We start from the raw sequence: 57,488 nt of genomic DNA, 5'->3' as shown, positions 1-57,488 counted from the left end.
AGCGGTCGGACGATGAACAGAATCGCCAGGCCGACGCCGGCCATGGGCCAGGTCAGCCCGTCGAGCACAGGGCCGACGAGCGCGCCGCCGAACATCACAAGCAGCATCATCATCAGCAGCCGCTCGATCTCCTCGGTGAAGTCGTGCAGGCGGATGTGATAGTCGTGGACCTCCTCCTGGGTACTCCGCAAGGCAAGCGCACCGACGAACACGGCGATGAAACCGTAGCCGTGAATTGCCTCGGCACCGGCGTAGGTCACGAAGGTGCCGCCCAGCGCCACGAAGCCCTGACCGGTGCTGGCCAGCGACAGGCGTCCCGAGTGGAACATGAACATCGCCAGTAGCCAGCCGAGTAGCCAGCCGGCGCCGGCGCCGGCAAGGATGCGCCAGAGCACGTCCACCGTGAACCAGTGCCAGGTCCAGTCGCCAAGCGTGAGGCCGTGAGTGGCAAGGGCGAGGGCAAGATAGGTGAACGGAAAGGCGAGACCGTCGTTGAGTCCGGCTTCCGAGGTCAGGCTGCGGCGCACGCCGTCGCTGGTGCCGGAGCGCGGCGGCCCGACCTGAACGTCGGCGGCCAGCACCGGATCCGTCGGCGCGATCACCGCGCCCAGCAGCACCGCTGTTGCCCAGGGGAATCCCAATGCCAGGGCGCAGAGCATCGCAGTGGCGGCGATGGTCAACGGCATGGTAATGCTGAGCAGACGGCTGGTGTCGGCCCAGAAGCGCCACTTGAGAGGATCGTCGATCCGTAGACCCGCCCCTGCCAATGAAATGATGACAGTGAGCTCGGTCAGTATCTCGGTGATCTGCGGGTAGTTGCGAGGCTGCAGTCCTTTCTCATTGATCAAGGCAAAGAAGAGCGCGCCGATGGCGATACAGATGATTGGTAGCGACAGTGGCAGTCGTTTGATCAGCACCGGCACCCAGGCGACCAGCAACATCAGGATGCCAAAGCCGCCAAGAAATATGATGTGGGGGTCCATTCAGGCAACGATCTCCCTAGGTGATCGCTCGGGGATCCATTCCCGAGTCTTGGTCGAGCGCGACGGCAAGTTACCATCATCCGTTGCGAATGAGGCCGCCATGCGCTTCGGAAGAGATAGCGTAGAGGGTATTGGGCGATCTGCCCGGAGAAATTCACTTCATCCAGCGCGATGCGCTACCACCAGCGGTGAAAATGGTGCGGCGGCCCCTTTCCTTGGCCGACGTTCAAACGCCCGCTGGCTTGCAGAGCCTGGTGCAGCCACTGCTTGGCCGCGTCGATGGCGCCCTCGACGCCGCTATCGCCGGGGGGCAGATGGGCGAGGCGGGCGGCAATCGCCGACGACAGCGCGCAGCCGGCCCCATGGAGATTACGGGTCGTCAGACGCGGCGCCTCCAGCCAGCGTTGGCCGTCCGGCATCCACAGCAGATCGGGGCAGTGCGCTGAAGGCAGATGGCCGCCTTTCAGCAGACCATAACGCGAGCCCAGAGCGACCAGCCCCTCGATCATCATCTCCATCGCCTGCGGCGTCCGTGGTACATCGGCGCCGAGCAGCGCCGCAGCCTCCGGCAGGTTGGGTGTGATGACATCGGCGAGCGGCACCAGGACTTCTCTTACCGCCAGCAGGCCGGCGTCGTCCACCAGCCGGTCACCGCTCTTGGCGACCATCACCGGATCGAGCACGATCCAGCGTGGCCGGCGCCTGCCCAGTGCCTCGGCAATCGTCTCCGCGACCTCGCGACTGCTGACCATGCCGATCTTGACCGCATCGAGGGCGACGTCGTCGAGCAGGTTGTCGAGCTGGGCGCGGATCATCCGGGCCGACACCGGCTCCACCGTCTGGACACCGCGGGTGTTCTGGGCGATCACGGCGGTAATCACGTTGGTGGCGTAGGCGCCGTGGGCGGAGAGCGTCTTGATATCGGCCTGCAGGCCCGCGCCCCCGGAAGGGTCCGAGCCGGCGATCGTCAAGACATTGGGAATCGGGTGAGAAAGCATGTGCTGAACATTGCAAGGGGTGTCAGAATGGCTAGCCTAATGTAAAGGCCTACATTTGCCTAATGGCAGCACCGTCCTACGGTCTATAAATTGGCGCCCCGGGGACAGTCAGAAGTTTACGTAGATGACGGAGCCCGGCGTTGTCCGCCTCGAAGAAGGGCTATCCGATTGATAGCGGAGCCGCGATGGGACGATTAGCAGGCTTGTTACCACGTCGTTGTCGTGTAAAATCGTAAACTTACGAACCTGTCAGTTTCGACCCGCGTCGTCGCACGTCGAGGTTCCGTTACTTCCGCGAGGGAACGCATGTCCGATCAGGCCTCTGGATGGATTGCCAGCTACTGGGCTACCGGGTTGTTCGTGGTGGCTGTCGTGGCACTCTGCGGGCTGATGATCGGGGCTGCCAGCCTGCTGGGCGGTCGTAGCCACGGCCGCAGCAAATCTCTTCCTTTCGAATCCGGTATCGTTGGTGCCGGGTCCGCGCGGCAACGCTTTTCGGTCAAGTTCTACCTCGTTGCCATGCTTTTCGTGATATTCGATATCGAAGCCGTTTACCTGTTCGGCTGGGCCGTCTCCGTGCGCGAGGTGGGCTGGACGGGATTCGCGGCAGCGGCTGTCTTCATCTTCATTCTGTTGGCCGGCCTGATCTACGACGCACGCGTCGGCGCCCTCGACTGGGCGCCGCGCAAGCGTGGACACGAAAACGCGCCGAGAGCGCGAGAACTGGCCGCCGTACCTGGCGTCGATCGCCAGGTCCGCCGAGAAGAGAAAACGCGTTGAGCCGGGCATCAATGATCGCCCCGGCGATCGCGATAAAGATAATGATGGGAGTCTGGCGCCCGTGACTGACCAGTGCTTCCGCGACCGTTTTCCTATCTGGTTTGTTGAGGCTCACTATGCAGTACACCCTGACCCGCGCGGAGGGAGACGATTCCGCGGCTGATCGCTATCCTCTCGGCCAACGCGAGCTTGTCGATGATCCGATGAAGCAGCAGGTTCATCGCAATGTGTTCATGGGCAAGCTCGAGGACGTGCTTCACTCTGCGGTGAACTGGGGGCGCAAGAACTCCTTGTGGCCGTACAACTTCGGTCTTTCCTGCTGCTATGTGGAGATGACCACCGCGTTCACTGCCCCGCACGATGTCGCGCGCTTCGGCGCGGAGGTCATTCGCGCCTCTCCGCGGCAGGCCGATTTCATGGTCATCGCCGGTACCTGCTTCGTCAAGATGGCGCCCGTCATCCAGCAGCTCTACGACCAGATGCTCGAACCCAAGTGGGTGATCTCGATGGGTTCGTGCGCCAACTCCGGCGGCATGTACGATATCTACTCGGTGGTTCAGGGCGTCGACAAGTTTCTGCCGGTGGACGTTTACGTACCCGGCTGCCCGCCGCGTCCCGAGGCATTTCTTCAAGGTCTCCAGCTGCTCCAGGAGTCGATTCAGGAAGAGCGCCGCCCGCTCTCCTGGGTGGTCGGCGATCAGGGTGTCTACCGCGCCGAGATGCCGTCTCAGCGCGAAAAGCATCGCGATCGACGGATTGCGGTCAAGGAGCTGCGCACCCCGGATGGCATCTAGTGCGATCGGTCTTCTCGATCGTACCTGCCATGGATTCTTGTGGTCGTTTTCGACCATTGATTTTTGCACCGGGGGCCGCCAGCCATGACCGCAGCCGATGATTCTCGAAACGAGAACACGATGACTTCCAGCGCTTCCGACACCGCCGGCCATGACGACGTGGTGGCGGAACTGGCGCGACATTTCGGGGCGGCCGCTTTCACCCCGCAGGACACGATGACCGCCATGCCGGTGATCTGGGTCGCGCGCGAGCAGCTGCGCGACGTTCTCGTCTACCTGCGCAAGCTGTCGGCACCGTTCTCGATGCTCTATGACCTGAGCGCCGTCGACGAGCGTCTGCGCACTCACCGCCGCGGATTGCCGCCGTCCGATTTCACCGTTTTCTACCAGTTGCTGTCGGTAGAGCGGAACGCCGATCTGATGATCAAGGTCGCGTTGCACGAACGTGATCTTTCGCTGCCCTCGATCAGCGATATCTTCGTCAACGCTAACTGGTACGAGCGCGAAGTGTTCGACCTGTTCGGGATCGACTTTGCCGGTCATCCCCATCTGACCCGGATCATGATGCCGCCGACCTGGACCGGTCATCCGCTGCGCAAGGATTACTCCGCCCGTGCCACCGAGTTCGACCCCTACACGCTGACCGTGAAGGGCCAGGAGGTCGAGCAGGAAGCGCTGCGTTTCGATCCCGAAGCGTGGGGCATGAAGCGCGAGGGCGAAGAGACCGAGTTCATGTTTCTCAACCTCGGTCCCAACCACCCCTCGGCCCACGGCGCTTTCCGACTCGTGCTCCAGCTCGACGGTGAAGAGGTGGTCGACTGCGTGCCGGACATCGGCTATCACCATCGCGGCGCCGAGAAGATGGCCGAACGCCAGTCCTGGCACAGCTTCATTCCCTACACGGATCGGATCGACTACACCGGCGGGGTGATGAACAACCTGCCTTACGTGCTGGCGGTGGAAAAACTGGCCGGCATTACCGTCACCGATCGCGCCAAGACGATTCGGGTGATGATGGCGGAAATGTTCCGCATCAACAGCCACCTGCTGTTTCTGGGTACCTATCTGCAGGATCTGGGCGCGATGACGCCGGTGTTCTTCACGTTCACCGATCGTCAGAAAGCCTACGAGGTGATCGAGGCGATCACCGGTTTCCGTATGCACCCGGCGTGGTATCGCATCGGCGGCACCGCCCACGACCTGCCCACCGGCTGGGATAAGCTTGTCCAGGGCTTCGTCAACTGGATGCCCAAGCGCCTCGCCGAGTACGAGAAGGCGATGATGGACAACGCCATCGTTCGCGACCGCACCAAGTTCGTCGCGGCCTTCGACACCCAGCAGGCACTCGACTGGGGCGTGACCGGCCCCAACCTGCGCGCCACCGGGCTCGATTTCGACCTGCGCAAGAAGCGGCCCTATTCCGGCTACGAGAACTTCGATTTCGAGATCCCCACGGCGGTCAACGGCGACGCCTTCGATCGCGGCATGCTGCGCATCGAGGAGATGCGCCAGAGCGTGCGGATCCTCCAGCAGTGCATCGACCACATGCCGGCAGGCGACTACAAGGCCGACCACCCGCTGACCACGCCGCCGCCGCGGGAAAAGATGCTGCAGCATATCGAGACTCTGATCACTCACTTCCTGCAGGTTTCGTGGGGACCGGTGCTGCCGGCCGCCGAATCGATGCAGATGATCGAGGCGACCAAGGGTATCAATAGTTACTACCTGACCAGCGACGGCAGCACCATGAGCTACCGCACGCGCATTCGCACGCCCAGCTTTCCGCATCTGCAGCAGATCCCCGCCGTGATGCGCGGCGGCTTCGTGCCGGATCTGATCGCGCACCTGGGCAGCATCGACTTCGTCATGGCCGATGTGGACCGATGAGGATGGTTGAGATGGGACGACCGACATGACTAGCACGACGACTAGTACTAACACGACGACTAGTACCAACACGATGACTAGCACCGCCACGACTAGCACCATCGCCAGCGACGGCTTCACGCTCGACCCCGCCGATCGCGAGGCGATCCTCGAGGAGCGTGCGCACTATCCTTATCCGCAGGCGGCGAGCATCGAGGCGCTGAAGATCGTCCAGAAGCGCCACGGACACGTGCCGGACGGTGCGATTCCGGCAATTGCCGAGACGCTGGGCATCGGGGTCGCCGACGTCGAGGGCGTGGCGACGTTCTACAGCCTGATCTTCCGCCAGCCGGTCGGCCGACACGTCATTCTGATCTGTGACAGCAGCTCGTGCTTCCTGACCGACTACGAGGAACTGCGCGACGCCTTTATCGCGCACCTGGGCATCCAGATAGGCCAGACCACGGCGGACGGGCGTTTCACGCTGCTGCCGGTGTGCTGTCTGGGGGCCTGCGACCGCGGCCCGACGATTCTGATCGGCGAGGATCTGCACGGCCCGGTCGCCCCGGACGAGATTCCCCGACTGCTGGAGGCATACGCATGAGCCGCATTCTGCAATCCGCCAGCGAGCGCCGTGCCGAGACCCATCCGTTGACCTGGCGTCTGCACGACGATCAGTCGCCGGTGCTGCTGGACGAATATTGTCGCACCCAGGGCTATGAAGCGGTCACCAAGGCGCTCGAGCAGTACACCTACGAGACGCTGACCGAAGAGGTCAAGACCGCCAATCTGCGCGGTCGCGGCGGCGCCGGGTTCTCGGCCGGGTTCAAGTGGAGCCTGACGATGAAGGGCGACGACGTGCCTCGCGGCTATATCGTTTGCAACGCCGACGAGATGGAGCCGGGCACGTTCAAGGATCGACTGCTGATGGAGCAGCAGCCGCACCTGCTGATCGAGGGCATGATCATCGCCGGTTTCGCCAATCGCTCGAAGCAGGGGTATATCTTCCTGCGCGGGGAATATCATCGCGCCGCCGCCTCGATCCAGCGCGCGCTCGCTGACGCTCGCGCCGAGGGCTGGCTGGGCCCCGACGTGCGCGGTAGCGGCTGGGACTTCGATATCGCCCTGCACACCGGTGCCGGTCGCTATATTTGCGGCGAAGAAACCGCACTGATCAACTCGCTCGAAGGCAAGCGCGCCAACCCGCGGGCCAAACCGCCGTTTCCCGGCCAGTCCGGTGCCTGGGGGCTGCCGACGGTGGTCAACAACGTCGAGACGCTGTGCAACGTGCCGGGCATCGTCAACAACGGCGCCGACTGGTTCCAGGCGCTCTCCGGCGATCTCAGCAGCGACGGCGGCACCAAGCTCTACGGCGTTTCCGGCAAGGTCAACAATCCTGGCCTGTGGGAATTGCCGATGGGCACCACCGGCAACCGGATCATCGAACTCGCCGGCGGCATGCGCGATGGCCTGACGCTCAAGAGCTGGCTACCCGGCGGCGGCAGTACCGGTTTTCTGCTGCCGGAACATCTCGAGTTGGCGCTCGATTTCGACACCATCGGCAAGACCGGCAGCCGTATGGGCACCGGGCTTCTCACCGTGGTTGCCGACAGCCAGAGCATGGTGTCGCTGACCCGCAATCTCGAGGAGTTCTTCTCCCGCGAGTCCTGTGGCTGGTGCACGCCTTGCCGCGACGGCCTGCCGTGGAGCGTGAAGCTGCTGCGCGCGCTGGAGGCCGGCGAGGGCGAGCCCGGCGATATCGAACTGCTCGAACAGATGGCCCGCGATCTTGGCCCGGGCAAGACCTTCTGCGCGCATGCGCCGGGGGCGGCGATGCCGCTGGCATCCGCAATCCACTATTTCCGTGACGAGTTCGAGCGCGGCGTTACCCGGCCCAAGGGTAAGGCGCACGCGGACCCGATCCCGGTCGGCAGCGTGTAGGAGGAGTTTGACGCCATGGCCACCATTCACGTCGACGGCAACGATTACGAGGTCGAAGACAGCGACAACCTGCTCCATGCCTGCCTCTCGCTGGGCCTGGATATTCCCTATTTCTGCTGGCACCCGGCGATGGGCAGCGTCGGCGCGTGCCGCCAGTGCGCGGTAAAGCAGTACAAGGATGCCGACGACGACCGCGGCATGCTGGTGATGTCGTGCATGGCACCGGTCAAGGACGACGCCTACATCTCCATCGACGATGAAGAGGCCAAGGTCTTTCGTCAGACGGTGATCGAGTTTTTGATGGTCAACCACCCGCACGACTGCCCGGTCTGCGAAGAGGGCGGCCACTGCCATCTGCAGGACATGACGGTCATGACCGGCCACGATCGTCGCCGTTATCGCTTCCGCAAACGCACCCATCGCAACCAGAATCTGGGCCCGTTCGTCGCCCACGAGATGAACCGCTGCATCACCTGCTACCGCTGCACGCGCTTCTATCAGGATTACGCCGGCGGCGAAGATCTCGGCGCCTTCGGTGCCCACGACAACATCTATTTCGGCCGGGTCACCGACGGCACACTGGAGAGCGAGTTTTCCGGCAACCTGACCGAGGTCTGCCCGACCGGCGTCTTTACCGACCAGACCCACTCCGATCAGTACACCCGCAAGTGGGATCTGCAGTTCGCGCCCAGCGTCTGCCACCAGTGCGCCTCGGGCTGCAATATCAGCCCCGGCGAGCGCTATGGTGACATTCGCCGGATCGAGAACCGCTACAACGGCGACGTCAACGGCTACTTCCTGTGCGACCGCGGCCGTTTCGGCTACGGCTACGTCAACCGCAAGGATCGCCCGACGCGTCCCGAGAGTCGCAACGTCAGCGACACCACGCCGATGGAAGTCGACGAAGGACTGGACCGTGCCGCCGATGCGTTGCGCGGCGCCAAGCGAATCATCGGGATCGGCTCGCCGCGGGCCAGTCTCGAAAGCAACCATCGGCTGCGCCAGCTGGTGGGCGCCGCCAACTTCTCCTCCGGCATCGAAGCCGGCGAGCTTTCGCGAATCCGGCGGATGGAAGCGCTCAACCGCGACGCCGGCCTGACCACGCCGAGCCTGCGCGAGATCGAGGACTGCGATGCGATTCTGGTGCTGGGTGAAGACCTGCTTCAGAGCGCGGCGCGAATTGCGCTCTCGGTTCGCCAGGCGGTCCGCAGCAAGGGTGCCGAACTGGGTGAAGCGCGCGGCATCCCCGAGTGGAACGCCGAGGCGGTGAAGACCATCGCCCAGGATGCCGGCCATCCGCTGTTTCTGGTGACGCCAGATGTCACCAAGCTCGACGGTATCGCGGCTCATGCCGAGCGTGCCGCGCCCGACGATATCGCCCGGCTGGGGTTTGCCGTGGCGCACGCGCTCGATTCCACCGCACCGGCCGTCGAGGGGCTCGACGACATCACCGCGCAGCTGGCCGAGCGCATCGCCGATACGCTGATGGCGGCCAACAAGCCGCTGGTCATCGCCGGCGAGTCGCTGGGTTCGATGGCGATCCTCGAGGCCGCCGGTAACGTTGCCCGAGCGCTGGCACGGCGCCAGAAGACGGATGCCGGCCTGACCCTCATCCGCCGCGAGGCCAACAGCGTCGGGCTGGGCCTGCTCGGTGGGGAATCTCTCGACTGGGCGCTGGAACAGCTCGAAGGCGATGCCGACGGCGTGGTGATTCTCGAAAACGATCTCTATACCCGGCTGCCGGCCGCCCGCATCGACGCTGCCCTGGATCGTGCCGTCGCCGTGGTGGTGGTCGACCACCAGCGAACGCCGACCTGGGAGCGCGCCGATGTCGCCCTGCCGGCCGGGACGTTCGCCGAGAGCGACGGCACTCTGGTCAGCCTGGAAGGGCGCGCGCAGCGCTTCTATCAGGTGTTCGATCCCAGCTACATGCGTCCCGATACCCGCATCCGCGAAAGCTGGCGCTGGCTGCATGCGCTCCACGCCACGCTGGAACGCCAGCCGGTGGAGACGATTCTGCTCGACGATCTGACCCAGGCGGTCGCCGAGGAGACGCCGGCGTTCGCGCCGTTACATCAGACGACGCCGGAAGCGATGTTCCGCGTCCACGGCTTGAAGCTCGCCCGCGAACCCCATCGTTACAGCGGGCGTACCGCGATGCGTGCCGACATTAACGTCAACGAGCCCCGTGCGCCGCTGGATCTCGATACGCCGTTCGCCTTTTCGATGGAAGGTTACGCCGGCTATCAGGAACCGCGCCGCGAGGTCGCCTTCGCCTGGGCGCCGGGCTGGAACTCGCCGCAGGCGTGGAACAAGTTCCAGGATGAAGTCGGCGGTCACCTGCGCGCTGGCGATCCGGGTAAACGGCTGTTTCCTGCTCTGAGCAAAGACCGGGCGGCTGCCGCCGGTGAATACTGCAGCAAAATTCCCCCCGCCTTCACCGCGCGGGACGGCGAGTGGCAGGTGATCGATCTGCCGCAGCTGTTCGGTGGCGACGAGATGTCGCGCCGCGCCGAGCCCATTCGCGAGCGCATGGCCGCGCCGCAGGTGGCGTTGAGCGAGGCCGACGCCGCTCGGCTGGGTCTCGCCGCGGGCGACGCGGTCACGGTCTCGCTCGACGGGGTCAGCTTCGACCTGCCGGCGCGTCTCAGCGCCGGTCTGCCGGCGGGCGTGGTCGGTTTGCCCAGTGGCACGATTCAGGAACGTACCGGGGCATTGACGCCGAGCGCCACTCGCTGGGGTCGCGTCACGCGCGCAGGTCATGGCCAGGTGTCCGTCGAGGAGGATCGCACATGAGCTGGTGGACGCCACAGGTCGAGGCAGTGCTGATCGCGATGGTCCAGGCGGTGGTGATTCTGCTGGCGGTGGTCGTTTTCGGGGCCGTGCTGAGCATGGTCGAACGGCGTCTGCTGGCACTGTGGCAGGACCGCTACGGCCCCAATCGGGTCGGGCCATTCGGGCTTTTGCAGATCGCCGCAGACATGCTCAAGATCTTCTTCAAGGAAGACTGGATTCCGCCGTTCGCCGATCGCACTTTCTTCGTGCTGGCGCCGGCGATCGCCATGGCCTCGCTGCTGCTGTCGTTCATCGTGATTCCGATCACGCCCGGCTGGGGCGTGGCCGATCTCAATATCGGCATCCTGTTCTTCTTCGCCATGGCCGGTATCAACGTCTACGCGGTGCTGTTCGCGGGCTGGGCCAGCAGCAACAAGTACGCGCTGCTCGGTGCGCTGCGTGCCTCTGCCCAGACGCTCTCCTACGAGGTGTTCATGGGGCTGGCGGTGATGGGCATCGTCGCCATGACCGGCTCGTTCAACATGCGTGACATCGTCAATGCGCAGGAGAACGTCTGGTTCATCATTCCGCAGTTCTTCGGCTTCTGTACCTTCATCATCGCCGGCATCGCCGTCACGCACCGCCATCCATTCGATCAGCCCGAGGCCGAGCAGGAGCTGGCCGATGGCTACCACATCGAATATTCCGGCATGAAGTGGGGCATGTTCTTCGTCGGCGAGTACATCGGCATCGTGCTGATGTCGGCGCTGCTGGTGACGCTGTTCTTCGGCGGCTGGCACGGGCCGCTGCTGCCGCCGATCGTCTGGTTCCTGCTCAAGACGGTGTTCTTCGTCGTCCTGTTCGTGCTGTTGCGCGCGGCGTTGCCGAGACCGCGTTACGATAAGGTGATGAACTTCGGCTGGAAGGTGTGTCTGCCGCTGACACTCGTCAATCTATTGATCACCGGGGCGATGATTCTGCTCATCGATCCGGCGACCTGAGGGGATCATCGATGCTCAATCAGATCCGAAACATCGTCAATGGCACCGGTACCCAGCTGCGCACGCTGTGGATGGTGTTCTCTCACGCCTGGCGCAAGCGCGAAACGGTCCAGTATCCGGAAGAGCAGGTCTATCTGCCGCCGCGCTATCGCGGTCGTATCGTGCTGACCCGCGACCCCGACGGCGAAGAGCGCTGCGTGGCCTGCAACCTGTGCGCGGTGGCCTGCCCGGTGGCGTGCATCTCGCTGCAGAAGGGCGAGAAAGAGGATGGCCGCTGGTATCCGGAGTTCTTCCGCATCAATTTTTCGCGCTGCATCTTCTGTGGCATGTGCGAAGAGGCGTGCCCGACCTCGGCCATTCAGCTGACGCCTGACTTCGAAATGAGCGAGTTCCGACGCCAGGAGCTGGTCTACGAGAAGCAGGATCTGCTGATCGACGGTCCTGGCAAGGATCACAATACCAATTTCTATCGCGTGGCCGGGCTGTCGATTGCCGGCAAGGACAAGGGCGAGGCGCAGAACGAGGCCGAGCCGATCAACGTTAAGTCGCTGATGCCATGAGAACCTGCCTACGATCTGCTGCGCGTCGGCCAAACTTTGTTGAAAACACTTTCGAGATGCTCGTTTACCCCCAAGTAAACTCGTACGCGAGCCCGGTCCTTTCCTCAAGTGTTTTCGCCTCGCGACCCACAGGGATGTGGGAAGTGCGTTGGCCCGTAGGGAACGGGCATAGCCTTGGCTCTAGCTCGCGAGATCGTAAACAAGTTCCAAGTCGGCGAGTCGTGAGCCGGGTTGGACCGAAAGCTGGGAGAGAAGCATGCAAATCGCGTTTTACTTGAGTGGCCTGGTCGCGATTCTCGCCACGCTGCGCGTGGTGACGGGCACCCATCCGGTGCACGCGCTGCTCTATCTGATCGTCTCGCTGATCGCGGTGGCGATGGTGTTCTTCGCCCTCGGCGCGCCTTTTGCCGGCGCTCTGGAGATCATCGTCTATGCCGGGGCGATCATGGTGCTGTTCGTGTTCGTGGTGATGATGCTCAATCTCGGCGAATCGGCGGTAGAACAGGAGCGTGCCTGGCTGCAACCCAAGGCGTGGGTGGGGCCGGCGGTACTCACGGCGATATTGCTGATCGTGATGATCGTCACGCTCGCCAGTGGCGATTACAGCGGTAGCATCAGCGGCGACCCCCTGACGGCCAAGATGGTCGGCATCTCGCTGTTCGGCCCCTATCTGGTGATCGTCGAGCTGGCGGCCATGCTGCTGCTGGCGGCACTGGTGGCTGCGTCCCATCTGGGTCGCAGCGAAGCCCACGATGAAGCCGATCTGGCGCGTGAGCGGCAACGTGAAATCAACGGCCAGCGCGAACTCGAGGAGCAGACTCGTAGGACGGCGCCTCCGCGAGAAACACGGCAGACGCCGTTCGACGCCGCCGATAAAGACGCCGGTACGCAGGAGGGCAAGGCATGACGGGCATTCCGGTAGAACACGGCCTGTGGCTGGCAGCGATTCTATTCGTGCTGGGGCTGGCCGGGCTGATGACGCGACGCAACATGCTGTTCGTGCTGATGAGCCTGGAAATCATGATGAACGCCGCCGGGCTTGCGTTCATCGTTGGCGGCACGCACTGGCAGCAGGCCGATGGCCAGGTGATGTTTTTGATGATCATCACCCTGGCGGCGGCTGAGGCTAGCGTGGGCCTGGCGCTGCTGATGCAGCTCTATCGCCGCTTCAAGACGCTCGATATCGACTCGGCCAGCAGGTTGCGCGGATGAATACGTTCCCGGATGTTCTGCTCACGCTCACCTTTGTCTTTCCATTGCTGGGATCGTTGATCCTGGCACTCTCTTTCGGGCGGCTCTCCGAGCGGGCCAGCGCGACCGTCGGTGTCGCGTCGATCGGGCTGGCCGCGCTGTGTGCGCTATGGGTCGGTATCGACTTCTACGATCACGGCCGGTCGGCGCAGACCCTGACGCTGTGGCACTGGATTTCGGTGGGGGATTTTCAACCCACGGTGGGGCTGATGCTGGATGGGCTGTCGCTGACGCTGCTGGGCGTCATTACCGGCGTCGGCTTCTTCATTCACCTGTTCGCGGCCTGGTACATGCGCGGCGAAGAGGGCATCACCCGCTTCTTCTGTCACATGAACCTGTTCGTGTTCAGCATGATTCTGCTGGTGCTGGGCGATAACCTGCTGCTGCTCTACTTTGGCTGGGAAGGCGTGGGTCTCTGCAGCTATCTGCTGATCGGCTACTACTACCGCACCCCGGCCAACGGCTGGGCGGCGTTCAAGGCGTTCATCATCACCCGCACCGGCGATGTCTTCCTCGCCATCGGCATGTTCCTGCTCTACGTCGAGCTCGGCTCTCTCAACCTGCAGACGCTGTTGGCACGGGCGCCGGAAATCTGGAGCGAGGGCAGCCTGATGCCGCAACTCGCGGCGCTGATGCTGCTCGGCGGGGCAGTGGGCAAGTCGGCTCAGCTGCCGCTGCACACCTGGCTGGCGGACGCCATGGCGGGCCCGACACCGGTGTCGGCACTGATTCACGCCGCCACCATGGTCACCGCGGGGGTCTATCTGATCGCGCGCATGAACGGCATCTTCCTGATGGCGCCGGACGTGCTGCTGCTGGTCGGCGTGATCGGCGCGCTGACGCTACTGGTGGCGGGCTTCGCGGCGCTGGCGCAGACCGATATCAAGCGCGTGCTGGCCTATTCGACCATGAGCCAGATCGGCTACATGTTCCTGGCGCTGGGCGTGGGTGCCTTCGACGCGGCGATCTTCCACCTGATGATCCACGCCTTCTTCAAGGCGCTGCTGTTCCTGTCGGCGGGCTCGGTGATCGTCTGCACGCATCACGAGCAGGACATGCGCCGCCTCGGCGGGCTATGGCGCAAACTGCCGCTGACCTATGCCGGTTTCATCGTCGGCGGCTCGGCACTGGCGGCGCTGCCGCTGGTGACGGCCGGCTTCTACAGCAAGGACGCCATTCTGGTGTCGGCGCTCGTTTCCGGCCACGGCGTGCTGATGCTCGCCGGCCTGCTCGGGGCACTGCTGACGTCGATCTACACCGTGCGCCTGATCCTCGGCACCTTCCACGGCAAACCCAAGAGCGATCACGCCCGTGATGCCCATGCCGGCAAAGGCCTGGTCCACGGCGTGCCGCTGGTGGTGCTGATCGTGATGTCGACTGCCATCGGCGCCCAGCTGACACCGCCGCTGGACGACGTGCTGCCTGCCGGTCCGGCGGGAGAAGGCATGGGCGTTCATATTCTCGAAATCGCCGCGATGATCGTCGCGGTCGGCGGCGTGCTGTTCGCCGGCTGGCTGTTCATGCGCCGGCGCGATCTGGTACGCCGCGGCGTGGCTGACCCTCGAGGCGCCAGGCTCTGGACCTTCTGGCACAACGCCTGGGGATTCGACGCGCTCTATGACTGGCTGTTCGTGCGGCCCTATCAAGGGCTGGTGAAGGTCAACCGCAACGACTGGATCAACACGCTATGCAATATCCTGCCGTGGTTGGCGCGAGCTTCTCATCACGGGCTGCGCCTTACCCAGACGGGGCTGATGCGCCACTATGCCGTGTCGATGGTGCTGGGGGCGACGCTGCTGCTCGCCTTCCTGCTGGTGGGTTGACGCCATGAGTACACCAACGATGCACAGTGCTGGCAGCCCGGCGACAGCATGTCGGGAACCAACGGAATTCACTCTATCGCGGATGGCTGATTCATGACTCTGGTCTGGCTGATACTGATCCCCTTCATCGGCGGTCTGCTGTGCTGGCAGGCGGAACGCTTCGGAGACCAAGCGCCGCGCTGGATCGCGCTCGGGACCATGCTGCTCGAGCTTCTGCTGGTGCTGGGGCTGTGGATCGGCAGCGACTTCAGCCTGCCGGCCGAAGGTGCCACCGCTGCCTGGACGCTGGAGTGGCAGGCCGACTGGATTCCGCGCTTCGGCATCCAGGTCCACCTGGCGATCGATGGCCTGTCGCTGCTGATGATCGCGCTGACTGGGCTGCTCGGCGCCATGGCGGTGATCTGCTCATGGAAGGAGATCGTGCTTCGGGTCGGGTTCTTCCACCTTAACCTGCTGTGGATTCTGGGCGGCGTGGTCGGGGTCTTTCTCGCCATCGATATGTTCCTGTTCTTCCTGTTCTGGGAAATGATGCTGGTGCCGATGTACTTCCTGATCGCGCTGTGGGGCCACAGCGGTTCGAAGGGCAGTTCGCGTATCGGTGCCGCGACCAAGTTCTTCATCTACACCCAGGCCAGCGGCCTTTTGATGCTGATCGCGATTCTGGGGCTGGTATTCGCGCATCACGCGGCTACTGGCAACTACACGTTCGCCTATGCGGACCTGCTGAACACGCCACTGTCCGAGACCACCGCCTGGTGGCTGATGCTGGGCTTCTTCGTGGCGTTCGCGGTCAAGCTGCCGGTGGTGCCGCTGCACGGCTGGCTGCCGGATGCCCACGCCCAGGCGCCGACGGCCGGTAGCGTCGATCTCGCCGGCATTCTGCTCAAGACGGCGGCCTACGGCATGTTGCGTTTTGCGCTGCCGCTGTTTCCCGAGGCGTCCCACGCCTTCGCGCCGATAGCGATGACGCTGGGCCTGATCGGCATCTTCTACGGCGCGATCCTGGCGTGCGGTCAGCGCGATCTCAAGCGCCTGATCGCCTACACCAGTATTTCCCACATGGGCTTCGTGCTGATCGGTATCTATGCCGGGACCGAACTGGCACTGCAGGGCGTGGTCGCGCTGATGGTGGCGCACGCGTTTTCCGCGGCGGGGCTGTTCATTCTCTCCGGCCAGCTCTACGAACGTCTGCACACCCGCGACATGCGGCTGATGGGCGGCCTCTGGGGCCGCATCCGCGGGCTGCCGGGGTTTGCGCTGGTGTTCGTGGCGGCGTCGCTGGGCTTGCCGGGCACGGCCAACTTCGTCGGCGAGTTCATGGTGATGTTCGGCGCCTTCGGCGTGGCGCCCTGGATCGTGGTGATCGCCAGCGCCGGCCTGATTCTGGCCGCCGTCTATTCGCTGTTCATCATGCAGCGGGTCTATTACGGCCCACCGGCCGAGGAGACGCCACTGGCTGATCTGGATCGCCGCGAGACGATCCTGCTGTTCGGCATCGTCGCGCTGGTGGTGTTCTTCGGCATCTACCCGCAGCCTCTGCTAGATACGTCCGCCGGGGCCATGCAAATCGTGCAGCAGAGTGTTCAGCAGGTCGGGGCAATGACGGGAGGTCCTCAATGAGTCATGACGCCGTGATGGCGCTACTCGCCATTTCCCCGTTGATCGTGGTCAGCATGACCGTGGTCGTGGTGATGCTGCTGATCGCCTGGCGCCGCAACCACACGCTGAGTGCCATCGTCACCGCCATCGGGCTCAACGTCGCCCTGCTGGCGCTGCTGTTCGGCTGGACGATGGGCACGGTCGACGTCACCTCGGTGCTGGTGGTCGACGATCTGTCACGTTTCGGCGGGGTGCTGGTGCTGATGTCGACGCTGGCCTGCGTCACCCTGGCGCATCACTACCTCGAAGGCTACGACGGTCCGCGAGACGAATTCTACCTGCTGCTGTTGAGTGCGGCTGCCGGTGGCCTGGTGCTGGTTTCGGCGCGCCACATGACGACGCTGTTCTTCGGCATCGAGCTGCTGTCGATGCCGCTTTTCGGGATGCTCGCCTACACCTTTCGCGATCGGGGGGCGCTGGAGAGCGGCATCAAGTACATGGTGCTGTCGGCGGCGGCCACGGCGTTTCTGCTGTTCGGCATGGCGCTGCTCTATGCGGTGACAGGGACGCTGGATTTCGCCGAACTGGGCGCGGCGCTGTCGCGTGACGGCGGGGATCCGTGGCTGCTGGCCGGCGCCGGCCTGATGCTGGTGGGCTTGGCGTTCAAGCTCTCCATCGTGCCTTTTCATCTTTGGACGCCGGATGTCTATCAGGGCGGCCCTGGGCCGGCGACGACGTTCCTGGCTACCGCCAGCAAGGTGGCGGTGTTCCTGGTGTTGCTGCGGCTGTTCCAGTCGACGCTGGCCTTCCACCAGGACTGGTGGCACGACCTGCTGGGCTTCATCGCCGTGATCACCATGCTGGTGGGTAACCTGCTGGCGCTGACCCAGAACGATCTCAAGCGCCTGCTGGGCTACTCGTCGATCGCCCATTTCGGCTATCTGCTAGTGGCATTGGTGGTCAACGACGGGCTCGCGGTGGAGACGGTCGGGGTCTATCTGGTGACCTACGTGCTGACGACCCTCGGCGCCTTCGGTGTGGTCACGCTGGTGTCGAGCCCGTACGTCGCGACCGGCGGTACGGCCGATGCCAGCCCCCTTCACCATTATCGCGGTCTGTTCTGGCGTCGGCCCTATCTCACGGCGGTGATGACGGTGTCGATGCTATCGCTGGCGGGGATACCGTTCACGGCCGGCTTTATCGGCAAGTTCTACATCATCGCCGTGGGTGTCGAGGCGCACCGCTGGTGGCTGGTGGGCAGCGTAGTGCTGGGTAGTGCCATCGGGCTCTACTACTACCTTCGGGTGATGGTCACCCTGTTCCTCCACGAACCCGGCATGCAGCGTCGCGATGCCACCCACGACTGGGCCGAACGCGCCGGCGGCATGGTGGTGCTCGGGGTGGCGGCACTGGTGATCCTGCTGGGGCTCTATCCCACGCCGATGATCAACTGGGTCAGCTGGGTGGCGGGGTCCTGACTTTCGCCAATACCCATGGCGCTCGCAACAGTGCCGCGGGTACCAAAGACGTTTGCCCAACCATTGGGACCTGCCAAAAAAACGCCTCTTCGGAGGCGTTTTTTTATGGGTCGCAATCACGTCTTCAATCGGCGCGGAACGGTTTGGCGTTCAGGAATCCGCGCTGCGGCTGTGGGCCATCCCGATACTGCGGCGACAGGCGGCCGGCAGGTGAATGTCCACGGCGACGGGAAGGTGGTCGGAGAACATCGCTTCCAGCACGCGAGGCTTCTCGGCCCTCAACGATGAGGACAGCAGGATATGATCGAGGGCCCGGCGGGGTTGCCAGGCCGGATAGCTGAGCTGCGGCTTGAGCGGATTGAGATCCAGCGCGCGACAGAAGCGCGGATGAGCCAGCAGCTGATCCGGCGTGCAGTTGAGATCGCCCATCACCACGACATGGTGCAGCGGCTGGATGATCTCTCCCAGGTAGTCGAGCTGGCGCAGCCGACCGCGCTGGCTGAGTGCCAAGTGCGCGACGAAGACGTGCAGCGCGTCCGGGCCTTCGCCATAGCGAGCATGGATCGCGCCGCGCCCGCGCATTCCCGGCAGCCGATGCTCATCGACCCGGTTGGGGGTAAGACGCGAAAGCAGCCCGTTGCTGTGCTGAGCGACGTGACCCAGGTTGCGGTTGAGCTGCTGGAAGTGGAAGTCAAAGGCCGAGCGGTTGGCGAGATATTCGACCTGATTGACATGATTGGAACGAAAGCTGCCGCCGTCGGCCTCTTGGAGCCCGACGATATCGTACGCCGACAGAGCGCTGGCGACGATATCGAGACGCGAGCTGCGTTTGGGGTGAGGCAACAGATGCTGCCAGCTACGCGTGAGATAGTGATGATAGGCCGAGGTATGGATGCCGACCTGCAGATTGCAGGTCAGCAGCTTCAGTGTCGACGCGATCTCGCTTGCGGGTGTCGAGGCAGCTACGGACATTCGGTCACTCGCTCTCGGTACGTTCCTCGCGGACTTTCTCGATCAACGCGCTGGCGATCTTCGGCATGTTCTCCAGCGAGCCGGCGGAGTTCGGCGTGACGACATAGCGGCCATCGACGATTAGATCGGGCACGCCCATCAGCTGATAGCCGCGCATCTTGGCCGAGGCCTGCTGAATCTCGCTTTTCACGCCGAAGGAGTCGAGTGCCTTGAGGGCTTCGTCCTTGCTGACGCCATAGTTGGTGAAGAACTCGGCGATCTCGTCCTTGTCGGTCAGCCGCTTACCCTGCTTGTGGATGGCGTCCATGAAGTCCTGACGCATTTCATGTTCGATGCCCAGCTGCTTGGCCGCATAGAACGCGATGGCGTGCTGTTCCCAGACTTTGCCCAACGGGGCCGCCATCCGGTCGAAGCTGACGTCATCCGGGAGCTGATCGACCCACTCATTGAGCGGCTTCTCGAGAGCGTAGCAGTGGGGGCAGCCATACCAGAACACTTCGGTGACTTCGATCTGGTCGGCGGGCACTTCCGTCTTCATCGGCTGGTCGATGACCTGGTAGTCCTGACCTTCGACGATATCCGCCGCCATCACTGCGCCAGAGAACGTCAGCCCTGCCAATAGCGCCATAAACGACTTGATCATGCGTTGCTGCTCCTGAATGTCGAGAAAGAAAACCGGTGGTTGAAGCCTTCGTTTTCGAAGCGTCGAGGCTGGAACGCCGTTCGGAAAACATCGCTGCACCGCTGATGAATGCCACGCTACTCGTATTGGAGCCTCGAACGGGCGGCAGGTTCCCTCGCTAGCCTGCTACCGACCCCTTTGCTGTTAGCCTGACAGAAATGAGCGGAAAAGCGTAGGGTGCCCGTCGCTCGTCTTCGGGAGCGAAACATCGGGCGCTCGTGTTCGGGAGCGAAACATCGGGCGCTCGTCTTCGGGAGCGCGACTCGACGTCAGCGCTCAGCCGCTGGAGAGCACGCGTGCTACACTGCGCGGCGTTACCGCCCACGATGATCGAGCTTGCCATGACTGCCACCCCCGCGCGCCTCAACTACCAGACGGCGACCTTTCAGATCAGCGCGCCGACGCTGGCCAAATGCCCGTTCGATCGGGGAGTCGAGGTCGCTTTCGCCGGACGTTCCAATGCGGGCAAGTCGAGCGCCATCAATGCGCTGACCCAACAGCGAGCGCTGGCGCGAACCTCGAAGACGCCGGGGCGCACGCAGTTGATCAACTTCTTCACGCTGCAGAGCGACGATCAGCTCAGGCTCGTCGATCTACCGGGTTACGGCTACGCCAAGGTCCCGGAGGCGATGAAGAAGGAGTGGCAGGCCCATCTCGCCGATTACCTGCATAACCGTCGTTCGCTGGCCGGCTTGATCCTGCTGATGGACGTGCGCCATCCACTCAGCGAGTTCGATATCCAACTGCTCGAAATGGCGGACGACCGCAAGCTACCGGTCCACATTCTGCTGACCAAGGCCGACAAGTTGAAGCAGGGCCCGGCCAAGGCGTCGTTGCAGCAGGTCAGGCAGCGCCTGGCCGAGTGGGAAGACCTGGTCAGCGTCCAGCTGTTTTCCTCGCTGAAGCGCCAGGGCCTCGATCAGGCTTACGGAGTAATGGATCGGTGGATGACGGCGGACTGATCGAATTCGATCCAGCATCTGCCTGGCGGCGAATGCGGGATGCTTCCCCGAAAGACTTATTCGAGTTTCACCCGCTATCCACTGAAGCCATTCTATCGACCGTTCCGCTCGTTATCGTGAGGGGCAGGCCCCTCACACTCCCCTTTTTGACGCCCAGGACGGCTAAAACCTGCCTGCGTCATCGCTGAGCTCGGGTCGGCGCAAAAGGGCATCCTGCCCAACGCGGCTCTTGCATCATCCATGATGCAAGCCCCGGCTCATCGATTCAGCAGGCCGCGCCGTCCTGAATAGGCGTCGAAAGATGGCAAATTCGAGGCCGAGTCGGTCGCAGGGCGTTAATCATGACCCCGAGGTGGCTCAGACGTCCTGTCGATCCAGCTTAGCGACGATCTCCGGCAATTCCCTCACATGCGTCACGCGATGCACTCGCGGCGGCAGCTCGCGCTCGCCTTCATCCTTGGCGTCGATCCAGACGGCATGCATGCCGAGTCGTTGCGCGGCGAGAACGTCCTCTTCCCAATTGTCACCTACGTGCAGGGCGCGATAGGGCTGGGTGCCGAGCTGCGCCACGGCGGACAGGAAGGGGCGCGGGTCCGGCTTCGAAGCGTGCATTTCACCCGCGAGAATGATCACGTCGAAGTGATGATCCAGCGACAGCCGCCGCACGTCGACGTTGCCGTTGGTGATGACGCCGAGTCGATAGCGCCGGGCCCAGGCATCGAACATGGGGACGACCTCGGGATAGAGCGAGACCTCATGGCGTAGCGCCATGAACTGTTCGAAGCCGGCTGCCGCCCACTGCGCCGCTTCGGCCGGGGACAGGCCATGCTCGGTCAGCAGCTCGATCATGGCGCGTTCGCGAATCCAGCTGTGATCGCCCCGACTCAACGGGAAACGCTGCATCAACGAGGCGCGAATGGATTGATAGGCTTCCAGCGGGAAGGCTTCGGCCAGCGGTGTCGCCGTGGGGCCGCGATGAGCGTCGATCTGTTCGACGAGCCATTGATAGTGCGCCGGCTCGGCATGGGCCATGACCGGGCCGTTGTGCCACAGGGTGTCGTCGAGATCGAAGGTGATGGCGTCCAGCGGCATGGCGGATGGTCCTAGGGTTTCTCGGAACTCTCGTTGGCGGGCGAAGCCGGCTTGCGTCGCGCGCGGGGATGAGCCTGATCGTAGACCTCGGCGAGCTGCTGCCAGTCCAGGCGGGTGTAGATCTGCGTGGTCGACAGATTGGCATGGCCCAGCAGCTCCTGCACCGCGCGCAGATCCTGGCTGGACTCCAGCAGATGGCTGGCGAAGGAGTGGCGCAGGCGGTGAGGGTGAAGGTGCTCCGGCAGGCCGCGCTTGCGGGCCGTATCGGCCAGCCGGCTCTGGATCGATCGATGCCCGAGGCGCCCGCCATGCTGGGCCACGAACAGGGCCGTTTCGCCGTCTCCCGCCAGGGTGCTGCGAAATCCGAGCCAGCTCTGGATGGCCTGGCTGGCGCGACTGCCCAGCGGCACCTGGCGAGGCTTGCCGCCCTTGCCCACGACGCGCACGTGGCGTTGGTCGAGGCTGGCAAGATCGAGTGCCGCCAGTTCCGCCAGGCGCAGGCCGCAAGAGTAGAAGAGTTCCAGCATGGCCTGATCGCGGAAATCGAGCGGATCGCCGTCGTGGGGCGTGTCGAGAAAGTGGCCGAGCAGATCGACATCCACCGGACTGGGCAAGTGGCGCGGCTGACGTGGCGCCTGGGTCAGCTGCACCGGGTTGTGTTCGAGTTCACCCCGGTTGACCAGCTCATCGGCGAAACGCGACAGCGCGGCGCGGCGTCTGGCCAGGGTTCTCGGCGCCATGCCGCGAGTTCGCTCGTGGGCCAGGTAACGCCGCAGCAGCGCGACATCGAGTTCGCGCCAGCTATGCACGTCCTGCGTTTCGAGGTAGCCGATCAGCCCGCCGATATCGCGTCGGTAGGCGTCCACCGTCGCCGGGCTGGCGCGCTGCGCCAGCCGTTTCAGAAAGGCATCAAGCGCGGCCTGCACTGGCGACCTCGGTGCGCCGCAGCAGACGGCTGACGACTTCGCCCAGATACTCCGTGAACAGCGTATCCAGCGTGGCTCGGAAATGCTCCCCATCGTGACTGGCCAATAGCAGGAAGCCCATCGACTCCCCCTGGGTCAGCCGGGTTATGGCGCAGGATCCCGACGCCTGGGGCGCGCTGCAGTGTGGCAGCAGCGCTTGCCAGTCGTCGCGTTCCAGGGTGGTGCAGCAGCTGGTCTGTTGGCTGAGCAGCCGTTCGAGGCGCTGGCGCGCGTCGTCGGTCAGGACGAATCGCGGTGGTTGCCAGGCGTTGGCATTGCGCGGCGTGGCGTGGCACTCCGGCGGCGTCTCCAGCCACAGGCCGATAGCCTGGGTGCGAAAGCGCTCGGCCAGTTGGGTCGACAAGGCTTCTGCCAGGGCGTCGGCATTTTCAGCCTCGATCAGACCGAGAACCAGCTCACGGGTCCGTCGATACTGGGCTTCGTTGTAGCGCGCCGACTCGAGCAGATTCTCGAGGCGCCACTCCGCATCTTCGGCGCGGGAACGAAGATCCACCACCAGCCGCTCCAGCAGCGAGACCGCGCCGGGGATGTTGGGGTGAGGCACCTTGAGTTGTTGCAGAAGTCCCTCTCGACCGACGAAGAAGTCGGTGTGCTGCGCCAGCCACTCGGCGACCCGGTCGGGATCGAGTGTCTGGCGAGGCTCGGGGAGCTGGGCGCGTGACATGCGTTGTTCTCCTGTAATCCCTACCGATAGAGCGGTCTTTTTGCCGCATCTTTTTTAGTTTCAAGGCGCTTGTTAATTCAGGGCGACGCGTCCCTCGAACACACGTTCGGCGGGGCCGGTCATGAACATCGGCGCCGCTCCGCCTTCCCAGGCCAGAGTCAGGCGACCGCCGCGCAGCTCCACGTCGACCGGGCTCTTCAGCAGCCCCCGGCGAATGCCGCAGGCGACCGCGGCGCAGGCACCGGTACCGCAGGCCAGCGTCTCGCCGACGCCACGCTCGAATACGCGCAGGCGAACGGCGTGTTCGGAGTCGATCTGCATGAAGCCGACGTTGGCCTGGCGCGGAAAGCTCGGGTGCTGCTGCAATTTCGGCCCGAGTTCGCTCACCGGCGCGCTATCGACGTCATCGATGTCGATCACCGCATGGGGATTGCCCATCGACGCCACGCTGAAAGCGATGCTGCGGCCGTCGATCTCGAGGTGGTGCACCGGCTCGTCGCGCTCGGCGACGAACGGAATCTCGGCGGGCATGAAGCGTGGCGCCCCCATGTCGACCCGCACTCGGCCATCGGCGTCCACCTTCAGCGTCAACGGGCCGCCCAGGGTCTCGACCTGGAACTCCCGCTTGTGGGTGAGACGCTGATCGATCACGAAGCGGGCGAAGCAGCGTGCGCCGTTGCCGCAGTTTTCCACCTCGCCGCCATCGGCGTTGAAGATTCGGTAGCGGAAGTCCATGTCGGGCTTGCGCGGCGGTTCCACCAGCAGCAGCTGATCGAAACCGATACCGAAGTGACGGTCGGCGAGTTGGCGGATCTGCTCGTCGCGCAGGTAGGCGCGCTGGCTGATCAGATCGACCACCATGAAGTCGTTACCCAGGCCGTGCATCTTGGTGAAGTTCAGCAGCATCAGCTGTTCTCCGGCTGTCGCGATGTCTTTGGCGACGTCTCAGGCGATGTCTCAGGTAAGCGTGACTCCAGGGCCCACAGCGATTCGACACTTTCCCGTTGGCGAACCAGATGACTCGTGTCGCCGTCGACGAGGACTTCGGCAGGGCGGCCGCGACTGTTGTAGTTGGATGCCATGGCGAAGCCGTAGGCGCCGGCCGAGCGCACCGCGAGCAGATCCCCTTCGGCGATTGCCAGCTGGCGTTCCTGGCCGAGGAAATCGCCGCTTTCGCAGATCGGCCCCACCACGTCATAAAGAGCGCTGTCGCGAGTCGAGCGCGTGTCGACCCGCTCGATCCGCTGCCATGCCTGATACAGCGACGGCCGGATCAGATCGTTCATCCCGGCGTCGACGATGGCGAAGTTCTTGGTCTCGCCGGGCTTGAGATATTCGACCCGGGTCAGCATCAGGCCGGCGTTGGCGGCGATGGAGCGGCCCGGCTCGAGCAGCAGCGTCAGGTCTCGGCCCTGCAGGCGCTCGCGCACCGCGGCGACGAAATCGCCGGCCGCCGGCGGGCGTTCGTCCTGATAGGTCACGCCCAGGCCGCCACCGATGTCCAGGTGCTCGATGGTGATGCCGTGATCGGCGAGCCGATCGATCAGCGTGAGCAGGCGATCGAGCGCGTCGAGATAGGGCGAGAGTTCGGTGAGCTGCGAGCCGATGTGGCAGTCCAGCCCCACGACCTTGAGGCTCGGCCGTTCGGCGGCCCAGGCGTAGAGATCGAACACGTCTTCTGCCGCCACGCCGAACTTGTTGGCCTTGAGGCCGGTGGAGATGTACGGATGGGTCCTGGCGTCGACATCCGGGTTGACGCGAATCGAGATGTTCGCCACCTGGCCGCGCTCGGCGGCAACCCGGTCGAGACGTTCGAGCTCCGGGCGCGACTCAATATTGAAGCACTTGATGCCAACTTCCAGCGCACGGGACATTTCGCCGGCCTGCTTGCCGACGCCAGAAAATACCACCTTGGCCGGGTCGCCGCCGGCAGCGAGGACCCGCTCCAGCTCACCCACCGAAACGATGTCGAAACCGGCACCGAGTCGTGCGAGCACGTCGAGTACTGCCAGGTTGGAGTTCGCCTTGAGCGCATAGCAGACAAGATGCGGCATGTCGCCGAGGGCGTCGCTATAGGCCCGGAAATGGCGAGTCAGCGCGGCACGCGAATAGACGTAGCATGGCGTGCCGTACTGCTCCGCCAGCCGATCCAGGGCGATATCTTCGGCGTGGAGTACGCCGTCGCGAACGGGGAAAGCGTCGAACGTCACGGTAGTGCCTCGGCGCTCGGCTGGGCGGGCGCAGGGGCCGGGCTCGCCTGGGGCGGCGCCGGCTGTCGGCGCTGTCCATCGGTATCGCTTTGGCCGGGTGTCTGCTTCGAGGAGGCCGGCGGCTCGTTCTCGTAATCGCCCTGGGGGTCGTAGGTCTTGGTAGCCTCGCTGTCGCCGGGCATGTAGAGCGGCCCTTTCTGGCCGCAACCGGACAGGGCCAGCAGCGATAGGATCAGCAACGACAGCGCCAGCAGCGCGCCGGAGAAGGAAACGTTACGCGACATGACGGCTCTCCTGCAGAGTGGCGAGGGCATCGCGTGCCCGCTGGGCAGCGGCGCGGACCTGGTCCGGGGCGGTGCCGCCGATGTGGTTGCGCGCGGCAACCGAGCCTTCCAGCGTCAGCACCTCGAAAACGTCCTCATTGATCACCTCGGAGAAGCGCTGGAGCTCCTCGAGCGACATCTCGGAGAGATCCTTGCCCTGCTCGATGCCATAGGCGACCGCCTTGCCGACGATCTCGTGGGCATCGCGGAACGCGACGCCGGCACGAACCAGGTAGTCGGCCAGATCGGTGGCGGTCGAGAACCCGCGGCGCGCGGCTTCGAGCATGCTCTCCGGCTTGGCCTTGAGCGCCGGCGCCATGTCGGCGAACGCACGCAGGCAGCCCTTGACCGTATCGAGAGTGTCGAACAGCGGTTCCTTGTCTTCCTGATTATCCTTGTTGTAGGCCAGCGGCTGGGACTTCATCAGCGTCAGCAGGCTCATCAGGTGACCATAGACACGCCCGGTCTTGCCGCGCACCAGCTCGGGCACGTCCGGGTTCTTCTTCTGCGGCATGATCGAAGAACCGGTGCAGAAGCGATCCGGCAGGTCGACGAAATCGAACTGGGCGCTGGCCCACAGCACCATCTCTTCGCTCATGCGCGAGAGGTGCATCAGCAGGATGCTGGCGAAGGCGGTGAATTCGATGGCGAAGTCGCGATCGCTGACCGCGTCCAGCGAGTTTTCCGACGGCCGATCGAAGCCCAGCAGCTCGGCGGTGACATGACGATCGATGGGGTAGGTGGTGCCGGCCAGCGCCGCGGCGCCCAGTGGCAGCACATTGACCCGCTTGCGACAGTCGAGCAGACGCTCGTGATCCCGCGTCAGCATCTCCTGCCATGCCAGCAGATGGTGGCCGAAGGTGACCGGCTGCGCCGTCTGCAGATGAGTGAAGCCAGGCATGATGGTATCCGCTTCGCGATCGGCCAGCTCGATCAGGCCGCTGCGCAGGCGCGAGAGCTCGGCCGCCACGGCATCGATCTCGTCGCGCAGATAGAGCCGGATATCGGTGGCGATCTGGTCGTTGCGCGAGCGCCCGGTATGCAGTTTCTTGCCGGTAATGCCGATCTTGTCGGTCAGCCGCGCTTCGATGTTCATATGAATGTCTTCGAGCGCGATCGACCACTCGACCTCGCCGCGTTCGATCTCGCCTTCGATGGCGTTGAGGCCCTCGATGATGCGATCACGCTCGTCGTCGGTCAGCACGCCGACCCGAGCCAGCATGGTGGCATGGGCGATCGAGCCGCGAATATCGTGATGATAGAGACGCTTGTCGAACGGGATCGAAGCGGTGAAGGCGGCGACGAATGCGTCAGTGGGTTCGCTGAAACGTCCGCCCCAGGATTGGTTGGTTGCCTGCGTCATCGAAAATCGAGCTCTGCGTGGTCTGCGAATGGAAAAAGTCTACGAAACGGCTCCATGAAGCGCTATCCCGAGTGTATCAGAGACGGTGTTGGCATAGGGCGATGTAAAGAAGGCGAAGTGAAGGGAGCGAAGTGAACAGGGAGTTGCGAAGAGGGGGAGGTAAGAGACGGTGGAAAGCGGACGATGAAAGAGGTACCGGGGAAGCTGGCCGATGCTCACGACCCTTATCGCTGCGCTCGATTTTTACTCACTCGGCGACTGCTTTATCATGTAAGCCAAGGTTCGCGGACGCGAACACCCACTTGGCGACGAATCGAAGGCACCCGCTGGCGGTGCCGCCGGTGACGACCATTCGACCCGGAGAACGGCGTGCTCGACGCTAATAGATTGAGAATCGCAACCCGCAAGAGCGCGTTGGCGCTGTGGCAGGCCGAACACGTCAAGACGCTGCTGGAACGGTTTCACCCGAACCTGAGCGTCGAACTGGTGCCACTGTCTACCCGTGGCGATCAGATCCTCGACACGCCGCTGGCCAAGATCGGCGGCAAGGCACTGTTCGTCAAGGAGCTCGAAGAGGCCATGCTCGACGGTCGAGCGGATCTGGCCGTGCACTCGATGAAAGACGTGCCGATGCAGTTTCCCGAAGGGCTGGGGCTGTCGGTGATCCTGGAAAGCGGCGCGCCTACGGATGCCTTCGTCTCCAACGACTATACGGGTGTCGATGCGCTGCCGGAGGGGGCGCGAGTCGGCACCTCCAGCCTTCGGCGCGGGCTCCAGGTCAGCGCGCGTCGCCCCGACCTCGAGGTGCTGCCGCTGCGCGGCAACGTGCAGACGCGGCTGGGCAAGCTCGATGCGGGCGATTTCGAGGCGATCATCCTGGCCACCGCCGGTCTGCAGCGGCTAGCGCTCGACGAGCGGATCACCGCCGAGCTGACGCCGGAGGAGAGCCTGCCGGCCTGTGGTCAGGGCGCGCTGGGAATCGAGTGTCGTCATGACGATGCGGAGTTGATCACCCTGCTGGCGCCGCTGGATCACGCCGCCACGGCGACGCGAGTGCGTGCCGAACGGGCGCTCAACACCCGGCTCGACGGCGGCTGCCAGGTGCCGATCGGCGGCTACGCCGTGCTCGAGAACGATGGCGATACTCTGTGGCTGCGCGGACTGGTGGGGCATCCCGACGGCTCGACCGTGTTGCGCGCCGAAAGCCGAGGCTCGGCCATGGAGCCCGAGTCGTTGGGGATTCGCGTGGCGGAGGACCTGCTGTCGCAGGGCGCCGGCGAGATCCTGGCCGAGGTTTATGGAAACGTTGGCAACGACTGATGCCGGGTCGCGTACTGCTGACACGCCCGGGCCCGAGGGGCGCCGTTCTGGCGCGAGCGCTGCGCGAGGCAGGCTACGACCCGGTCGCGCTCGATGTGCTGCGCTTCGAGACGTTGGTGCTGTCCGCCTCGGGGCGTGCCGCGCTGCTCGATCTCGACCAGTTCCAGGGCGTCATCGTGGTCAGTCCTCAGGCGGCGACGTGTCTTGCTGAAGCCATTGCGTCATACTGGCCGCAGTTGCCACAGGGCCTGCGTTTCTATGCTATCGGCGAGGCCACCGCGCAGACGCTGCATGCTGAACTGGGCGTGCCGGCAGTCATTCCGTCACGCGCCGGCGGCGAGGACAGCGAAGCGCTGCTGGCCGTGGCATCGCTCAGGGCCGTGGCCGGCAAGCGGCTGTTGCTGGCTCGCGGTGAAGAGGGCCGCGAGCTGCTGCGAGAGCGCCTGCGTGAGCGCGGCGCCGAGGTCGAAGCGCTGGCCCTCTACCGACGTCGATATCACCCGCCGTCCTCCCCGGCGAAGACGTGGCTGACGGAAGGGGATTTCGCCGCGCTGGTGGTGACCAGCGGGGAAATATTGCAACATTTGGTCACATGGTGTGGCCAGGTAGCGTTGAACCAACCGCTAATCGTTTCGAGCCAACGGTTGGCTACACTGGCGGGGACGCTGGGATTCGGCTCGCCGCATGTGGCGTCGGGTGCATCTCCGGCGGCACTGAGCGCCGAGATTCGCGCGGTGCTCGATTCACGGGGCGCCACCTTCGATCAGGGTGATCACGAAAAAGGCTAGCGATAGATGAGCAAGCAAAGCAAAGATCAGCAACCGCCGTCGGCAGCGTCTTCCGGCAGCAAGCAGGCGTCGGAAGATCAGACCGGGCCTGACGGACAGGATCCGAAAGCGACCTCATCCGTGACGCCGAGCGCGGGCGACAGCCAGCCGTCGTCGCCTGCCGGGTCGTCCGCGACAACCGACCCGACCCCGCCGGACCCTGCCAAGACCAACCCGATCAAACCGGATGTCGTTCAACCGGCCGCCACCGATACCGCGACGGGCAAACCGCGTACCGGCCGGGACACCACCGACACGTCGGCGGCGTCTAGCAGTCCCAGCACGGCTGGCGACACGAGTTCCGTCGGCGGCTCTCGGCCAGTCGGAAGCGCCAAGGCGGATAGCCTTGAAACGAGCAGCGCCAGGTCCGATGGCAGCAACAACGCCGGCAACAACAACGCCGGCACCAAGACAGATAGCGTCAAGACAGATAGCGTCAAGACGGAAAACCCCGGCAAGAGTGACAGGCCCGGCGCGGCAGCGACGAGTGGTGCCAAGGCGTCGGCTTCCAGCGCGGCTGGCAAGTCCGCTAACGGGGAATCCACGAAGAACGGCACCCGTGGCCAATCGAGCGGTCCGACCTCGGCGGGTGGAACGCAACCGCCGGCAGGCGGCGGCTCGGCCTCCGGCGGCGGAATGCGTGGCAACGGCGCCAAGCTGGGGTTGCTGGCCTTGATTCTGGTCATCGTGCTGGCGATCGTGGTGGCTGTCGTCGGCTATCGGGGATGGCAGAAAATTCAGCAGCAGCAGACCCAGTTGAACCAGGTCGGCGCCAACAGCACCACGCTCGACCAGCTCGAGTCGAAAGTCGGCGAGCTCGACCAGAATCGCCAGCAGAACCTGAAAATGATGCGTGGCGAGTTCGATCAATATCGCCAGAAGCTCGATGACACGCTGGACAAGGTGCTCAAGGAGCTGGCGCAACAGCAGCAGGCCGACCCGCGGGAATGGCTGCACGCCGAGGCGGAGTATCTGCTGCGCCTGGCCAACCAGCGCTTGCAGCTCGAGCGCGATGTCAAGGGTGCCAAGGCACTGCTGAATGCCGCCGACGAGCGCCTGCGCGAGGCCGACAACCCGGCGCTGGTGCCGATTCGGCGCGCCATCCAGTCCGAGCTCGCATCGCTCGATTCGGTGCCGGACATCGATCGTACCGGGCTCTATCTGGCACTGATGGCACAGCAGGAACAGCTCGCCCGGCTGCCGTTGAAGCAGGATATCGAAGAGATCGCCGCCGGCGAGGGCGACGCCAAGCCGACCGGCGGCTGGCGTCAGCAGTTGGCAACGCTCGGCAGCGAGCTCAAGGATCTGGTGACCGTGCGTCGTCACGATCAGCCGCTCGAAGCGCTGATCACCCCCCAGCAGGAGTCCTACCTGCGACAGAACGTGCGGTTGTTGCTCGAGCAGGCGCAGCTGGCACTGCTGAAGTCGGAGCCCAAGCTGTATCAGGCCAGTCTCGACAAGGCGCTGGAACTGGTCGAAGGCTACTACGCCACCGACAACGACGGGGTGACCAACTCCATCGACAAGCTCAAGAGTCTTCGCGACAACCAGGTTCGCCCGGAACTGCCGGACATCAGCGAATCGTCGCAGCTGCTCAAGCGTTTCATCGAACAGCGCTTCGGCAACGGCGGCTCTCAGGCTGGCGGTTCACAGAACAGCGATTCGCAGAATGGAGGCGCACGTAACGGCGGCTCGCAGAATGGCGGCGGACAAAGCGGTAGCTCGACCGATGAATCGGCACAGGGAGAGGGCGCATGAGAAAGCTGATCCTGCTGATCGTCTTCGGTCTGGCGGTCGGCGCGCTGTTCGGGCAGCTGATGCAGTCGCTGCCCGGCTACTGGTTCATTCGTGTTGGCGACACTTCCGTCCAGACTTCGTTCTGGTTCGGCTGCGTCCTGTTGCTGGCCGCTTTCCTGATACTCCATTTCCTGCTGCGCGCGTTGATGCGTCTGCGTCGGCCGGTGAGCCGGCTCAAGGTTTGGAACAGCCGCACCCGTCATCGCACGGCGATGAAACGCACCGTTCGCGGATTGGTGGCGCTAGCGGAAGGTCGCTGGAAGCGAGCCGAGAAGTCGCTCACCAAGGCCGCCGACGATTCCGGCACGCCGCTGGTCAACTATCTCTCCGCGGCGCTGGCGGCGCACTATCAGGGTCGTTACGAGCAGGCCGACGTGCTGCTCAAGCGGGCGCACCACAGCACCGAAGGCGCCGATACGGCGGTGGGGCTGGTGCAGGCCCAGCTGATGCTGGATCGCCAGCAGTTTGAGGAAGCCCTGGCGACGTTGACGCGACTGGAACAGCAGCTTCCGGAACACCCGCAGGTGCTCAAGCTGCTCAAGCAGGCCTATCTCAGCGTCAATGACTGGGATGGCATGCGTCGCCTGCTGCCGCGTCTCGACAAGCACCGCCTGATCACCGAAGACGAGCGCCGCGAGCTCGACCAGCGGGTCTATCGCGAGCTGCTGGTACAGGCCGCGTTGCAGGAAGGCAATCTGCAGCGGGTGCGTTCGCTGTGGGCCGATATGCCGGACAGCCTGCGCAGCGATGTCGAGCTGGTCGGGCTCTACGCCGAAGCGCTGATTCAGGGCGGCGAAGAAGGCGACGCCGAGCGCCTGTTGCGTAACGCGCTCAAGGAGCATTGGGATACGCGGCTAGTGCTGCGCTACGGACTGCTCAACGTCGACGCCGCACGCCAGCTGGTCTACGCCGAGAAATGGTTGCAGGAACGTCCCAACGATCCGGATCTGCTGCTGACGCTGGGCCGGCTGTCGCTGCGCAACGCCTACTGGGGCAAGGCGCAGGAGTATTTCGAGGCTAGCCAGCGTCAACGCCCGAGTGGGGTCGTGTGTGCCGAGCTCGCCCGGCTCTATGCCAATCTCGGTGATCACAGTAAGAGCCAGCTCTACTACCGGCAGAGCGTGACGCTGCTCGACAAGTCGCTGCCGGCACTGCCGCAGCCCAGCGACATGACGCGCTGATCCCGATCTCCGATCGATTGCTCTCCTGGGCGCCTGCGGGCGCCCTTTTTTGTGTGTAATGGACCGCTGCAGGCCGGCTCAAGGAGGACGTTTATGCATTACGGCATCGATGTCGGTGGCACCAAGACCGAAATCGCGATCTACGACCGAGACTGGCAGTGTCTGGATCGCTGGCGTGAGCCGACGCCGGCGCAGGATGGCGAGGCTTTTCTGACAATGCTGACCCGGCTGGTCCAGCAGGCGGATGATCGCTGTGGCGGCCAAGGTACGCTGGGGCTGGGCTTTCCGGGTGTGCTCGACGAGCAGGGCTATCTGGTCGCGGCGAATCTGCCGGGGCTGCGCGCCTGGGCGCTGGAAACGACGCTGGCAGCACGACTGGATCGCGCTTTCGTGATCGAGAATGACAGTCGCTGTTTCGTGGTCTCGGAAACCGGCCCCGGCGGTGCGGCGGAAGGTCAGCGGGATGTCTTCGGCGCGATTCTGGGGACCGGCGCCGGCGGTGGCGCGATCGTCGAGGGGCGGCTTCTCAAGGGCGGCGGGCGGTTTGCCGGAGAGTGGGGGCACCTGCCACTGCCGGCCGCGGCGGCCAAACGTTACGATCTGCCGTTGCTGTCCTGTGGCTGCGGCCTGGAGGCCTGCCTGGAAGGCTATATCGCCGGGCCAGGGCTAGTGAGATTGCATCGCCACTTCGGTGGCGCGTCGGTATCCGCCGAACAGTGGCACCAGGCCTGGGCGGCGGGCGAGAAATCGGCGCAGCGCGCCCGCGACTGTCATCTGGATCTGGTGGGCGGGGCGTTGGCCAGTGTGGTCAAGCTGCTGTCGCCGCAGGTGATCGTCGTCGGCGGCGGCCTGTCGACGATGGATCGATTCGTGCAGGCCCTGTCGGGCGCCATCGCCGAGCACCTGTTTGCGGGCGTCGAGGTGCCCGAGGTCTTGCGCTCTCGCCTGGGCGATGCCAGCGGCGTTCGCGGCGCGGCCATGCTGGGTGCGGCCGCCTCCGCGGGAAATCCTGTTATCGGCGGCCATGAAAAAGGCCGCCCGTAGGCGGCCTGTTTAGCTTGGATCTGATGATCGTGTTTTCGGCTTAACGCTCGTCGCCGTTATCGCCGTCGACGTCATCGTGATTCGGCTTGCGATGCGTCTCGTCTTGCGCACGGGATTCGGTCGTCGAACGGCTTTCGCCCTCGATCGCGTTCGGCGCGTCGGTTTGATGCGCCTTCGGCTGACCGGCGGGACTGCCGTCGATCGTGAAGTCCTCCTGCATAATGCGCAGATTGGCGGGCGCCGCCGAGCCGGTGCGATCCTGGCCGAAGTAGAGCGTGGTATGCGGGAACGGAATCTCGATACCGGCCTTGTCGAAGTAGAGCTTGACCAGCCGATTGAACGCTCGCCCGACGCCCCACTGATCGCCCGGGGTGGTCTTGATCACCACGCGAATGTTGACCGAGCTGTCGGCGAGGGCGACGACCCCGGCTACCGTCATCGGCGCCAGCAGTTTGTGCCCATGCTCTTCGCTAGCCTGGAGATCATCGAAAGCGGCCTGCAACTGTTCGATGGCGTAATCGATGTTCTCGCGATAGGCGATGCCGTATTCGCCCACGTGGTTGCCGAACTCACGCATGAAGTTGGAAACGGTATCAACCGACGAGAAGGGCACGATGTGGTAGGTGCCAGCGAGATCGCGGATGGCCACCGAGCGAATGCTGACGCGTTCGGCCGTGCCGGTGATGCCGCCGGCCGTGACGACATCGCCGGTATTCATCGCATTTTCCAGCTGGATGAATACCCCCGTGATGACATCCTGCACCAGCTTCTGCGCACCGAAACCGATGGCCAGGCCCAGTACGCCGGCGCCGGCGATCAGCGGCCCGATATTGATGCCGATCTGGGACAGAATGATCATCACCGTCATGATGATCAGAGTGATCGCCAGCGCGTTGCGGAACAGGCTCATCAGCGTCTGCGCGCGTGCGGTGGGCGCGCCGCCGCCGGTATCCGGATTGAGGAAATTCTCGATCAGGCTGGCCAGGCCCACCCATACGATCGCGGCCACTATCAGAATCAGCAGAACCTGGACCACCGTCGCGATGGTGTGTGAACCGGCATCGCTGACGTACCAGGCAGCAAGATCAAATACGCCCCAGGCATCCAGGGTGTACATCACCACGGCGATAAGGATGATCGCGCGGATGATCTTGAGCAGCGTCGGGATGTAGGAGTTGAGCCGCGACTCCAGCATCGGCAGACGCTGACGAAGCTCGTCGGAAAGGTTGATGCGACGCCCGATCAGCTGAGTCAGGATGCCGGAAACGAGCATGCCGATGCCGATGTAGATAATGGTCTTGAGCGTTGCCAGCAGCACGAATGGCAGTGCCGTCTCGGGATGCAGCAACGTGACGGCAAACACCATGACGGCGTAGAGCAGGGCAATGACATGCCAGATGCGCGCCAGCAGACGAAGCGCCACGCGAGACGCCGACATCTGCGCCGCCTCGGCCTTGGTCATGATCATGTCACGCACGCCGGCGCGATTTTTCAGGATGACGATGACCGACCAGACCAGAGCAATGAGCATGATCAGCACACCAACGGCCTTGCCGAAGGCCGGCGACAGCGTGGTATTGAGGATCGGAACCACCACCAGCATGCCGTAGCCGACGAAGCCCGCCAGCGTCGCCAGGAATCGGTTGCAGTAGCGTGCCTGAGCGGCCTCGATCGATACCAGACGTAGCCCTTCGTGACGCGAGGAGAAGAGTACGCGCAGTGCGCATTTGAAGAGCTCGATCAGCAGGAACGCGTTGAGGAACAACGACAGGCGAGTATCGAGATTGCCGCTTTCGCCGACCAGGAACGTCGCGACCAGATTGCCGGCCACGTAGGCCAGCACGACGACGATGATGTCGACGATGGCCGCCACCAGCACTGACAGGATCACTCGCAGCAAATGACTACGTCCTTCGCCCTGCAGCGCCCAGTGGCTGAATTTGGAGAATAGCGGGCTGGCGATCCGGCGCAGGATCAAGAACGCCGCGACCGTGGCGATGATCACCAGCGCGAGGTCGATCGCGGCGCTGACGAAGTCGCTCATGCTGAACGAAGGCCCACTGCTGGCCGCGGCATCGCCGCTACCGAAGAAGCCACCGACCATGGCGACGATGCTGGTGAACTGTCCACCGATATCGCCCGCGATGTGACTGGTGGCCTGCGCCATCCGACGAGGAAACGAGACCGGTGTTTCGGCGCTTCCTTCGCTGTCGCCAGTGGCGGTCGATTCCGTGGCGGGGCTACCCTCGGCGTTGGCTGCGCCCGACTCCTGATCACGGCTTTCAGCGTCGCTACTGCCTTGAGTCTCGCCAGCCGACTCCTGTTGCGAGGCCAGCTGTCTCAGCTGGTCGATCAGGGCCTGACGCGATTCGGAATTTTCCAGCAGGTCCGCCATGGTGGAATAGGCGGGGCCATCCTTGGCACTTTGCCCTTCGGAGCCGCTGTCCTGAGCGAACACCGGGGCAGCAAATACCAGTAATAACAGCAGTAGCCAGCGACAGAGCCAGCGATCGGGGCGAAGGACTATCAAGCTCCAACCTCCTTGTTTTATGAGCGGATCGATTTGACGGCATGTTGCCAGCCTAACCATCGTTAGGGTAACACTTTCTGGCAGGGGAGAAATTCCGAACCCGAGACGAATGGCGATCCTGTCAGACTAGCCGGCCTGGTCGGGATTTCCACATACGAGACCGTCGCGCTGCTCGCCCGGAAACGGGACTATCGGTTGGAAAATCAAGGCTGGATGAAGAGCTCCGGCGCCCATCGAAAGGTGACGGTCACGATGGCCATCTGATGACCGCAAGCGATACCGGGACCGTGCCGATGAATCCGCGGCGGATGACGTTGCTCGCCCCACGACGCTGATAAAGTTCATGCTCGACGGGCGATGTCTAGCCATCTGGCGGCTGGGATATAGTGGCTGATAATCGAGAGGGCGATTGATCGAGGTCGGCGCGATGCGATCCGGTTCGGTCGGCTGACAGCGGCCTCGCCGCCGTCAACGTTCTCTCCCTGTCTACCGCCGCCAACCAATCAGGGGCTGCCATGAGTTCATCTTCTTTTGCCGAGCGCATCGAGCAGGCCCCCGAACTGGTCGTCGAGGCCGAAGATCGACTGGCACAGCAGGATTTTGCCGGTGCCATCGCCTTGCTGGAGCCGGCCTTTCAGGCGGGTGTCGACAGTCCTGAACTCGTCGCGGCATTGATTAAGGCCTACGAAGGCGCCGGTGATAGCGCCAAGCGGGAAATGACGATGGCCGTCGCGTTGGAGAAAACTGCCGAGTCGCCGCTCAAGCTTCGGATCGCGTATGCCGAAGCGGCGATGACGAGAAAGGACTGGCCGGCGGCCATCGAAAGGTGGCAGTCGATCATTGATCGTGACGAACCATTCCCTCCGCAGATCTACCTGCGCCAGGCGCGTGCCCTGCTGGCGGCCGAACAGTTCGCTGAGGCGCTTCGTGTGGTGAATCTGGCGCTCGAGAAGCAGCCCGGGAACACGACCCTCGCCGATCTCAAGAACGTCATTGCCAGCCACAAAGCGAAGAAGTTTCAACTGGCGGCGCACAAACTGGCTGCGCCGATCGCGATACGCTGGGAGGTCGACGAGGGCCAGAAACAGATTACGAACCTCGAGTCATTCCGCCACTATCGAATCCGCGGTTGGGTCGACGCTCGCCAGGATCAGCGGCCGGAACTGATCGCCTCGACTCATGCAGGGACCGACACCCTCGGGCTTACCGCAGTCGAACCGAGCGCGCCCTATCAGGAAGCGGGCTGGATGTTCGAGCACACTTTCGATCTCTCTCGCGGTCTGACGCTCGGCGTCAGGCTCGAGGGCGGCAAGGCCTATGAATGCCTGCGCTTTTCTCTGGCCCCGGTCATGGAAGTCATCGAGGGCCGTGAAGGGTGGCTTTTTCTGGCCAACGACACCAACGCGAGTATCGATCAGTTCACCGGCAAGCGGCTACTGACGGACGACGAGACTCATCAGTGGCACCGTTTCAGTGCAGAGCTCGCGCCACTGCAACAACAACGCTCTCTGTTGTTCCTGATCGCCAATTCCAAGGAAAAGGTCCGGCCGGAATATTATCCGTTCGAGAAGGCCGATATCACGACCACCGAGCAGGTGTCGGCCATTCTGCAACAGGCAGAAGTCGATTACGCCAACCCCGTCGCGGCGATGCAGGCCGTATCGGACAGTTACTATCAAACGGATACCCATTGGAGCGGGCGTGGCGCCTATCTCGCGTTCGTGGCCTGCATGCGATACTTCGGCCTCGATGACGATTTCGACTCGCTCTACGATTTCGAGCAGCGCGAGCTGGTCGGCGATCTCGGGTCCAAGATCGATCCTCCCGCCAAGTCGCTATCGACCGCCGCCGTCTTTCAGGAGAAAAGCGGGGTCGCCTGCCGTTTTTCCAACCACCTGCCTGGCACCGGCAACATCACGATCTTCGAGAACTCCCGGCCGCGGTATACCCGCACGCTGCTGATCTTCGGCGGCTCTTCCTCGAATGCCGGCGGGTTCGCGCTGCTGTTCGCGCACATATTCCAACGAGTCGTCGTGATCAATCTGCCGGGCAGTTATGTGCAGGAGATCGTCGATCACGAGGCCGCAGATTACGTGATTCTGCAGACCAACGAGCGTTACCTGGCAACGCCGGGCCGGATTCTCCAGACTCTGGATGATGCCAATCTCGACGGTGCCCTGCGGGGCATATCGGCGTCCGAGAGAATCAAGCTGCTGGAGCGGATGAATCGTTACGCGCCCTGCGAGCCTTATCACAGCTTCATGACGGCACTGCTGGCGCCGAGTGAAGCTGTATCGACCTGATGATATCGCTGCGCGCATAGCCGTTAGTGGAGGAAGAGATGATGCTGAAAGTCACGCTGGATCTACGTTGCAACGTCTGCGGTGGCGGGCGATTCCTGCTGCCGACACTGAGCGAGGCCTCCGAGGACATTCGCTGCGCCGATTGTTCCGCCTTCAAGTGCAAGGGCAACGACCTGGAGCGGGTCATGTCCGCCCAGCATCGAAAATCTGCCATGGCTGCGGTGGCCTGAGACAGCGATTAGAGGCCATCGCGCGAAGGTCATGCTTGGCTTGAGTCGCTCGCGGTACAGACACAAAAAAAGCACCCGATCGGGTGCTTTTTCATATTTGGTGGAGGCGGGGGGAATTGAACCCCCGTCCGCCGGCACTCGCCCATCAGCTCTACATGCTTAGTTCCGTCTTTTGATTTAACGCAGTGCACTCCGGCGGGCAGGATTGCACCTTGCGATCTCTCTAAGGTTTAACGAATGTCAGGAGAGCGCTGACATCCGCGGTCCCATCAGCTTTAGCTCGTATCCTCGCGGCGATGAATGGGCACATCGCTTTGAGGCCAGACTAACAACTAGCAGTTTTTACGCTGCCAGTGCGCCTTGAGCATAGTTTTCGTCGTTTGCGACTATTCATTTGCAACGTTGGATTTACGAGATACGTTACGCTCTCGGCATGCACCTCAGGGATTGTCACCGGCGTCGAAGCCATGTCGCCCCCGTATTACGCGATCATTCTAACAGATGGCGGCGAGTCCACGCCATATCAAGTGCCGTTTCAAGCTTCTAGCGCTTGGAAACCCGTCGGAGATCACGCATGGTCTCTGACGATACGGGCTTTCTCGCGATTCCAGTCGCGTTCCTTCTCGGTGGCGCGCTTGTCGTGCAGTTGCTTGCCGCGCACCAGGGCCAGTTCGCACTTGACCAGATTCTGCTTCCAGTAGAGCTTGAGAGGCACACAGGTGTGCCCTTTCTCCTGCGTTCGGGAGAAGATCCTGGCGATCTCCTTGCGATGCATCAGCAGTTTCCGCGTCCGGGTCGGGTCCGCCACCACATGCGTGCTCGTCGTGTTGAGCGGCATGATGTGGCTTCCCAGCAGCCACGCCTCGCCATTCTTGACCAGAATGTAGGTGTCGGTCAGCTGGGCCTTGCCCGCGCGCAGGCTCTTGACCTCCCAACCCGCCAACGCCAGACCGGCCTCGAAAGTCTCGTCGATGTGGTATTCGAAGCGAGCCTTCTTGTTCTGGGCGATCGTGTTGCTGCTTGGCGCATTTGCTTTTTTCTTACCCATGACACCTCTTTACAGCGATATTCGGTTGCCCGCGGGCGACGCGCTCAGGCAGTTACTGTTTTCTTCTGCGCGCGAGGGATGCCCGACGAAGGTTCGTGTGGAGTCAACTCATGTGAAGTCTAGTTGTGAGGGCAGTCGTGATACCATTCAAGCCATCGAAAACGGTGCCCCATGATACGCATGTCGGGGCGATAAATCAGTGGAGACCCCTATGCCAAGCGTGAATCGGTCTGCATTCGTTCGGCATACCCCGGAACAGATGTTTGAACTGGTCAATGATTTCGAGCGCTACCCCGAGTTTCTGCCCGGCTGTCGGCGCGCCAGCGTCCTCGAGCGTGGTGACAGCTTCCTGATTGGGCGCATGACGCTAGCCAAAGGCGGCGTCGAGCAGAGCGTCACCACACGCAACGATCTCAAGCGACCCGAGCGAATCGATCTCTCGCTCGTCGATGGCCCGTTCAAGCGGCTCGACGGTCGCTGGCACTTTCGTGCGATGGGGGAGGATGCCTGCAAGATCGAACTCGAGATGAACTTCGAATTCAGCAATCGGCTACTGGGCATGGCGTTTGGCAGGCTGTTCCAGCAGGTGGCGGGCCAACTGGTCGATGCGTTCACGCGTCGGGCCGATCAGGTCTACGGGCGTTAGAGGGGACATCTATATGCCCGATCTTGTGGCCGATGTCGAAATTGCGTTCGCGACGCCGGCGCATCAGGTCATCGTTCGCGTCTCGCTCGAACCCGGGATGAATGCTCGCCAGGCCGTCATGCTGGCGGATCTGCCAGGGCGGTATCCGGCATGGGCGAATCTCGACTTCGCTCAGGCGCCATTAGGCGTTTTCGGTGAACGCCTGCGCGAGCCGGAGATGTATCTGCCCGCAGAGGGAGAGCGCATCGAGGTCTACCGGCCGCTGGAGATAGATCCCAAGCAGGCCCGACGTGAACGGGCGGCCAACGCCTCATCGCGTTGACCGCCCGGATCATGACGGTGTCCCCGCCATGAATGCCCATTCACGACACCAGGCGCCATCCGGCCAGATTAGATGGCACTAGGCCCGATCCGAGGCGTCGGCGCGCTCTCGCCGGCACCTTCTACCGCGGGTCCGGGACCGCTGTCCTGGTTCAGCTCGACGTCAGAGTCCATGTCGCCGGATTTGGCGATATCGGTCAGCTGGTCGTTCTGGAAGGTCAGCGTCATGCGTTTCTCGACCGTATCGCCGTAAGCTTCGTCGAGATAGAAGACGTAGTCCCACTGGTCGGACGAGAACGGCGCTTCCATCAGCGGGGTCCCCATGATGTAGGCGACCTGTTCGCGGCTCATGCCGGGATGAAGCTGAGAGACCATGTCCTGGGTGATGAGATTGCCTTGGGGGATATCCCTTTTATAGACGCCGAAGTAGCTGCAGCCGGTGATGAGGGAGGCTGCGAGGAGGAGTACGGTGGTTCTGATCAGATTTTGCATTTGGGCCCGTCTTTCACTATCGTTGCGTGGATTGATCATACCCGACACAAGACGCTACTGCGAAGAGCGACCATGGCCGACGAAAACCAAGAATTGCGTAAAGCAGGCCTGAAGGTCACGCTACCGCGCGTCAAGATTCTGCAGATCCTCGAAGCGACTCGGATGGAAGAAGAGCTCCACATGAGTGCCGAGGACGTCTACAAGGCGCTGCTGGAGTCGGGAGAAGATGTCGGGTTGGCGACCGTCTACCGCGTTTTGACCCAGTTCGAGGCCGCTGGTTTAGTCGTTCGACACAATTTCGACGGTGGTCATGCGGTCTTCGAGATGTCCCAGGAAGAGCACCATGATCACATGGTGGATCTGGAGTCCGGCGAGATCGTCGAGTTCTACGATGAAGAGATCGAGCGTCGCCAGCGCGAAATCGTCGAAGAGCACGGATACGAACTGGTCGAGCACGCCCTGGTGCTTTACGTGCGGCCTCGCGGCTCCAAGGCCACCCGTCAGGATGGCGTCAAGAAGTAATCGCTTTCGTCAGAATCACGAAAACGCCGACCTCAGGGTCGGCGTTTTGCGTTTGGGATGTCGTGAGGTTTCGAGAGCGGCCCAATAATTCGAGAATGACCCCGGAACACCGCCGGGTTGTATGACCGAGCGTCGAAACCGAGTTGCGAAAGCAGTGGCTAGTGAGCCGAGCTCTGGCTGGCCGCGAGCATCTCGCGGGCGTGAGCCAGGGTCTGGTTGGAGAGTTTGACACCGCCCAGCATTCGAGCCAGCTCCCGCACTCGTCCGGCGTCGTCCAGTTGTGACATCTGGGTATGGGTGGCGTCCTCGCTGGAGCGCTTTTCGATATGCAGATGTTGATGCGCTTGGGCGGCGACCTGCGGCAGGTGAGTGACGGTCATGACCTGGGCGTCGCTCCCCAGCCGGCGCAGCAGTTGACCGACGATTTCAGCGGTGGCGCCGGAAATGCCCACATCGACCTCATCGAAGACCAACGTTGCCAGCGTGCTGTGGCTTGCGGCCACCACCTGGATCGCCAGGCTGACGCGTGACAGTTCGCCGCCGGAGGCCACTTTGGTCAGCGGCTTCGGCGGCTGGCCCGGGTTGGCGCTGATCTGCAGGCTGACCCGGTCCATGCCGTGAGGCTGCGGCGTTTCCAGCGGCGTGACGTCGACCGCGAAACGCGCCTTGTCCATGCCCAGAAAGGCCAGCTGTTCCTGAACCTGCTGAGCGAAGACGGTGGCCGTGCGTTGACGCGTGTCGCTGATGCGCTTGGCAGCGTCGCGGTATTGCTGGCGCAGTTCGTCCAGGCGCGCGCGCATCGACTCCAGGTCGTCATCGCCGCTGTCGAGCATGGCCAGTTCGTCGGTCAGTTGACGGTGGAGACCGGCCAGTTCTTCCGGCATGACGTGATGCTTACGTGCGACGCGGTGGATCTCGCTGAGTCGTTCATCGACCCAGGCGAGGCGCTGCGGGTCGAGCTCGGTGGACTCCACGTAGTGATGAAGCTCCCGGGCGGCTTCCTCGAGCTGAATCTGCGCCTCGTTCAGCATGCCCAGCGCTTCTGCCAGGCTGCCGCGGTCGCTACCGGGTACGCGACCAAGCCGGGTGGTCGCCTGCAATAACAGCGTCAGCGCACCGTTCTCGTCGTGATCGCAGCTGTCGGCGGCGAACTGCGCTTCCTGCAGGCTTTCCTCGACATGGGCCAGCGTCTCCTGTTCCTGTTCGAGGCTTTCCAGCTCGTCCGGCTGCAGATCGAGCTGATCCAGCTCCTCCACCTGATAGCGCAGCAGCTGACGCTTGGCCTGGCGCTCTTCATCGTTTTCGCTGCGCTCGCGGTACTGTCGGCGCAGCGTGTGCCACTGGCGATGCAGATCGCCCAGCTCGGCCACCGCCTGATGATGGCCGGCGGCATCATCGAGTAGACGGCGGTGGGTTTCCTCGTTGAGCAGAGCCTGGTGGGCGTGCTGGCTATGCACATCGATCAGGCACTCGCCGAGCTCGCGCAGGTCCGCAATGGTGCAGGGCTGGCCGTTAATCCACGCCTTGGAGCGCCCGCTGGCGGTAACGACGCGACGAAGCAGGCAGTCGTCCGTGGGGAGCTCGCGGGCGCTCAGCCAGCTCTTGGCCTCTTCCCGCTCGGCGATGTCGAAACGTGCGCTCAGGTCGGCGCGTTCGGCGCCGTGGCGCACGCCGCCGGCGTCGGCGCGCTCGCCCAGACAGAGCCCCAGGGCACCCAGCAGGATCGACTTGCCGGCACCGGTCTCGCCGGTGATGGCCGTCATGCCGGCGTGAAACTCCAGATCCAGCGTGTCGACGATAGCGAAGTCACGAATGGCGAGTTGGATCAGCATGCTGCCTCCCGGTGTCGATGGCGGCCAGTCGAAATCTGGTGAACGAGCGAGGTCTGTTGACTGACGGTCGAGTGTTGTCGATCTGTTCGTTTATACAGTAGTCAAAATTCGCCTTCAATGAATGTCTTGACGGTCGAGAGGTATCGGCGCTTGAGATCTGAATCGATAGCCCCATATAGGCAGACAGCTCCGACGCTTGTCGAAATCACGTTTTTCGAATAACTGTCACAACACCTTGCCAGGAGAGATTCATGGCTAGAGATCCGCAGAACCCCGTAGACGAAGAACTCGAGCGCGCCGAGCGCGACGCTGAACCCCAGCATCAGTCCACCAACGACGCATTGGATGGCGATCTGGAGCAGTTCGCGGAATCGATAGAACACGAGGCGGGCGACACGGAAGGCGAGGCCAATCCCGAAGCCGAGGTTCTGGCTGCCCGGGTCGAGGAGCTCGAGCAGGAGCTGGCGGAGGCCAAGGACCAGTCGATGCGGGCCGCCGCCGATGCGCAGAACGCACGCCGCCGCGCCGAACAGGACGCCGACAAGGCCAAGAAGTTTGCCCTCGAAAAGTTCGTCAAGGAGTTGCTGCCGGTCGTCGACAGCTTGGAAAAGGGCTTGGAGAGCATGCAGGAAGTCGACAGCACGCACCGCGAAGGCGTGTCGATGACCCTCAAGATGCAGCTCGATGTGCTGAGCAAGTTCGGTGTCGAGCAGCTCGACCCGCAGGGTGAGCCTTTCGACCCGCAGTTTCATGAAGCGATGACCATGGTGCCCAACCCCGAGTTGGAGCCCAACACCGTGATGGACGTGATGCAGAAGGGCTACACCCTCAACGGCCGTCTGGTGCGCCCGGCCATGGTGGTGGTCAGCAAGGCGGCGAGCTAGTCGTCGTGGGGGCCGAGCTCTCCCGGCGATGCGTTTGAATCGTCGACGGGACTTGAAAGGCGCCGACCAGCCCCCACATAGCAGTCAAACGCGCAGCAAGCGCCGTCATCAAAACGAATTGAGTCGTCAACGAATAGTTAGAGGTGAGGAATTATGGGACGCATCATTGGCATTGACCTGGGTACGACCAACTCCTGTGTTGCCGTACTGGATGGTGACAAGACCCGAGTGATCGAAAACGCCGAAGGCGGCCGCACGACGCCTTCCATCATCGCTTACACCGACGACGGCGAAACGCTTGTCGGTCAGGCGGCCAAGCGTCAGGCGGTCACCAACCCGCACAACACGCTTTACGCCATCAAGCGTCTGGTCGGTCGCAAGTTCAAGGACGACGTCGTTCAGAAAGACATCAAGATGGTGCCTTACGAGATCGTCGAAGCCGACAACGGCGACGCCTGGGTCAAGGTCAACGACAACAAGCTGGCACCGCCCCAGGTCAGCGCCGAAGTGCTGAAGAAGATGAAGAAGACCGCCGAAGACTATCTCGGCGAAGAAGTCACCGAAGCGGTCATCACCGTGCCGGCCTACTTCAACGATTCTCAGCGTCAGGCCACCAAGGACGCGGGCCGCATCGCCGGTCTCGAGGTCAAGCGTATCATCAACGAGCCGACCGCAGCCGCACTGGCCTACGGCATGGATCGTTCCACTGGTGATCGCACCATCGCGGTCTACGACCTGGGTGGCGGTACGTTCGATATCTCGATCATCGAAGTCGCCGATGTCGACGGTGAAAAGCAGTTCGAAGTGCTCGCCACCAACGGCGATACGTTCCTGGGCGGCGAAGATTTCGATCTCAAGCTGATCGACTATCTCGTTCAGCAGTTCAAGAGCGATTCCGGCATCGATCTGTCCGGCGACAGCCTGGCCATGCAGCGTCTGAAGGAAGCGGCCGAGAAAGCCAAGATCGAGCTCTCTTCCGCGCAGCAGACCGAAGTCAACCTGCCGTACATCACGGCGGACAACACCGGTCCCAAGCACCTGGCGATCAAGGTCACTCGTGCCAAGCTCGAATCGCTGGTCGAAGACCTGGTGGCTCGCTCGCTCGGTCCGTGCAAGACCGCGATGCAGGACGCCGGTCTCTCCAACAGCGAGATCCAGGACGTCATCCTGGTCGGCGGCCAGACGCGCATGCCGATGGTTCAGAGCAAGGTTGCCGAGTTCTTCGGCAAGGAAGCGCGCAAGGACGTCAACCCGGACGAAGCCGTGGCCATGGGTGCCGCTATCCAGGGTGGCGTGCTTGGCGGTGACGTCAAGGACGTGCTGCTGCTCGACGTCACACCGCTGACGCTGGGTATCGAGACGCTGGGTGGCGTGATGACCCCGCTGATCGAGAAAAACACCACAATCCCGACCAAGAAGACCCAGACCTTCTCGACCGCCGACGACAACCAGACGGCCGTGACCATTCACGCGCTGCAGGGTGAGCGTAAGCAGGCAGGTCAGAACAAGTCGCTGGGTCGTTTCGATCTGGCCGACATTCCGCCGGCGCCGCGTGGCGTGCCGCAGATCGAAGTGGCTTTCGATCTGGATGCCAACGGTATCCTCCACATCACGGCCAAGGACAAGGCGACCGGCAAGGAACAGTCGATCGTGATCAAGTCCTCCAGCGGTCTCTCCGACGACGAGATCGATCAGATGGTCAAGGATGCCGAAGCCCACGAGGCCGAGGACAAGAAGTTCGAGGAACTGGTCCAGTTGCGTAACCAGGCCGACGGCATGATCCACGCGTCGCGAAAGACGCTCGAAGAAGCCGGTGACAAGGTCGATGCCGACGAGAAAGCCAAAATCGAGACCGCGATCAGCGAGCTCGAGGAAGCGCTCAAGGGTGACGACAAGGATGCCATCCAGGCCAAGCTGGATGCGCTGACCGAAGCTTCCGGCAACCTGGCGCAGAAGATGTATGCCGAGCAGGGCGAAGGCGCCGACGCAGAAGGCCAGCCGGCCGACGACGCCCAGACCAGCGGCAAGAAAGAGGATGACGTGGTTGACGCCGAGTTCGAAGAAGTCAACGACGATCAGAAAAAGCAATAAACACGACGTCTGACGCCGTGTGATCGGCAGGAGCGCGGGAGCCAACATGACTCCCGCGCTGCTGTTTGCACGGCGCCGACACGGAGGCGGACTCAGTAATGTCCCAACGTGACTATTACGAAGTATTGGGCGTCGATAGAGACGCCGACGGCAAGGACATCAAGAAAGCCTACCGTCGGCTGGCGCAGAAATACCATCCGGACCGCAATCCGGAAGATCAGCAGGCGGCGGAGAAGTTTCGCGAGGTCTCCGACGCCTACGAAGTGCTTTCCGATGACCAGAAACGTGCGGCCTACGATCAGTTCGGCCATGCCGGCGTCGATGGTCAGGGCGGCGGCTTCGGTGGCGGTGGTTTCGGCGGTGCCGGAGCGGGCGGCTTCAGCGATATCTTCGGCGACGTGTTCGGCGATATCTTCGGGGGCGGCGGCGGTCGGCGTAATCCGAACGCACCGCAGCGTGGCAGCGATCTGCGCTACAACCTCGAGCTCGATCTCGAGAATGCCGTATTCGGTACCACCGTCGATATCCGCGTGCCGCGTCACGTCGAGTGCGAGCACTGCGACGCCACCGGCGCCGAGCCGGGCTCGAGCAAGGAGACCTGCCCGACCTGTCACGGCCAGGGCCAGGTGCGGATGCAGCAGGGCTTCTTCGCCGTGCAGCAGACCTGCCCGACCTGTCACGGCAGCGGCCAGAGCATCAAGGTGCCGTGCCGCAAGTGTCATGGCGAAGGCCGCGTTCGCGAGACGCGCACGCTGTCGGTGAAGATCCCGGCGGGTGTCGATACCGGCGACCGCATTCGGCTCAATGCCGAGGGCGAATCCGGGCTCAACGGTGGCCCCGCGGGCGATCTTTACGTCCAGGTCGAGATCAAGGCGCATCCGATCTTCGAACGCGACGGCCGGCACCTGCACTGCGAAGTGCCGATCAACTTCGTCGATGCCGCGTTGGGTGGCGAGCTGGAAGTGCCGACGCTGGAAGGTCGGGTCAAGCTCAAGATCCCGCCCGAGACGCAGACCGGGAAACTGTTCCGGCTACGTGGCAAGGGCGTCAAGCCGGTCCGCGGCGGCCCGGCGGGCGACCTGCTCTGCAAGGTGGTGACCGAGACGCCGGTCAACCTCAATGAAGAGCAGAAGGACCTGCTGCGCAAGTTCCAGGACAGTCTGGGCAGTGCCAGCCGCCATTCGCCGCGAAAAGAGGGCTGGTTCGACGGTGTGAAGCGCTTCTTCGAGGACATGAAGCCGTAAGGTTTTATCGTCGCCGAGCGAAAGAGGCCTCATCCGAAAGATCGGATGAGGCCTTTTTTTGTAGGCGAGTGTCTATCAACGAAGATGTCTTGACGGGTCACGTCGATTAGTTGACGGCCCCGCATTCGGCTATCCTGCGTCGGAGGTCTCCTCCCAGTCCTTGACGGTCGACGACAGGGTCTTCAGCCGAGCGATCGCGAGGCGCGACACCGAACTCAGTTCGCTGCCATCCGTATCGGCGTACTCGATGATCTGGCGCTTCATGCTGCGCGCCCAGAATTTCTTGAGATGCGTGGCGACCAGTTCCGCCGCCTGGGCGTCGTCACCATGGTGCAGATTGTTGGCGCCGATCTGATTGACCATCTTGATCAGCGGGGCCGTGGGGCCGCCATGGCCCGGCCCGTCTCTTTCCGAATCACCTCTGTTCGAATCATCTCTGCTCGAATCGCTCATCTCATGCTCTCCCCGGCGCCGAAAGAGTGGCCGGCGGCACTCATTTGAGCGCCGCCTCGGCGGATTCCAGATAACGCTGCTGACGTTCGTCGAAGCGTTGGAAATGCTGCTGCCATGATGACGGTTGAGAGACCTTTTCCACCTGCACCGCGGTCACCTTGTATTCAGGACAGTTGGTGGCCCAGTCGGAGTTGTCGGTGGTGATCACGTTGGCTCCGCTGCCCGGATGATGGAACGTGGTGTAGACCACGCCCGGCGCCATGCGATCGCTGACGAGACAGCGCAGCACCGTGCGCCCAACCCGGCTGCTGATGCCCAGCCAGTCGCCGTCGCGCAGGCCGCGGAGCTCGGCATCCGAAGGGTGAATTTCCAGCACGTCCTCGGCGTGCCAGGCCACGTTGTCGGTGCGTCGGGTCTGGGCGCCGACGTTGTACTGGCTGAGAATGCGCCCGGTCGTCAGCAGCAGCGGATAGCGGCGGCTGGCGCGCTCCTCGGTGGCCACGTATTCGGTGATGGCGAAGTTGCCCTTGCCGATGGGGAAGTCGAGCGCGTGCATGGTCGGGGTGCCGTCGGGGAAGGCATCGTTGCATGGCCACTGGATGCTGCCTCGCGCTTCGAGCCGGGCATAGCTGACGCCGGTGAAGGTGGGTGTCAGTTGGGCGATTTCGTCCATGATTTCCGAGGGATGGGTGTAGTGCATCGCATAGCCCATCGCGTTGGCCAGGTCCTGGGTGACTTCCCAGTCCTCCTTGCCGGCGACCGGTGGCATCACCTTGCGGACGCGGTTGATGCGCCGCTCGGCATTGGTAAAGGTGCCGTTCTTCTCGAGGAAGGTGGAACCGGGGAGCAGCACGTGGGCGTACTTGGCGGTCTCGTTGAGGAAGATGTCCTGCACGATCAGGCAGTCCAGCGCGGTCAGGGCTGCTTCGACATGCTGGGTATTGGGATCGGACTGGGCGATATCTTCACCCTGGACGTAGAGCCCCTTGAAGGTGCCGGCGATGGCCGCGTCGAACATGTTGGGAATGCGCAGCCCCGGCTCGTCGTCGATCGTGGTGTGCCAGACGGCCTCGAACTTCTCGCGCACGGCGGGATCGGCGACGTGCTGGTAGCCCGGCAGCTCGTGGGGAAACGAGCCCATGTCACAGGAGCCCTGAACGTTGTTCTGTCCGCGCAGCGGATTGACCCCCACGCCTTCGCGGCCGATGTTGCCGGTTGCCATCGCCAGATTGGCGATGCCCATGACCATGGTCGAGCCCTGACTGTGTTCGGTGACCCCCAGGCCGTAGTAGATCGCGCCGTTGGCGGCGCTGGCATAGACGCGAGCGGCCTCGCGGACCTGCACGGCCGGCACGCCGGTGACCGACTCCAGAGCTTCCGGTGAGTGTTGCGCTTCCTGAATGAACTCGCGCCAGCGCTGGTAGGCGTCGCCGTCGCAGCGTTTCGCGATGAAGTCGGCGTCTTCCAGCCCCTCGCTCACCACCACGTGGGCCATCGAATTCACCAGCGCCACGTTGGTTCCGGGCTTGAGCGGCAGATGCAGGCTCCTGCCGCCGTGGGGCGTCTTGAGCAGGTCGATCCGGCGCGGGTCGGCGACGATCAGCGTGGCACCCTGGCGCAGGCGGCGCTTCATCTGGGAGGCGAACACCGGGTGGGCGTCGGTGGGGTTGGCGCCGATCACCAGAATCGTGTCGGCCTTCATCACCGAATCGAAGGTCTGGGTCCCGGCCGATTCGCCCAACGTGGTCTTGAGGCCGTACCCGGTAGGCGAGTGGCAGACCCGGGCGCAGGTGTCGGTATTGTTGTTGCCGAAAGCGGCGCGGATCAGCTTCTGGACCAGATAGGTCTCTTCGTTGGTACAGCGCGACGAGGTGATGCCGCCGATGCTCTCGCGGCCATAGGTCGACTGCGTCTCCCGGAGGCGTCGCGCGGCGAAGGCGATCGCCTCCTCCCATGAGACGGGGCGCCACGGTTGGTCGATGCTGTCGCGGATCATCGGCTCGCGGATGCGATCCTTGTGAGTGGCGTAGCCGAAGGCGAAGCGCCCCTTGACGCAGGAGTGGCCGTGATTCGCATCGCCACCCTTGTAGGGCACCATACGTATCAGCTTGTCGCCCTTCATCTGCGCCTCGAAGGAGCAGCCCACGCCGCAATAGGCGCAGGTGGTCACCACGCTATGCTCGGGCACGCCGTGGTCGATGACGCTCTTCTCCATCAACGTTGACGTCGGGCAGGCCTGCACGCAGGCGCCGCAGGAGACGCACTCCGAATCCATGAACGGCTCGTTCTGGCTGGCGGCGACCTTGGAATCGAAGCCGCGGCCTTCGATGGTCAGGGCGAAGGTGCCCTGGACCTCGTCGCAGGCCCGCACGCAGCGCGAGCAGACGATGCACTTGCTGGGATCGAAGCTGAAATAGGGGTTGGAGTCGTCGATCTCGGCATCCAGATGGTTGGCACCGTCGAAGCCGTAGCGCACCTCGCGCAGACCCACGGCACCGGCCATGTCCTGCAGTTCGCAGTCGCCGTTGGCGGGGCAGGTCAGGCAGTCCAGCGGGTGGTCGGAGATGTAGAGCTCCATGACATTGCGCCGCAGCCTGGCGAGCTTGCCGTTCTGGGTCGTCACCGCCATGCCTTCGGTAACCGGCGTGGTGCACGATGCCGGATAGCCGCGCCGGCCCTCGATCTCCACCGCACAGAGACGACACGAGCCGAAGGCCTCGAGGTTGTCGGACGCGCACAGCTTGGGGATGGTGATACCGGCGAGCGCCGCGGCACGCAGCACCGAGGTGCCTTCAGGCACGCTGATCTCGACGCCATCGATGGTCAGCGGAACCAGGGTTTCCGAGAGTCTTGCCGGCGTTCCCAGGTCACGGTCGAACTGTTTTGGATCGAAATGTTGCAGCATGCCTACCTCCCGCCTTCGGCCCGGGGCCGGATCAGATCATCGGGAAAGTGCTTCATTACGCTCTGGACGGGGAACGGTGTCATCCCGCCCATGGCGCAGAGCGAGCCGTCGACCATGGTGTCGCAGAGATCGGCAAGCAGGACGAGATTCTCCTCGGCCCGCTCGCCGGCGCGGATACGGTCGATCACCTCCACGCCACGCACGGCGCCGATTCGACACGGCGTGCACTTGCCGCAGGATTCGACGCTGCAGAACTCCATCGCAAAGCGCGCCTGATCGCCCATGTCGACGCTGTCGTCGAACATCACCACGCCACCATGGCCGACGACACCCCCGAACGCGGCGAAGCCTTCGTAATCGATGGGGCTGTCCCACTGGCTCTCGGGCAGATAGGCGCCGAGCGGGCCGCCGACCTGCACCGCCTTGAGCGGACGTCCACTCTGGGTGCCGCCGCCGAAGTTCTCCATCAGCTCGCGCAGGGTGACGCCGAAGGCCAGTTCGACCAGCCCGCCACGCGCCACGTTGCCGGCCAGCTGCAGCGCCAGCGTCCCGCGGGACTTGCCCATGCCGTAGTCGGCGTAGGCCTGGCCGCCGTGGTCGAGAATGTAGGGAATGGCGGCCAGCGAGAGCACGTTGTTGACTACCGTGGGGCGGCCGAACAGCCCCTCGATCGCCGGCAGCGGCGGCTTGGCGCGGACCAGGCCGCGCTTGCCTTCGAGGCTCTCCAGCAGCGAGGTCTCCTCGCCGCAGATATAGGCCCCGGCGCCGAGGCGGACTTCAAGGTGGAAGTCCTTGCCGCTGGCGAGCATGTCGTCGCCCAGATAGCCCGCCGTGCGTGCCCGCGAGATCGCTTCCCCGAAGATGGCGTGGGCGTTCGGATACTCCGAGCGCAGGTAGACGTAGCCTTGGGTGGCGCCCACCGCGAGGCCCGCTATCGCCATGCCTTCGATCAGCAGATAGGGGTCGCATTCCATGATCAGACGGTCGGCGAAGGTGCCGGAGTCGCCCTCGTCGGCGTTGCAGACGATGTACTTCTGCCCCTCGGGCTGGTCATGCACCGTCTGCCATTTGATCGCGGTGGGGAAGGCGGCCCCGCCGCGGCCGCGAAGCCCCGAGGACTTGACCTCGTCGACGATACCCTGCGCATCGCAGGCGAGTGCCTTCTTCAATCCTTCGAAGCCACGCAGCGTGGTGTAGTCCTCGAGCGACAGCGGGTCGGTCACGCCGATACGCGAGAACGTCAGGCGCTGCTGGTTACGGAGATAGGGGATCTCCTCGGTCAATCCCAGCGCCAGCGGATGATCCTGGCGTCCCTCGAACAGGCCGGCTTCGATCAGCGCCTCGACGTCTTCGGGCTCGACCGGCCCGTAAGCGACTCGGCCCTTGGTTGTCTCGACTTCTACCAGCGGCTCCAGCCAGGACAGGCCGCGGGAGCCGTTGCGCACGATCCTTAGATCCAGCGAGCGCTGACGTGCGGCGCGCTCGAGACGCGACGCGACGGCGTCTGCTCCCAGCGAGAGCGCGGTGGTGTCGCGAGGAACATAGACGGTGGTCGTCATCATCTCACCTCCACCACGGTGGCCGTGAGCTCTTCGGCCAGCCGATCGAACTTGGCCGCGGTCATGCGGCCGTGAATCTCGTCGTTGACCCGAATCGTCGGCCCGCAGGCGCAGTTGCCCAGGCAATAGACCGGCTCCAGCGTGATCTCGCCGTCGCTCGTGGTGTGGTGGTAATCCACGCCCAGTACCGCTTTGACGTGGCTTTCCAGCTGTCGACAGCCCCGCGCCTGACACGCCTCCGCCCGACACACCTGCACCACACTGCGACCTGGCAGCTGTGTCCGGAAGTGGTGGTAGAAACTGATGATGCCGTGGACGTCGGCGCGTGTATGGCGCAGCGACTCGGCAATGATCGGAATCGCCGCTTCGGGAATGTGTCCGAAGCGATCCTGGATGGCATGAAGCGTGGGCAGCATGGCGCCCGGCATCGATTTATGGGCGTCGATCACGTCCTGAATCTGTGCCGGCGTCCAGGCGCCGTCGGTCTGCGGGCTGGCGTGTGGCATGGCCTGGTCATCTCATCAAGCAGTTGGATTTCGTCCGGCGACTCCACCTCTCTCGCCAGCTCTCAGCCAATCGTCTTATAGGAATCGTTGTTCTTAACTGTTTTATGTTGAGTGCCGCTAAACGCCAACCTAGCACTCCCGCGGGGCGCGAGAAATATGAACGAATATGCTTAGAAAAAAGTTGAATATCACGCCAGCGTGGCTGTTTCGCAGCGATGACGGCGAACTGCTCGACCCGGTGCTGTTCCGGCTACTCGCCAATCTGCGCGAGACCGGCAAGCTGACGCGTGCAGCGGAAGCCGCCGGCATCTCCTATCGTCATGCCTGGAATCTCCTCAACCGGGGGGAGGCGTTCTTCGGCATGCCGCTGGCGGATATGCGCAAGGGGCATGGCACCCGGCCATCGCCTCTGGGCGAGAAACTGCTGTGGTCGGAGCAGCGGGTCAGGGCAAGGTTGGGGCCGCAGATCGACAGCATGGCCTCCGAGCTAAACCATCAGCTGCAGCAGTTGCTCGAGGGCGCGCATCCCGTCCTGCGATTGCATGCCAGCCATGGTTATGCGGTGGCACTACTGCCGGAATGTCCCGGCGAACTCGATCTGCGCTACTGCAATCCGCTGGAGGCATTGAACGCTTTGGGCCGCGGCGAGTGCGACCTGGCCAGCTTCCACGTCCCCTCATCTCCGCAGCTTGCCGAGCGAGTGATGCAGGTCTATCGGCCGCAGCTCGAGGGGCAGAGTCAGCGAGGACAGAAGCTCAAGGTGATTCGATTCGTCACTCGCCGACAGGGCTTGATCCTGCGTGGCGAGGACCGAGACAGAATTCAGGGGTTGGCGGATCTTGCCCGGACTGATGTCCGCTTCATCAATCGCGATGAGCACTCCGGGACTCGCGTGCTTTTCAACCTGTTGTTGGCGGAGCAGGGCATCGGCGAGGATCAGATTGCCGGCGCGGGACAGGAAGAGTTTACCCATACCGCCATAGCGGCCTACGTGGCAGCCGGCATGGCCGATGTCGGTTTTGGTCTGGAAGCGGCCGCAGCCCAGTTCGGGCTCGAGTTTCTGCCGCTCTCCACCGAGCACTATCTGCTGATCTGCCACGAGGATCGGCTCGAGCAGGACAACGTCCAGCAACTGCTCACCTTCATGAGCTCGCGCTCGTTCCTGGCCGAGATAGCGACGCTGAGCGGCTATGCGCCGGATCGCTGTGGCGAGGTGACGACGTTCGAGGCATTACTGGAGGAGGACCGGATGGCGGAGAACAGAAAGACCGTCGAACGTAACAGGCGCTAGCGCAGGGCGGAAACGACACGACCGGGCGCTCGAGGAGCGTCCGGTCGTGATGGATCCCGCTCGTGACGGGCGGTCTAGAACAGCGCCGCTGCCTTGGCCAGGGCGATGTAGAGCCCGATCAGGAACGGAATGCCCACGCCGAGCCAGGCGAGAACGCCGCCGACACCGAAGCGACCGCGTGCCGCGGTCTCGGCATTGGCGGCGACGCCGTCTTCCTTCTGCAGCGAACGCTCGTGAGCCAGCTCCTCATCGCTCATCTGCTGTTCCGGCTTGACCGGCTTGATCAACAAGTTGCAGATCAGGCCGAGGAACAGCAGCCCCGCCATGATGTAGAGCGTGCGATCGTAGACGAGGCTGGGTTCGACGCCGGCGTCGAGCTGCGTCTGGCGAATGGCCGCAATGACCAGCGGGCCGACCAGGCCGGCGGCGGTCCAGGCCGTGAGCAGGCGTCCGTGAATCGCGCCGACCATCTGGGTGCCGAAGATGTCGGCCAGATAAGCCGGGACCGTGGCGAAACCGCCGCCATACATGCTGAGAATGACGCAGATCGAGATCACGAACAGACCAGCCATACCCAGATGGCCCCACATCGGCAGCAGGCAATACATGATGATGCCGATCACGAAGAAGCAGAAATAAGTGTTCTTGCGCCCGATCTTATCCGATAGCGAGGCCCAGAACAGACGCCCGACGCTGTTGAACAGGCTGATCAGGCCGACCAGGCCGGCCGCTGCGGCGACCACTGCCGCCTGCTGCGCTTCGTTGAGAGCCGCGGCGCGATCCTCGAGGCCGACCAGGGCGCCGCCGAAGACGTCCTGCAGCATCGGGCTGGCCATCGAGATCACAGCGATCCCGGCGGTCACGTTGAGGAACAGCACGCCCCAGATCAGCCAGAACTGCTTGGTCTTCCACGCTGTCTTCAGGTGGACGTGACCCTGGGTGATCATGGTGTTGGTCTTGGCATTCTTCGGTGCCGTCCAGCCGGTGGGTTTCCAGCCGTTGGGCGGTACGCGAAAGCCAATCGCCCCGCAGGCCATGACGATGGCATAGATCACGCCCATAGTGATCAGTGTCATGGCGACACCGGTGCCGCCGTCCGCGGAGTAGTGATTCATCAGCAGCACGGCCAGCGGCGCGCCGACCATGGCACCACCGCCGTACCCCATGATGGCAAACCCGGTCGCCATGCCGCGGCGGTCCGGAAACCACTTGATCAGGGTCGAGACCGGTGTGATGTAGCCGAGACCCTGGCCGATGCCGCCCAGCACGCCGCAGCCCAGATAGACCAGCCACAGCTGATGGTTCATGACCCCCAGGCCACCGACGATCAGACCGCCACCCCAGCACAATGCCGCGATGCAGCCGGCCTTTCTCGGCCCTGCATGTTCGAGCCAGGCACCCCAGATCGCCGCCGAAACACCGAGCATGGCAATGAAGATACCGAACACATAGGTGACCTGGGGGACGCTCCAGTTACAGCTCGTCGTGGTCAATGCCTGGAACAGACCGAGATTGGTGCAACTGGCAGGGGCGTTGACGATCTCCTGGCTCATGGGGAGCCAGAACACCGAGAAGCCGTAGGCCATGCCGATACAGAGATGGATCGCCAGCGCCGCCGTGGGTACCAGCCAGCGATTGAAGTTAGGTCCCGCTACCGTTCTTTCGCGGGAGAAAAAACCCGCCGATGTGTCGCCGCCGGCATCCAGCGCGGCCTGATTGATCCCACTCATCCTGAACCCTCGTCTTGATTATCGTGTCGTTGGCGCTGCCGGTGCTACCGGGAAGACACCGCGTGCTCTACATCGGCAGGAACGGCCTTGGGCTTGAGCGCCGTACCTATGAACACGGATTCTTATCGTTGAGTGTCGCCGCATTCACAGTGTCGTCGGCAGGATCGAATCAGCGGGGGAAAATGGCAACTAGCGGAAATCATTATGCTGTGCCGTGCATACGTGCGACATCGGCTCTCCTGGCTGCGACATCTATCGCGCCGGCCAGGAGTCAGGGCGCCCGATCGTCGACCTCGGTTACGGCAAAGCAGGTCAGCAGGGTGCGCTGCACCAGACTAAAATTGTCGTCACTGACCATCAGGTAGCGGTGACCGCCGATGCCGGTCAGTCCTTCGAAGTTGTCCAACGACCAGCCATCACTGTTGGAGAGCCGCGCCAGTTCGCTGACACGCACGCTGCCGTCGGCCTCGAGATGGGCGCGGCGTAACCGAATCACGAGTGAAGCCGGCGGTGTGTAGGCACGCTCCAGGGTCAGCAGGTCGCCGTCCAGATTTTCCATGGCGGTCAGCGCGCTGTTGGCGTTGTCGGCCAACGGATAGCGCCACTCGTGCTGACCGTCGAGGCTGAACAGCCGAGTGAGCTTCTCGGGCCAGCCCTCGGGGGGTGTTTCGATCCCGCCGATCAGGCCGTAGCCGGGTAGCGCGGCGATCGCCTCCAGCCCGCCGTTGGATTCGACGTCCGATAGCCCGGCCGGTCGGTGCGGTGGTTCGCTGGCAATACCCGAGGGCAGGAAGCGCTGCCAGCGGGCGTTGCTTTCTGCATCACCCAGCGCGTCGCCCCCGGTGTCGCCCGCTACACTGCCTTCAAAGCCGATTACCAGCTGCGTATTGCCGCGAATGTCGTCGTCGGCGTTCTCGAGCGTCAACGCTTCGGCATCGCTACCGGCACTTTCCAGGATGGCGCCGTCCTCGCCGCGCAACGGGTAGGTATCCAGCGGTTCATAATCGCGCAGCTCGCCGCTGCCGCTGAACGTCAGGCGGGCGCGATGCAGCCAGCCGCGATCGGAAATCAGAAACAGCATCGCTTCGTCGTCGTCCCAACCGAGATCGGAGAGCCCGCCGACCGGCGTGCCGTCCTGCCACTCCCCGGGCAGCGCCAGCGTTCCGCACCAGTCGATGTTGGGCGTGCTCGCCAGCAGATCGAGCGGCGCAAGCGCCGTTCGTTGAGGCACGGCGCTGCAGCCGGCGAGCAACACCGGCCCCAGCCATGCGATGAACGTGGCAAGCCTGGGAGACGACAGCGACATGAGCGCTTTTCCTTCGACCGTGACTGCCTGTCAGTATATCCACAATCCCCGACTCGTTGATGACAACCGCTGACCCCGTGAGGAGGCCATCGCAGCAGCGCAGGCTCCGGCGGCTATTCACTCATTCCAGCAGGCCCCATAGCCCGATGGTTAGCGAGGGAAACGCGCAAAGCAGGACCACGACGCACATCGTTGCCAGGACGAAGGGTATGACGGCGCGGAAAACGGCCGAGGGTGGCACGTTGGCAATCTGTGACGTGATGAATACCAGTAGCCCGACGGGTGGCGAGACGCCGCCGAGTTGCAGCGTGACGATCATGATG

Annotated in this window: 49 protein-coding genes, 1 other RNA gene and 1 pseudogene (2 of these 51 cut by a window edge); 28 read left to right on the top strand and 23 right to left on the bottom strand. The window is 63.4% G+C overall.

Going from position 1 to position 57,488, the window contains the following annotated elements; all coding sequences use genetic code 11:
• Both DOM58_RS12860 and thiD read right to left on the bottom strand, forming a co-directional pair.
• Positions 1-983 carry the 5' portion of a cation:proton antiporter gene (locus tag DOM58_RS12860; RefSeq protein ID WP_075563190.1) on the bottom strand. The gene continues 265 nt to the left of window position 1, outside the view, so only the first 983 of its 1,248 coding nucleotides appear in the window; its start codon is at positions 981-983; the stop codon falls past the left edge of the window.
• 176 nt (positions 984-1,159) lie between these two features.
• Positions 1,160-1,981 (bottom strand): bifunctional hydroxymethylpyrimidine kinase/phosphomethylpyrimidine kinase, encoded by an 822-nt coding sequence (gene thiD / locus DOM58_RS12855; RefSeq protein ID WP_110693171.1) that lies wholly within the window; start codon positions 1,979-1,981, stop codon positions 1,160-1,162.
• Between the two features lie 306 nt (positions 1,982-2,287).
• Here thiD and ndhC point away from each other — a divergent pair, with 306 nt between their 5' ends.
• The 13 genes from ndhC to nuoN all read left to right on the top strand — a co-directional run bounded on the left by ndhC (position 2,288) and on the right by nuoN (position 17,849).
• On the top strand, positions 2,288-2,761 hold the full coding sequence (ndhC, locus tag DOM58_RS12850; RefSeq protein ID WP_075563192.1) for an NADH-quinone oxidoreductase subunit A: 474 nt from the start codon (positions 2,288-2,290) through the stop codon (positions 2,759-2,761).
• 116 nt (positions 2,762-2,877) lie between these two features.
• The gene (locus tag DOM58_RS12845; RefSeq protein ID WP_075563193.1) at positions 2,878-3,555 is read left to right on the top strand and encodes a NuoB/complex I 20 kDa subunit family protein; all 678 of its coding nucleotides are present in this window, start codon (positions 2,878-2,880) and stop codon (positions 3,553-3,555) included.
• 120 nt (positions 3,556-3,675) lie between these two features.
• On the top strand, positions 3,676-5,442 hold the full coding sequence (gene nuoC / locus DOM58_RS12840; RefSeq protein WP_110693170.1) for an NADH-quinone oxidoreductase subunit C/D: 1,767 nt from the start codon (positions 3,676-3,678) through the stop codon (positions 5,440-5,442).
• Positions 5,443-5,515: 73 nt separating this feature from the next.
• Positions 5,516-6,025: an NADH-quinone oxidoreductase subunit NuoE gene (gene nuoE / locus DOM58_RS12835; protein ID WP_223162181.1), complete on the top strand. Its 510-nt coding sequence runs from the start codon at positions 5,516-5,518 to the stop codon at positions 6,023-6,025.
• A complete protein-coding gene (gene nuoF, locus DOM58_RS12830) occupies positions 6,022-7,362 on the top strand; it encodes an NADH-quinone oxidoreductase subunit NuoF (protein ID WP_110693168.1) in 1,341 nt (446 codons plus the stop codon). Before nuoE ends, nuoF begins: the two co-directional genes overlap by 4 nt.
• Positions 7,363-7,377: 15 nt before the next feature.
• A complete protein-coding gene (gene nuoG / locus DOM58_RS12825) occupies positions 7,378-10,158 on the top strand; it encodes an NADH-quinone oxidoreductase subunit NuoG (protein WP_110693167.1) in 2,781 nt (926 codons plus the stop codon).
• Positions 10,155-11,138 (top strand): NADH-quinone oxidoreductase subunit NuoH, encoded by a 984-nt coding sequence (nuoH, locus tag DOM58_RS12820; protein WP_075563198.1) that lies wholly within the window; start codon positions 10,155-10,157, stop codon positions 11,136-11,138. Before nuoG ends, nuoH begins: the two co-directional genes overlap by 4 nt.
• Before the next feature lie 11 nt (positions 11,139-11,149).
• Positions 11,150-11,698, top strand: coding sequence for an NADH-quinone oxidoreductase subunit NuoI (gene nuoI / locus DOM58_RS12815; protein WP_075563199.1), 549 nt, complete (start codon positions 11,150-11,152; stop codon positions 11,696-11,698).
• A 256-nt stretch (positions 11,699-11,954) separates the two neighbouring features.
• Positions 11,955-12,605 (top strand): NADH-quinone oxidoreductase subunit J, encoded by a 651-nt coding sequence (gene nuoJ, locus DOM58_RS12810; protein ID WP_110693166.1) that lies wholly within the window; start codon positions 11,955-11,957, stop codon positions 12,603-12,605.
• The gene (nuoK, locus tag DOM58_RS12805) at positions 12,602-12,910 is read left to right on the top strand and encodes an NADH-quinone oxidoreductase subunit NuoK (RefSeq protein WP_075563200.1); all 309 of its coding nucleotides are present in this window, start codon (positions 12,602-12,604) and stop codon (positions 12,908-12,910) included. Before nuoJ ends, nuoK begins: the two co-directional genes overlap by 4 nt.
• Positions 12,907-14,772 carry an NADH-quinone oxidoreductase subunit L gene (nuoL, locus tag DOM58_RS12800; protein WP_110693165.1) on the top strand — a complete coding sequence of 622 codons (1,866 nt, stop codon included), beginning with the start codon at positions 12,907-12,909 and terminating at the stop codon, positions 14,770-14,772. Before nuoK ends, nuoL begins: the two co-directional genes overlap by 4 nt.
• Positions 14,773-14,865: 93 nt before the next feature.
• Complete coding sequence (gene nuoM, locus DOM58_RS12795; RefSeq protein WP_110693164.1) at positions 14,866-16,392, top strand: NADH-quinone oxidoreductase subunit M; 1,527 nt, start codon at positions 14,866-14,868, stop codon at positions 16,390-16,392.
• The gene (gene nuoN / locus DOM58_RS12790) at positions 16,389-17,849 is read left to right on the top strand and encodes an NADH-quinone oxidoreductase subunit NuoN (RefSeq protein WP_083627598.1); all 1,461 of its coding nucleotides are present in this window, start codon (positions 16,389-16,391) and stop codon (positions 17,847-17,849) included. The genes nuoM and nuoN overlap by 4 nt, the downstream gene beginning before the upstream one ends.
• Positions 17,850-17,999: 150 nt before the next feature.
• On the opposite strand, the gene DOM58_RS12785 is transcribed toward nuoN, so the two are convergent.
• Both DOM58_RS12785 and DOM58_RS12780 read right to left on the bottom strand, forming a co-directional pair.
• The gene (locus DOM58_RS12785; protein WP_110693163.1) at positions 18,000-18,821 is read right to left on the bottom strand and encodes an endonuclease/exonuclease/phosphatase family protein; all 822 of its coding nucleotides are present in this window, start codon (positions 18,819-18,821) and stop codon (positions 18,000-18,002) included.
• Between the two features lie 4 nt (positions 18,822-18,825).
• Entirely contained in the window at positions 18,826-19,464 is a 639-nt protein-coding gene (locus tag DOM58_RS12780) for a thiol:disulfide interchange protein DsbA/DsbL (protein ID WP_110693162.1), read from the bottom strand.
• A 380-nt stretch (positions 19,465-19,844) separates the two neighbouring features.
• Between DOM58_RS12780 and yihA the strand changes: the two genes are divergently transcribed.
• Positions 19,845-20,465 (top strand): ribosome biogenesis GTP-binding protein YihA/YsxC, encoded by a 621-nt coding sequence (gene yihA / locus DOM58_RS12775; RefSeq protein WP_110693161.1) that lies wholly within the window; start codon positions 19,845-19,847, stop codon positions 20,463-20,465.
• A 357-nt stretch (positions 20,466-20,822) separates the two neighbouring features.
• On the opposite strand, the gene DOM58_RS12770 is transcribed toward yihA, so the two are convergent.
• The 7 genes and pseudogenes from DOM58_RS12770 to argH form a co-directional block, all read right to left on the bottom strand.
• Positions 20,823-21,557, bottom strand: coding sequence for an HAD family hydrolase (locus DOM58_RS12770; RefSeq protein WP_110693160.1), 735 nt, complete (start codon positions 21,555-21,557; stop codon positions 20,823-20,825).
• Between the two features lie 11 nt (positions 21,558-21,568).
• On the bottom strand, positions 21,569-22,483 hold the full coding sequence (locus DOM58_RS12765) for a tyrosine recombinase XerC (protein ID WP_245392261.1): 915 nt from the start codon (positions 22,481-22,483) through the stop codon (positions 21,569-21,571).
• On the bottom strand, positions 22,467-23,207 hold the full coding sequence (locus DOM58_RS12760) for a DUF484 family protein (RefSeq protein WP_075560466.1): 741 nt from the start codon (positions 23,205-23,207) through the stop codon (positions 22,467-22,469). The genes DOM58_RS12765 and DOM58_RS12760 overlap by 17 nt, the downstream gene beginning before the upstream one ends.
• Positions 23,208-23,279: 72 nt before the next feature.
• Positions 23,280-24,113, bottom strand: a complete 834-nt coding sequence (dapF, locus tag DOM58_RS12755; protein ID WP_110693158.1) for a diaminopimelate epimerase — start codon at positions 24,111-24,113, stop codon at positions 23,280-23,282.
• The gene (gene lysA / locus DOM58_RS12750) at positions 24,113-25,417 is read right to left on the bottom strand and encodes a diaminopimelate decarboxylase (RefSeq protein ID WP_110693157.1); all 1,305 of its coding nucleotides are present in this window, start codon (positions 25,415-25,417) and stop codon (positions 24,113-24,115) included. The genes dapF and lysA overlap by 1 nt, the downstream gene beginning before the upstream one ends.
• Positions 25,418-25,584: 167 nt before the next feature.
• Positions 25,585-25,701 (bottom strand): annotated as a pseudogene (gene lptM / locus DOM58_RS17755) (LPS translocon maturation chaperone LptM); the annotation flags it as partial.
• Positions 25,691-27,103 (bottom strand): argininosuccinate lyase, encoded by a 1,413-nt coding sequence (argH, locus tag DOM58_RS12740; protein ID WP_110693155.1) that lies wholly within the window; start codon positions 27,101-27,103, stop codon positions 25,691-25,693. The gene argH and the pseudogene lptM, both read right to left, overlap by 11 nt.
• Positions 27,104-27,472: 369 nt before the next feature.
• Between argH and hemC the strand changes: the two genes are divergently transcribed.
• The 5 genes from hemC (at position 27,473) to DOM58_RS12715 (ending at position 33,272) form a co-directional block, all read left to right on the top strand.
• Positions 27,473-28,423, top strand: a complete 951-nt coding sequence (gene hemC / locus DOM58_RS12735) for a hydroxymethylbilane synthase (protein ID WP_110693154.1) — start codon at positions 27,473-27,475, stop codon at positions 28,421-28,423.
• Entirely contained in the window at positions 28,423-29,211 is a 789-nt protein-coding gene (locus DOM58_RS12730; RefSeq protein WP_110693153.1) for a uroporphyrinogen-III synthase, read from the top strand. Before hemC ends, DOM58_RS12730 begins: the two co-directional genes overlap by 1 nt.
• 6 nt (positions 29,212-29,217) lie before the next feature.
• A complete protein-coding gene (locus DOM58_RS17750) occupies positions 29,218-31,008 on the top strand; it encodes a uroporphyrinogen-III C-methyltransferase (RefSeq protein ID WP_245392260.1) in 1,791 nt (596 codons plus the stop codon).
• Positions 31,005-32,228: a heme biosynthesis HemY N-terminal domain-containing protein gene (locus DOM58_RS12720; RefSeq protein WP_110693152.1), complete on the top strand. Its 1,224-nt coding sequence runs from the start codon at positions 31,005-31,007 to the stop codon at positions 32,226-32,228. The genes DOM58_RS17750 and DOM58_RS12720 overlap by 4 nt, the downstream gene beginning before the upstream one ends.
• 93 nt (positions 32,229-32,321) lie before the next feature.
• Positions 32,322-33,272, top strand: coding sequence for an ROK family protein (locus DOM58_RS12715; RefSeq protein ID WP_110693151.1), 951 nt, complete (start codon positions 32,322-32,324; stop codon positions 33,270-33,272).
• A gap of 40 nt (positions 33,273-33,312) precedes the next feature.
• On the opposite strand, the gene DOM58_RS12710 is transcribed toward DOM58_RS12715, so the two are convergent.
• Entirely contained in the window at positions 33,313-35,802 is a 2,490-nt protein-coding gene (locus tag DOM58_RS12710; protein ID WP_245392259.1) for a mechanosensitive ion channel domain-containing protein, read from the bottom strand.
• 515 nt (positions 35,803-36,317) lie between these two features.
• On the opposite strand from DOM58_RS12710, the gene DOM58_RS12705 reads away from it, so the two are divergent.
• Together DOM58_RS12705 and DOM58_RS12700 are read left to right on the top strand one after the other, a co-directional pair.
• A complete protein-coding gene (locus DOM58_RS12705) occupies positions 36,318-38,105 on the top strand; it encodes an alginate O-acetyltransferase AlgX-related protein (protein ID WP_110693149.1) in 1,788 nt (595 codons plus the stop codon).
• Positions 38,106-38,146: 41 nt separating this feature from the next.
• Positions 38,147-38,335 (top strand): hypothetical protein, encoded by a 189-nt coding sequence (locus DOM58_RS12700; RefSeq protein WP_188113819.1) that lies wholly within the window; start codon positions 38,147-38,149, stop codon positions 38,333-38,335.
• 98 nt (positions 38,336-38,433) lie between these two features.
• On the opposite strand, the gene ssrA is transcribed toward DOM58_RS12700, so the two are convergent.
• Positions 38,434-38,813: a transfer-messenger RNA gene (gene ssrA / locus DOM58_RS12695) on the bottom strand.
• Between the two features lie 90 nt (positions 38,814-38,903).
• The gene (gene smpB / locus DOM58_RS12690) at positions 38,904-39,383 is read right to left on the bottom strand and encodes an SsrA-binding protein SmpB (protein ID WP_075560479.1); all 480 of its coding nucleotides are present in this window, start codon (positions 39,381-39,383) and stop codon (positions 38,904-38,906) included.
• 211 nt (positions 39,384-39,594) lie between these two features.
• Here smpB and DOM58_RS12685 point away from each other — a divergent pair, with 211 nt between their 5' ends.
• Positions 39,595-40,029 (top strand): type II toxin-antitoxin system RatA family toxin, encoded by a 435-nt coding sequence (locus DOM58_RS12685; RefSeq protein WP_110693147.1) that lies wholly within the window; start codon positions 39,595-39,597, stop codon positions 40,027-40,029.
• A 13-nt stretch (positions 40,030-40,042) separates the two neighbouring features.
• On the top strand, positions 40,043-40,351 hold the full coding sequence (locus tag DOM58_RS12680; RefSeq protein ID WP_075560481.1) for an RnfH family protein: 309 nt from the start codon (positions 40,043-40,045) through the stop codon (positions 40,349-40,351).
• A gap of 68 nt (positions 40,352-40,419) precedes the next feature.
• Here the strand turns inward: DOM58_RS12680 and DOM58_RS12675 are convergent, their stop codons facing one another.
• The gene (locus DOM58_RS12675) at positions 40,420-40,842 is read right to left on the bottom strand and encodes an outer membrane protein assembly factor BamE (RefSeq protein ID WP_075560482.1); all 423 of its coding nucleotides are present in this window, start codon (positions 40,840-40,842) and stop codon (positions 40,420-40,422) included.
• 72 nt (positions 40,843-40,914) lie between these two features.
• Between DOM58_RS12675 and fur the strand changes: the two genes are divergently transcribed.
• The gene (gene fur / locus DOM58_RS12670; RefSeq protein WP_075560483.1) at positions 40,915-41,364 is read left to right on the top strand and encodes a ferric iron uptake transcriptional regulator; all 450 of its coding nucleotides are present in this window, start codon (positions 40,915-40,917) and stop codon (positions 41,362-41,364) included.
• 158 nt (positions 41,365-41,522) lie between these two features.
• Here fur and recN read toward each other — a convergent pair whose 3' ends face one another.
• Entirely contained in the window at positions 41,523-43,196 is a 1,674-nt protein-coding gene (recN, locus tag DOM58_RS12665; protein WP_110693146.1) for a DNA repair protein RecN, read from the bottom strand.
• Positions 43,197-43,447: 251 nt separating this feature from the next.
• Here recN and grpE point away from each other — a divergent pair, with 251 nt between their 5' ends.
• The 3 genes from grpE to dnaJ all read left to right on the top strand — a co-directional run bounded on the left by grpE (position 43,448) and on the right by dnaJ (position 47,415).
• The gene (grpE, locus tag DOM58_RS12660) at positions 43,448-44,080 is read left to right on the top strand and encodes a nucleotide exchange factor GrpE (RefSeq protein ID WP_110693145.1); all 633 of its coding nucleotides are present in this window, start codon (positions 43,448-43,450) and stop codon (positions 44,078-44,080) included.
• A 153-nt stretch (positions 44,081-44,233) separates the two neighbouring features.
• The gene (dnaK, locus tag DOM58_RS12655; RefSeq protein WP_110693144.1) at positions 44,234-46,171 is read left to right on the top strand and encodes a molecular chaperone DnaK; all 1,938 of its coding nucleotides are present in this window, start codon (positions 44,234-44,236) and stop codon (positions 46,169-46,171) included.
• A 98-nt stretch (positions 46,172-46,269) separates the two neighbouring features.
• Complete coding sequence (gene dnaJ / locus DOM58_RS12650) at positions 46,270-47,415, top strand: molecular chaperone DnaJ (protein ID WP_075560487.1); 1,146 nt, start codon at positions 46,270-46,272, stop codon at positions 47,413-47,415.
• Positions 47,416-47,544: 129 nt separating this feature from the next.
• Here dnaJ and DOM58_RS12645 read toward each other — a convergent pair whose 3' ends face one another.
• From DOM58_RS12645 to DOM58_RS12630, 4 genes are read right to left on the bottom strand one after another with little or no spacing between them, the layout of a single operon-like run.
• Positions 47,545-47,868 carry a formate dehydrogenase subunit delta gene (locus DOM58_RS12645; RefSeq protein WP_110693143.1) on the bottom strand — a complete coding sequence of 108 codons (324 nt, stop codon included), beginning with the start codon at positions 47,866-47,868 and terminating at the stop codon, positions 47,545-47,547.
• Positions 47,869-47,908: 40 nt separating this feature from the next.
• Positions 47,909-50,773 carry a formate dehydrogenase subunit alpha gene (gene fdhF, locus DOM58_RS12640; protein ID WP_110693142.1) on the bottom strand — a complete coding sequence of 955 codons (2,865 nt, stop codon included), beginning with the start codon at positions 50,771-50,773 and terminating at the stop codon, positions 47,909-47,911.
• A gap of 2 nt (positions 50,774-50,775) precedes the next feature.
• Positions 50,776-52,332, bottom strand: coding sequence for a formate dehydrogenase beta subunit (locus DOM58_RS12635; RefSeq protein ID WP_110693188.1), 1,557 nt, complete (start codon positions 52,330-52,332; stop codon positions 50,776-50,778).
• Positions 52,332-52,838 (bottom strand): formate dehydrogenase subunit gamma, encoded by a 507-nt coding sequence (locus tag DOM58_RS12630; protein ID WP_110693141.1) that lies wholly within the window; start codon positions 52,836-52,838, stop codon positions 52,332-52,334. The genes DOM58_RS12635 and DOM58_RS12630 overlap by 1 nt, the downstream gene beginning before the upstream one ends.
• Positions 52,839-53,019: 181 nt before the next feature.
• Between DOM58_RS12630 and DOM58_RS12625 the strand changes: the two genes are divergently transcribed.
• Entirely contained in the window at positions 53,020-54,129 is a 1,110-nt protein-coding gene (locus tag DOM58_RS12625; RefSeq protein ID WP_245392258.1) for a substrate-binding domain-containing protein, read from the top strand.
• Between the two features lie 74 nt (positions 54,130-54,203).
• Here the strand turns inward: DOM58_RS12625 and DOM58_RS12620 are convergent, their stop codons facing one another.
• From DOM58_RS12620 to DOM58_RS12610, 3 genes are all read right to left on the bottom strand, one after another.
• A complete protein-coding gene (locus DOM58_RS12620) occupies positions 54,204-55,859 on the bottom strand; it encodes an L-lactate MFS transporter (RefSeq protein WP_110693139.1) in 1,656 nt (551 codons plus the stop codon).
• A 271-nt stretch (positions 55,860-56,130) separates the two neighbouring features.
• The gene (locus DOM58_RS12615; RefSeq protein ID WP_110693138.1) at positions 56,131-57,165 is read right to left on the bottom strand and encodes an esterase-like activity of phytase family protein; all 1,035 of its coding nucleotides are present in this window, start codon (positions 57,163-57,165) and stop codon (positions 56,131-56,133) included.
• Positions 57,166-57,286: 121 nt separating this feature from the next.
• Positions 57,287-57,488: the 3' portion of a TRAP transporter large permease gene (locus DOM58_RS12610; protein WP_110693137.1), read on the bottom strand. 1,664 nt of this gene lie beyond the right edge of the window; 202 of the gene's 1,866 nt are visible here — the last part of the coding sequence; its start codon lies beyond the right edge, outside the window; its stop codon occupies positions 57,287-57,289.

The organism is Salinicola halophyticus, from assembly GCF_003206695.1.
Classification (GTDB): Bacteria; Pseudomonadota; Gammaproteobacteria; order Pseudomonadales; family Halomonadaceae; genus Salinicola; species Salinicola halophyticus.
This window is presented reverse-complemented; position numbering and strand designations above follow the sequence as displayed.

Excerpts from the sequence above, each read along its gene's own strand:
- thiD (WP_110693171.1), bottom strand. The coding sequence starts at position 1,981 with ATGCTTTCTCACCCGATTCCCAATGTCTTGACGATCGCCGGCTCGGAC.
- ndhC (WP_075563192.1), top strand. The coding sequence starts at position 2,288 with ATGTCCGATCAGGCCTCTGGATGGATTGCCAGCTACTGGGCTACCGGG.
- DOM58_RS12845 (WP_075563193.1), top strand. The coding sequence starts at position 2,878 with ATGCAGTACACCCTGACCCGCGCGGAGGGAGACGATTCCGCGGCTGAT.
- nuoC (WP_110693170.1), top strand. The coding sequence starts at position 3,676 with ATGACTTCCAGCGCTTCCGACACCGCCGGCCATGACGACGTGGTGGCG.
- nuoE (WP_223162181.1), top strand. The coding sequence starts at position 5,516 with ATGACTAGCACCGCCACGACTAGCACCATCGCCAGCGACGGCTTCACG.
- nuoF (WP_110693168.1), top strand. The coding sequence starts at position 6,022 with ATGAGCCGCATTCTGCAATCCGCCAGCGAGCGCCGTGCCGAGACCCAT.
- nuoG (WP_110693167.1), top strand. The coding sequence starts at position 7,378 with ATGGCCACCATTCACGTCGACGGCAACGATTACGAGGTCGAAGACAGC.
- nuoH (WP_075563198.1), top strand. The coding sequence starts at position 10,155 with ATGAGCTGGTGGACGCCACAGGTCGAGGCAGTGCTGATCGCGATGGTC.
- nuoI (WP_075563199.1), top strand. The coding sequence starts at position 11,150 with ATGCTCAATCAGATCCGAAACATCGTCAATGGCACCGGTACCCAGCTG.
- nuoJ (WP_110693166.1), top strand. The coding sequence starts at position 11,955 with ATGCAAATCGCGTTTTACTTGAGTGGCCTGGTCGCGATTCTCGCCACG.
- nuoK (WP_075563200.1), top strand. The coding sequence starts at position 12,602 with ATGACGGGCATTCCGGTAGAACACGGCCTGTGGCTGGCAGCGATTCTA.
- nuoL (WP_110693165.1), top strand. The coding sequence starts at position 12,907 with ATGAATACGTTCCCGGATGTTCTGCTCACGCTCACCTTTGTCTTTCCA.
- nuoM (WP_110693164.1), top strand. The coding sequence starts at position 14,866 with ATGACTCTGGTCTGGCTGATACTGATCCCCTTCATCGGCGGTCTGCTG.
- nuoN (WP_083627598.1), top strand. The coding sequence starts at position 16,389 with ATGAGTCATGACGCCGTGATGGCGCTACTCGCCATTTCCCCGTTGATC.
- DOM58_RS12785 (WP_110693163.1), bottom strand. The coding sequence starts at position 18,821 with ATGTCCGTAGCTGCCTCGACACCCGCAAGCGAGATCGCGTCGACACTG.
- DOM58_RS12780 (WP_110693162.1), bottom strand. The coding sequence starts at position 19,464 with ATGATCAAGTCGTTTATGGCGCTATTGGCAGGGCTGACGTTCTCTGGC.
- yihA (WP_110693161.1), top strand. The coding sequence starts at position 19,845 with ATGACTGCCACCCCCGCGCGCCTCAACTACCAGACGGCGACCTTTCAG.
- DOM58_RS12770 (WP_110693160.1), bottom strand. The coding sequence starts at position 21,557 with ATGCCGCTGGACGCCATCACCTTCGATCTCGACGACACCCTGTGGCAC.
- DOM58_RS12760 (WP_075560466.1), bottom strand. The coding sequence starts at position 23,207 with ATGTCACGCGCCCAGCTCCCCGAGCCTCGCCAGACACTCGATCCCGAC.
- dapF (WP_110693158.1), bottom strand. The coding sequence starts at position 24,113 with ATGCTGCTGAACTTCACCAAGATGCACGGCCTGGGTAACGACTTCATG.
- argH (WP_110693155.1), bottom strand. The coding sequence starts at position 27,103 with ATGACGCAGGCAACCAACCAATCCTGGGGCGGACGTTTCAGCGAACCC.
- DOM58_RS12730 (WP_110693153.1), top strand. The coding sequence starts at position 28,423 with ATGCCGGGTCGCGTACTGCTGACACGCCCGGGCCCGAGGGGCGCCGTT.
- DOM58_RS17750 (WP_245392260.1), top strand. The coding sequence starts at position 29,218 with ATGAGCAAGCAAAGCAAAGATCAGCAACCGCCGTCGGCAGCGTCTTCC.
- DOM58_RS12720 (WP_110693152.1), top strand. The coding sequence starts at position 31,005 with ATGAGAAAGCTGATCCTGCTGATCGTCTTCGGTCTGGCGGTCGGCGCG.
- DOM58_RS12715 (WP_110693151.1), top strand. The coding sequence starts at position 32,322 with ATGCATTACGGCATCGATGTCGGTGGCACCAAGACCGAAATCGCGATC.
- DOM58_RS12705 (WP_110693149.1), top strand. The coding sequence starts at position 36,318 with ATGAGTTCATCTTCTTTTGCCGAGCGCATCGAGCAGGCCCCCGAACTG.
- DOM58_RS12700 (WP_188113819.1), top strand. The coding sequence starts at position 38,147 with ATGCTGAAAGTCACGCTGGATCTACGTTGCAACGTCTGCGGTGGCGGG.
- smpB (WP_075560479.1), bottom strand. The coding sequence starts at position 39,383 with ATGGGTAAGAAAAAAGCAAATGCGCCAAGCAGCAACACGATCGCCCAG.
- DOM58_RS12685 (WP_110693147.1), top strand. The coding sequence starts at position 39,595 with ATGCCAAGCGTGAATCGGTCTGCATTCGTTCGGCATACCCCGGAACAG.
- DOM58_RS12680 (WP_075560481.1), top strand. The coding sequence starts at position 40,043 with ATGCCCGATCTTGTGGCCGATGTCGAAATTGCGTTCGCGACGCCGGCG.
- DOM58_RS12675 (WP_075560482.1), bottom strand. The coding sequence starts at position 40,842 with ATGCAAAATCTGATCAGAACCACCGTACTCCTCCTCGCAGCCTCCCTC.
- fur (WP_075560483.1), top strand. The coding sequence starts at position 40,915 with ATGGCCGACGAAAACCAAGAATTGCGTAAAGCAGGCCTGAAGGTCACG.
- recN (WP_110693146.1), bottom strand. The coding sequence starts at position 43,196 with ATGCTGATCCAACTCGCCATTCGTGACTTCGCTATCGTCGACACGCTG.
- grpE (WP_110693145.1), top strand. The coding sequence starts at position 43,448 with ATGGCTAGAGATCCGCAGAACCCCGTAGACGAAGAACTCGAGCGCGCC.
- dnaK (WP_110693144.1), top strand. The coding sequence starts at position 44,234 with ATGGGACGCATCATTGGCATTGACCTGGGTACGACCAACTCCTGTGTT.
- dnaJ (WP_075560487.1), top strand. The coding sequence starts at position 46,270 with ATGTCCCAACGTGACTATTACGAAGTATTGGGCGTCGATAGAGACGCC.
- DOM58_RS12645 (WP_110693143.1), bottom strand. The coding sequence starts at position 47,868 with ATGAGCGATTCGAGCAGAGATGATTCGAACAGAGGTGATTCGGAAAGA.
- fdhF (WP_110693142.1), bottom strand. The coding sequence starts at position 50,773 with ATGCTGCAACATTTCGATCCAAAACAGTTCGACCGTGACCTGGGAACG.
- DOM58_RS12635 (WP_110693188.1), bottom strand. The coding sequence starts at position 52,332 with ATGACGACCACCGTCTATGTTCCTCGCGACACCACCGCGCTCTCGCTG.
- DOM58_RS12630 (WP_110693141.1), bottom strand. The coding sequence starts at position 52,838 with ATGCCACACGCCAGCCCGCAGACCGACGGCGCCTGGACGCCGGCACAG.
- DOM58_RS12620 (WP_110693139.1), bottom strand. The coding sequence starts at position 55,859 with ATGAGTGGGATCAATCAGGCCGCGCTGGATGCCGGCGGCGACACATCG.
- DOM58_RS12615 (WP_110693138.1), bottom strand. The coding sequence starts at position 57,165 with ATGTCGCTGTCGTCTCCCAGGCTTGCCACGTTCATCGCATGGCTGGGG.